Annotated in this window: 44 protein-coding genes, 1 tRNA gene and 1 pseudogene (1 of these 46 running past the window's edge); 13 read left to right on the forward strand and 33 right to left on the reverse strand. The window is 50.0% G+C overall.

The features are described from left to right. Window positions 1-230: 230 nt before the first annotated feature. From BM040_RS18280 to BM040_RS18295, 4 genes are read right to left on the reverse strand one after another with little or no spacing between them, the layout of a single operon-like run. Window positions 231-1,514, reverse strand: coding sequence for an adenylosuccinate synthase (locus BM040_RS18280; RefSeq protein ID WP_092104605.1), 1,284 nt, complete (start codon window positions 1,512-1,514; stop codon window positions 231-233). A gap of 8 nt (window positions 1,515-1,522) precedes the next feature. Then, on the reverse strand, window positions 1,523-1,873 hold the full coding sequence (locus BM040_RS18285) for an STAS domain-containing protein (RefSeq protein WP_092104607.1): 351 nt from the start codon (window positions 1,871-1,873) through the stop codon (window positions 1,523-1,525). Then, window positions 1,845-2,345 carry a Fur family transcriptional regulator gene (locus BM040_RS18290; RefSeq protein WP_092104610.1) on the reverse strand — a complete coding sequence of 167 codons (501 nt, stop codon included), beginning with the start codon at window positions 2,343-2,345 and terminating at the stop codon, window positions 1,845-1,847. Before BM040_RS18290 ends, BM040_RS18285 begins: the two co-directional genes overlap by 29 nt. A 29-nt stretch (window positions 2,346-2,374) precedes the next feature. Continuing rightward, window positions 2,375-4,567 (reverse strand): RelA/SpoT family protein, encoded by a 2,193-nt coding sequence (locus BM040_RS18295; protein ID WP_092104612.1) that lies wholly within the window; start codon window positions 4,565-4,567, stop codon window positions 2,375-2,377. Window positions 4,568-4,812: 245 nt separating this feature from the next. Here BM040_RS18295 and BM040_RS18300 point away from each other — a divergent pair. The 4 genes from BM040_RS18300 to clpX all read left to right on the forward strand — a co-directional run bounded on the left by BM040_RS18300 (window position 4,813) and on the right by clpX (window position 8,682). After that, a tRNA-Leu gene (locus BM040_RS18300) sits at window positions 4,813-4,894 on the forward strand. An 86-nt stretch (window positions 4,895-4,980) separates the two neighbouring features. Next, window positions 4,981-6,303 (forward strand): trigger factor, encoded by a 1,323-nt coding sequence (gene tig / locus BM040_RS18305; protein ID WP_092104614.1) that lies wholly within the window; start codon window positions 4,981-4,983, stop codon window positions 6,301-6,303. A 93-nt stretch (window positions 6,304-6,396) separates the two neighbouring features. Next, the gene (locus BM040_RS18310) at window positions 6,397-7,092 is read left to right on the forward strand and encodes a ClpP family protease (RefSeq protein WP_262502478.1); all 696 of its coding nucleotides are present in this window, start codon (window positions 6,397-6,399) and stop codon (window positions 7,090-7,092) included. A 366-nt stretch (window positions 7,093-7,458) separates the two neighbouring features. Beyond that, the gene (clpX, locus tag BM040_RS18315) at window positions 7,459-8,682 is read left to right on the forward strand and encodes an ATP-dependent Clp protease ATP-binding subunit ClpX (RefSeq protein ID WP_092104618.1); all 1,224 of its coding nucleotides are present in this window, start codon (window positions 7,459-7,461) and stop codon (window positions 8,680-8,682) included. 286 nt (window positions 8,683-8,968) lie between these two features. Here the strand turns inward: clpX and lpxB are convergent, their stop codons facing one another. The 4 genes from lpxB to BM040_RS18335 form a co-directional block, all read right to left on the reverse strand. Continuing rightward, complete coding sequence (gene lpxB, locus BM040_RS18320; protein WP_092104620.1) at window positions 8,969-10,090, reverse strand: lipid-A-disaccharide synthase; 1,122 nt, start codon at window positions 10,088-10,090, stop codon at window positions 8,969-8,971. 68 nt (window positions 10,091-10,158) lie between these two features. After that, entirely contained in the window at window positions 10,159-10,581 is a 423-nt protein-coding gene (locus BM040_RS18325; protein WP_092104622.1) for a 6-pyruvoyl trahydropterin synthase family protein, read from the reverse strand. Continuing rightward, window positions 10,582-11,592: a FecCD family ABC transporter permease gene (locus BM040_RS18330; RefSeq protein ID WP_245756292.1), complete on the reverse strand. Its 1,011-nt coding sequence runs from the start codon at window positions 11,590-11,592 to the stop codon at window positions 10,582-10,584. Continuing rightward, entirely contained in the window at window positions 11,589-12,476 is an 888-nt protein-coding gene (locus BM040_RS18335) for an ABC transporter substrate-binding protein (protein ID WP_175491122.1), read from the reverse strand. Before BM040_RS18335 ends, BM040_RS18330 begins: the two co-directional genes overlap by 4 nt. An 85-nt stretch (window positions 12,477-12,561) precedes the next feature. Here BM040_RS18335 and rfaD point away from each other — a divergent pair, with 85 nt between their 5' ends. Together rfaD and BM040_RS18345 are read left to right on the forward strand one after the other, a co-directional pair. Beyond that, window positions 12,562-13,527, forward strand: a complete 966-nt coding sequence (gene rfaD, locus BM040_RS18340; protein ID WP_092104624.1) for an ADP-glyceromanno-heptose 6-epimerase — start codon at window positions 12,562-12,564, stop codon at window positions 13,525-13,527. Between the two features lie 138 nt (window positions 13,528-13,665). Further along, window positions 13,666-14,124 carry a YciI family protein gene (locus BM040_RS18345; RefSeq protein ID WP_092104626.1) on the forward strand — a complete coding sequence of 153 codons (459 nt, stop codon included), beginning with the start codon at window positions 13,666-13,668 and terminating at the stop codon, window positions 14,122-14,124. A gap of 90 nt (window positions 14,125-14,214) precedes the next feature. On the opposite strand, the gene BM040_RS18350 is transcribed toward BM040_RS18345, so the two are convergent. From BM040_RS18350 to BM040_RS18440, 19 genes are all read right to left on the reverse strand, one after another. Beyond that, window positions 14,215-15,306 carry a hypothetical protein gene (locus tag BM040_RS18350; protein WP_092104627.1) on the reverse strand — a complete coding sequence of 364 codons (1,092 nt, stop codon included), beginning with the start codon at window positions 15,304-15,306 and terminating at the stop codon, window positions 14,215-14,217. Window positions 15,307-15,419: 113 nt separating this feature from the next. Then, window positions 15,420-18,908 carry a TonB-dependent receptor gene (locus BM040_RS18355; RefSeq protein WP_092104629.1) on the reverse strand — a complete coding sequence of 1,163 codons (3,489 nt, stop codon included), beginning with the start codon at window positions 18,906-18,908 and terminating at the stop codon, window positions 15,420-15,422. Beyond that, entirely contained in the window at window positions 18,898-22,608 is a 3,711-nt protein-coding gene (locus BM040_RS18360) for a sensor histidine kinase (RefSeq protein ID WP_245756293.1), read from the reverse strand. The genes BM040_RS18355 and BM040_RS18360 overlap by 11 nt, the downstream gene beginning before the upstream one ends. A gap of 193 nt (window positions 22,609-22,801) precedes the next feature. Next, window positions 22,802-23,041, reverse strand: a complete 240-nt coding sequence (locus BM040_RS18365) for a hypothetical protein (RefSeq protein WP_092104819.1) — start codon at window positions 23,039-23,041, stop codon at window positions 22,802-22,804. Between the two features lie 55 nt (window positions 23,042-23,096). Next, window positions 23,097-23,651 carry a DUF420 domain-containing protein gene (locus tag BM040_RS18370; protein ID WP_092104631.1) on the reverse strand — a complete coding sequence of 185 codons (555 nt, stop codon included), beginning with the start codon at window positions 23,649-23,651 and terminating at the stop codon, window positions 23,097-23,099. Continuing rightward, window positions 23,629-24,288 carry an SCO family protein gene (locus BM040_RS18375; RefSeq protein WP_139217851.1) on the reverse strand — a complete coding sequence of 220 codons (660 nt, stop codon included), beginning with the start codon at window positions 24,286-24,288 and terminating at the stop codon, window positions 23,629-23,631. The genes BM040_RS18370 and BM040_RS18375 overlap by 23 nt, the downstream gene beginning before the upstream one ends. Before the next feature lie 17 nt (window positions 24,289-24,305). Beyond that, window positions 24,306-24,647: a cytochrome C oxidase subunit IV family protein gene (locus BM040_RS18380; RefSeq protein ID WP_092104635.1), complete on the reverse strand. Its 342-nt coding sequence runs from the start codon at window positions 24,645-24,647 to the stop codon at window positions 24,306-24,308. A 67-nt stretch (window positions 24,648-24,714) separates the two neighbouring features. After that, entirely contained in the window at window positions 24,715-25,461 is a 747-nt protein-coding gene (locus tag BM040_RS18385) for a cytochrome c oxidase subunit 3 (RefSeq protein WP_092104637.1), read from the reverse strand. Window positions 25,462-25,485: 24 nt separating this feature from the next. Continuing rightward, window positions 25,486-26,070, reverse strand: coding sequence for a cytochrome c oxidase subunit 3 (locus BM040_RS18390; RefSeq protein WP_245756294.1), 585 nt, complete (start codon window positions 26,068-26,070; stop codon window positions 25,486-25,488). An 8-nt stretch (window positions 26,071-26,078) separates the two neighbouring features. Further along, window positions 26,079-26,930 (reverse strand): heme o synthase, encoded by an 852-nt coding sequence (cyoE, locus tag BM040_RS18395; RefSeq protein WP_245756295.1) that lies wholly within the window; start codon window positions 26,928-26,930, stop codon window positions 26,079-26,081. A gap of 41 nt (window positions 26,931-26,971) precedes the next feature. Then, window positions 26,972-28,048 carry a COX15/CtaA family protein gene (locus BM040_RS18400; RefSeq protein ID WP_092104642.1) on the reverse strand — a complete coding sequence of 359 codons (1,077 nt, stop codon included), beginning with the start codon at window positions 28,046-28,048 and terminating at the stop codon, window positions 26,972-26,974. 8 nt (window positions 28,049-28,056) lie between these two features. Then, entirely contained in the window at window positions 28,057-29,886 is a 1,830-nt protein-coding gene (locus tag BM040_RS18405) for a cytochrome c oxidase subunit I (protein WP_092104644.1), read from the reverse strand. 22 nt (window positions 29,887-29,908) lie between these two features. After that, on the reverse strand, window positions 29,909-30,979 hold the full coding sequence (locus tag BM040_RS18410; RefSeq protein ID WP_092104646.1) for a cytochrome c oxidase subunit II: 1,071 nt from the start codon (window positions 30,977-30,979) through the stop codon (window positions 29,909-29,911). A gap of 24 nt (window positions 30,980-31,003) precedes the next feature. After that, window positions 31,004-32,254 (reverse strand): quinol:cytochrome C oxidoreductase, encoded by a 1,251-nt coding sequence (locus tag BM040_RS18415; protein ID WP_092104648.1) that lies wholly within the window; start codon window positions 32,252-32,254, stop codon window positions 31,004-31,006. Between the two features lie 25 nt (window positions 32,255-32,279). After that, window positions 32,280-32,933, reverse strand: a complete 654-nt coding sequence (locus tag BM040_RS18420; protein ID WP_092104650.1) for a c-type cytochrome — start codon at window positions 32,931-32,933, stop codon at window positions 32,280-32,282. Then, on the reverse strand, window positions 32,933-33,457 hold the full coding sequence (locus BM040_RS18425; RefSeq protein ID WP_092104652.1) for a DUF3341 domain-containing protein: 525 nt from the start codon (window positions 33,455-33,457) through the stop codon (window positions 32,933-32,935). Before BM040_RS18425 ends, BM040_RS18420 begins: the two co-directional genes overlap by 1 nt. Then, window positions 33,450-34,877: an NrfD/PsrC family molybdoenzyme membrane anchor subunit gene (gene nrfD / locus BM040_RS18430; protein WP_092104654.1), complete on the reverse strand. Its 1,428-nt coding sequence runs from the start codon at window positions 34,875-34,877 to the stop codon at window positions 33,450-33,452. Before nrfD ends, BM040_RS18425 begins: the two co-directional genes overlap by 8 nt. A gap of 20 nt (window positions 34,878-34,897) precedes the next feature. Continuing rightward, window positions 34,898-37,891 carry a TAT-variant-translocated molybdopterin oxidoreductase gene (locus BM040_RS18435; protein ID WP_092104656.1) on the reverse strand — a complete coding sequence of 998 codons (2,994 nt, stop codon included), beginning with the start codon at window positions 37,889-37,891 and terminating at the stop codon, window positions 34,898-34,900. A gap of 43 nt (window positions 37,892-37,934) precedes the next feature. Then, window positions 37,935-39,203 (reverse strand): c-type cytochrome, encoded by a 1,269-nt coding sequence (locus tag BM040_RS18440; RefSeq protein WP_245756296.1) that lies wholly within the window; start codon window positions 39,201-39,203, stop codon window positions 37,935-37,937. Window positions 39,204-39,780: 577 nt separating this feature from the next. Between BM040_RS18440 and rpsF the strand changes: the two genes are divergently transcribed. From rpsF to BM040_RS18465, 5 genes are all read left to right on the forward strand, one after another. Then, on the forward strand, window positions 39,781-40,149 hold the full coding sequence (gene rpsF, locus BM040_RS18445) for a 30S ribosomal protein S6 (RefSeq protein ID WP_092104661.1): 369 nt from the start codon (window positions 39,781-39,783) through the stop codon (window positions 40,147-40,149). Continuing rightward, window positions 40,149-40,400, forward strand: a complete 252-nt coding sequence (rpsR, locus tag BM040_RS18450; protein WP_092104663.1) for a 30S ribosomal protein S18 — start codon at window positions 40,149-40,151, stop codon at window positions 40,398-40,400. The genes rpsF and rpsR overlap by 1 nt, the downstream gene beginning before the upstream one ends. A gap of 12 nt (window positions 40,401-40,412) precedes the next feature. Then, window positions 40,413-40,856 carry a 50S ribosomal protein L9 gene (gene rplI, locus BM040_RS18455; RefSeq protein WP_092104665.1) on the forward strand — a complete coding sequence of 148 codons (444 nt, stop codon included), beginning with the start codon at window positions 40,413-40,415 and terminating at the stop codon, window positions 40,854-40,856. 262 nt (window positions 40,857-41,118) lie between these two features. Further along, window positions 41,119-42,099: a GSCFA domain-containing protein gene (locus tag BM040_RS18460; RefSeq protein WP_092104667.1), complete on the forward strand. Its 981-nt coding sequence runs from the start codon at window positions 41,119-41,121 to the stop codon at window positions 42,097-42,099. Window positions 42,100-42,293: 194 nt separating this feature from the next. Further along, complete coding sequence (locus BM040_RS18465) at window positions 42,294-44,360, forward strand: thioredoxin domain-containing protein (protein ID WP_092104669.1); 2,067 nt, start codon at window positions 42,294-42,296, stop codon at window positions 44,358-44,360. A gap of 46 nt (window positions 44,361-44,406) precedes the next feature. Here the strand turns inward: BM040_RS18465 and BM040_RS18470 are convergent, their stop codons facing one another. Next, entirely contained in the window at window positions 44,407-45,144 is a 738-nt protein-coding gene (locus BM040_RS18470; RefSeq protein ID WP_092104671.1) for an SDR family oxidoreductase, read from the reverse strand. Between the two features lie 209 nt (window positions 45,145-45,353). Between BM040_RS18470 and BM040_RS18475 the strand changes: the two genes are divergently transcribed. Continuing rightward, on the forward strand, window positions 45,354-48,656 hold the full coding sequence (locus BM040_RS18475) for an amidohydrolase family protein (RefSeq protein ID WP_394333093.1): 3,303 nt from the start codon (window positions 45,354-45,356) through the stop codon (window positions 48,654-48,656). 342 nt (window positions 48,657-48,998) lie between these two features. On the opposite strand, the gene BM040_RS18480 is transcribed toward BM040_RS18475, so the two are convergent. Further along, entirely contained in the window at window positions 48,999-50,183 is a 1,185-nt protein-coding gene (locus BM040_RS18480) for a serine hydrolase domain-containing protein (protein WP_245756297.1), read from the reverse strand. A 112-nt stretch (window positions 50,184-50,295) separates the two neighbouring features. Here BM040_RS18480 and BM040_RS18485 point away from each other — a divergent pair, with 112 nt between their 5' ends. Continuing rightward, the gene (locus tag BM040_RS18485; protein WP_092104673.1) at window positions 50,296-50,892 is read left to right on the forward strand and encodes a DsbA family oxidoreductase; all 597 of its coding nucleotides are present in this window, start codon (window positions 50,296-50,298) and stop codon (window positions 50,890-50,892) included. A 160-nt stretch (window positions 50,893-51,052) separates the two neighbouring features. Here BM040_RS18485 and BM040_RS18490 read toward each other — a convergent pair whose 3' ends face one another. The 4 genes and pseudogenes from BM040_RS18490 to BM040_RS18500 all read right to left on the reverse strand — a co-directional run. After that, on the reverse strand, window positions 51,053-51,841 hold the full coding sequence (locus BM040_RS18490; RefSeq protein WP_092104675.1) for a TerB family tellurite resistance protein: 789 nt from the start codon (window positions 51,839-51,841) through the stop codon (window positions 51,053-51,055). Window positions 51,842-52,066: 225 nt separating this feature from the next. Next, entirely contained in the window at window positions 52,067-52,912 is an 846-nt protein-coding gene (locus BM040_RS21860; RefSeq protein ID WP_175491123.1) for a T9SS type A sorting domain-containing protein, read from the reverse strand. A gap of 18 nt (window positions 52,913-52,930) precedes the next feature. Next, window positions 52,931-53,797, reverse strand: a pseudogene (locus BM040_RS22170) (immunoglobulin domain-containing protein); the annotation flags it as partial. A gap of 552 nt (window positions 53,798-54,349) precedes the next feature. After that, window positions 54,350-57,671 carry the final stretch of an Ig-like domain-containing protein gene (locus BM040_RS18500; RefSeq protein ID WP_092104680.1) on the reverse strand. 3,374 nt of this gene lie beyond the right edge of the window, so the window shows 3,322 of its 6,696 coding nt (coding positions 3,375-6,696); its start codon lies beyond the right edge, outside the window — the gene reads right to left on this strand; its stop codon occupies window positions 54,350-54,352.

Raw genomic sequence — 57,671 nt, forward strand, 5'->3', positions numbered from 1 at the left:
CTTCGCCTCATCCCCTGCCCCGCTCCTGCTGAACGGGAGGGCAAAAGTAGAAAACCTTTCCCGAAACGCAAACGCCCCGCCTAAAAAAAGATGGCACAACAGCGGAAATAGCTCAAGGTCAGGGGGAAAGTTTTCAAGGAGCCCGCCCCTTTCTCCCTAATAAGGCAACGAAAAAGCCCCGGATTGCTCCGGGGCTTTGTATTCTTTTCTTCGAATACAGCTTTTATACTTTAAGCACTTACTGCTTCTCTTCTTAGCGTGCTTTTTCTGTCTGGGCCTACCGACACGATTGTGATAGGAACCTGCAGGTGCTTCTCTAAAAACTGTAAGTAGTTATTGAATGCCTCTGGTAGCTCATCCACAGACTCTATCTTATTCAGATCAACTTTCCATCCTGGCAGTGTTTCATACACCGGTTGCAAACCTGCCTCTTCTAAGGAGTGCGGTACTTTATCCGTTATCTCCCCAGATGGCAATTTATAGTGCGTACATACTTGTATAGTATCGAACTCTGTCAGCACGTCTGCCTTCATCATGTTCAGTTGCGTTACGCCATTGAGCATGATGCTATACTTTAGTGTTGGCAGGTCTACCCAGCCAGTGCGGCGAGGACGACCAGTAGTAGAGCCAAACTCACGACCAGCCTGACGAATCTCCTCCCCTACTTCATCCAGAAGCTCTGTTGGGAAAGGGCCGCTGCCTACGCGGGTGCAGTACGCTTTAAATATACCGTATACTTCGCCGATGTGCTTTGGCGCCACACCTAAACCTGTGCAGGCCCCTGCTACTATCGTGCTCGAAGAGGTCACAAACGGATAGGTACCAAAGTCTACGTCAAGTAATGCGCCCTGGGCGCCCTCGGCAAGTATGCGCTTCCCGTTCTGCAGGGCTTCGTTGATCATGTACTCAGAATCCACCAGTTGCAGGGAGCGCAGCTGATCTACTGCTTCAAAGAAATCCTTCTCCTGCTCACTTATCTCCAGCGTCTGACCATAGAACTCAACCGTTTTGCGGTGGCGCTCCACAAGCTTGTTGTATCTATCTCTGAAATCGCTGGCTAGTATATCGCCTACTCTAAGGCCAACGCGGCCAATTTTGTCCTGGTACGTTGGGCCGATACCTTTCAGCGTTGAGCCAATCTTGCCACTCCCCAACGCCTCTTCTGACACGCGGTCAAGCACTTTATGCGACGGAAGTATAAGCGAGGCCTTCTTGGAAACGTAGAGGTTTTTAGTCGCGTCTACTCCACGGTCCTGCAGTTTCTGAAGCTCTGTGCGGAACACCACAGGATCCAGCACTACGCCGTTGCCAATAATATTCTTGATCTCTGAATGGAAGATGCCCGAAGGAATCTGGTGCAATACATGCTTGGTGCCTTCAAACTCTAGCGTGTGGCCTGCATTCGGGCCTCCCTGGAAACGGGCTACTATATCATAGGTCGGGGCCAGTACGTCTACAATTTTGCCTTTGCCTTCGTCGCCCCACTGCAGACCTATTAAAATGTCAACTGCCATTTAAGTATTTAGTATGTTGATTCCTTTAAGAATTGTGCTGCGAACTCGTCGTTCTCAGCTATTGTAAATATTGCGTTCAGCTTGGTAACTATAAGGAGTTTGCGGATGTGGTCGGATGGCTTTATCAGCACCAGTTCCCCGCTCCGGTTCCTGAACTTTGTCAGCAGCGACACCAGCACGCCCATTCCACTGCTGTCCATAAAGCGAACGTGAGACAAATCCACAGCACAGAGCAGCACCTTTCCCTCCTGCAAGTCGTCCACAGCATCAATCATCTGCTGCGTATCCTTGCCCGCTATAAGGTCGCCCTCCAAACGGATGAACAGAATCTCATCCTTCAGCTCTGTCTGATACTTCATGCTTTTGTTCCTCTGTCGCTTTTTTTGCCCGGCAATCGCCGCACACACCATATAAGTTCAGGGAGTGGTGCAAGATATGAAAATTTAGCAGTTCGCCCACCATACTTTGAATCTGATGAACCCGCGGATCACAGAACTCCACCACCTTGTGGCATTCGGTGCAGATAACGTGGTCGTGCTGGCGGTAGCCGTAGGATTTCTCGTACTGCGCCAGGTTGCGCCCAAACTGATGCTTGCTTACCAGGTCGTTCTCTACCAGCAGGTCCAGGGTGTTGTATACGGTGGCCCGGCTCACGCGGTAGTTTTTGTTCTTCATGCTAATATAAAGCGATTCCACATCAAAGTGGCCGTCGCTGGAATAGATCTCCTCCAAGATGGCATAGCGCTCAGGTGTTTTACGTAAACCTTTGCTCTCCAAGTATGCCGTGAAGATCTTTTTTACTTCCTCGAACTTCTTTTTATCTAATGCCATTTTCTTTTTCTAAAGTATAAAACCCCTCTCTAGTCGAAGCGCTCCACTGTAAGTATGCCGTTTACCTTGCTCATGCGCTGGATTAGTTTATCGAGGTGGTTGGTATCGTTTACGAACACCATGATGTTTCCCTCAAAGATGCCGTCATTGGAGTCGATGGTGATGGAGCGCATGTTTACCTTAAGGCTCGTCGAGATCACTTTCGTCAGGTCGTTCACCAGGCCCACGCGGTCAGTACCCTTGATGCGGATACCCACCAGGAAGGCCAGCTCCTTCTGCTCCGTCCACTTGGTTTTAACAATGCGGTTACCGTAGTTAGACATAAGCTCTATGGCCCGTGTGCAGTTGGTGCGGTGTATTTCGATGCCGTCCTCCTCCGTCTGGAAGCCAAACACGTCATCGCCCGGAATGGGATTGCAGCACTTCGACATGCGGTAGTCCCAGTTATCGGTGGTCTCCCCTATCACGAGCATGTCCGAGTTCACCCCTCTAATCTTCTGCACTTCCCTGTCAAAGGATTTCGGGTCGAGCATAGAAGCGGCCTTATCCGTAGCAGCCGTAAAGATAACCTCCTTAATGTTCTTGATATCGATATGGCCGGTGGCAATTCTATAGTATAAATCCTGCAGTGCCGCCACATTAAAGAAGGCCTGCAGCTTGTTCATGTTCTGCTGGTTGTCGGCCACGCCAATGTGCTGCAGCCTGGCCTCCAGCATGGCCTTGCCCTGCTCCGACTTGTTTTTGCGTTCCTCACGCAAGGCGTCCTTAATGCGGGTGCGGGCCTTGGAGGTAACCACATATTGCAGCCACTCCTCGTTCGGCTTCTGCTTCTGCGAAGTCAGGATCTCTACCTGGTCCCCGTTCTTCAATTTATAGCTGAGCGGCACCAGCTTCTGGTTTACCTTGGCACCCAGGCAGTGCAGGCCGATTTGCGAGTGAATCTCAAACGCAAAATCCAGTGCCGTGGACTTGTCTGGAAGTATAATGAGCTCGCCTTTCGGTGTAAACACAAACACCTCTTCCACGAAAAGGTTTTTGCGGAACTCATCCATGAACTCCAGCGCGTTGGCTGTGTTGTTCTCCAGCATGTCGCGCACCTTGTTTATCCACTGCTCCAGGGCCGACTCTGCCGAGGCGGCGCCCTCCGCTTTATACTTCCAGTGGGCCGCGTAGCCGCGCTCGGCAATCTCGTCCATGCGCCGGGTGCGGATCTGTACCTCCACCCACTGCCCCGACTTACTCATCACGGTAGTGTGCAGCGACTCGTAGCCGTTAGACTTAGGCGTGTTCACCCAGTCGCGCAGGCGGTCGGGGTTGGGCTGGTAGAAGTCAGTTATAATAGAGTATACCTGCCAGCAGGCGGCTTTCTCGTTCTCGAGCGGCACGTCAAGTATAATCCGGACCGCAAACAGGTCGTAGATCTCATCAAAGGTGATGTTCTGCTTCTTTATCTTTTTAAGGATAGAGTAAATAGACTTAGGCCTGCCCTTGATGTTAAACTTAAAGCCATACTTGCGCAGCTCCTCCTCAATAGGGTGTATAAAGTCCTTGATAAACTTGTTGCGGGCGCTGCGCGTCTGCCGGATCTTCCGGGAGATGTCTTTATAGGTACCTGTATCGGTATACTTCAGGTATAAATCTTCGAGCTCCGATTTGATGGCGTACAAACCCAGGCGGTGCGCCAGCGGCGCATACAGGTACATGGTTTCGGAAGCTATCTTGAGCTGCTTGTGGCGCGGCATGCTGCCGAGCGTGCGCATGTTATGCAGACGGTCAGCCAGCTTAATAAGTATAACCCGCACATCATCGCTCAGCGTGAGGAGCATTTTCCGGAAGTTCTCGGCCTGCTGGGAGCTGCCGTAGTCGAATACGCCGGAGATTTTAGTAAGTCCCTCTATAATCTTGGCTACACTCGGGCCAAACTCGCGCTCAATGTCCGATATCTCCAGGTCGGTGTCCTCCACCACATCGTGCAGCAGGGCAGCCACAATGGAGGTGGTTCCCAACCCAATCTCCTCCACGGCTATCTGGGCCACAGCCAGGGGGTGCAGAATATAAGGTTCGCCAGACTTCCGGCGCATATCCTTGTGCGCCTCCAGAGAGGTATTGAAGGCCTTTTTGATGATCTTGGCATCGTTGTCCTTTAAAAAAGGCTTCGCATGCCGGAGCAACCTTCTGTAATGCCGCAGTATTTCTTTACGTTCTGCTTCTAAATCAATCATGTTTTACAACTATGACACGCATGTAGCCCGCTCTGCCGGCCCATACCTATAAATATATAAATAAGCTGGCTGTGTTATAAGTTTCAAATATAAGTGATTAAAACATGCTGCCAATACACCCTGCCCCCGAAAACTGAGGCCAAAGTATGAGTCGGTGCAAAAATATTTAAGAAATTTAGAGCAGTATATTGCATTTAAGAAATCGTTGCTTACCTTTGCAACACTAAAACAAAGAGCACACGCAAGCGGATGTGGCGAAATTGGTAGACGCACTAGACTTAGGATCTAGCGCTGCGAGGCATGGGGGTTCGAGTCCCTCCATCCGCACAAACAAAACACGACGAACCCTCAACATTCCCTGTTGGGGGTTTGTTTTTAATAGGTTATTCAGAAATCTTAAAAATTTATAAGCCTTGAATATTACATTAAACCAAACCGACAGCACCAATGCGCAACTGAAGGTGGTACTGGAAGAGGCGGACTACGCACCAAAGGTAGACCAGCAGGTAAAAGAATATAGCAAAAAAGCCCAGATCAAAGGTTTCAGACCTGGCAAAGTGCCTGCAGGGCTTGTAAAGAAAATGTACGGCAAGAGCATCCTGGTGGAGCAGATCAACAAGACGCTTCAGGAGGAGATCTCTAAGTACATCCGTGAAAACGACGTGAAACTGCTGGGCGAGCCGCTTCCGGTGGCAGAGCAGCCAGAAATAGACTGGGACAACCAGAAAACATTTGAGTTTACGTATGAGGTAGGCTTGCTGCCAGACTTCAACCTTCCGCTGGACAAAAGCGTAGAGGGCTACAAAGTTGAGCTGGACCAGAAAACAGTAGACGAGGCATACGAGAACCTGAAGCGCCAGTTCGGCAAAACAACTAACCCGGAGACAGTAGAGCAGGGCGACTTTGTGTCTGGCGAGCTGAAGCAGCTGGAAGGCGACTTCCAGTCTAAAACGCTTATCCCGACGAGCCGTATCGTGGAGGGCGCAGACAAGTTTGTTGGCGCTAAAGTGGACGACGTTATCCGTTTCGACATCCGCAAGACGTTTGGCGACGACAATGCTGCCCTGGCGCACGTAACCGGCCTGAGCAAAGAGGTGGTAGCTGACCTGAACGGTGAGTTTGAGTTCATCGTGGAGAAGATCAACCGTACAGAGCCTGCCGAGCTGAACGAAGAACTTTTCGACAAGCTTTTCGGTAAAGACGAAGTAAAAACAGAGGAAGAGTTCGACGCCAAGATCCGCGAGACAATCCTGGAGAACTACGAGCGTGAGGCTGACAACCTGCTGTACCGCAACATCATCGACACCCTTGTTGACAACGTAGAGGCTGAAATCCCGACTGAGTTCTTCAAGCGCTGGATACAGGTAACGAACGATGGCAAACTGACTGCCGAGCAGATCGAGGAGAACTTCGACAAGTATGTTCGTGAGCTGAAGTGGTCTATGATCAAGAACAAGGTGGTTGAGGAGAACGACCTGAAGGTAACGAACGAGGAAGTAGTTGAGGCTACCAAAGAGAAAATGCTGGCCCAGTTTAACATGCCAGAGGTGCCTGAGGAGCTGATGGAGAGCATGAATAACTATGCCCAGCAGTATCTGCAGCAGGACAATGGCCGTAACTATATTAATGAGTACGAGCAATTGCTGGCCGAGAAGGTGCTCGCAAAACTTAAGGAGAAGATGACTGTTGTAGAGAAGACCATTACATCAGAGGACTTCCGAAATATGTCGCTCTAAACGAGGCGCGCACATATAACTTTTAATAAAAAAGTCCTTCGGAATTAGAAGGACTTTTTTATTTTTGATAAAACCGTAAACCTAAACAAAATGATGTTTAACAAAGACGAGTTCCGCAAATTTGCTGTAAAAGGCCAGGGCATGAGCAGCCTGGGCGTAGACCAATATATTAATCATGTAGAAGGCAGAGCCATGCACACCATCGAAAGCATGACTCGCTCGGTAATTGAGGAACGCCCCACTAACTTCCGTGAGATCGACGTGTTCTCGCGCCTGATCATGGACCGCATTATTTTCCTGGGCACGCAGGTGGATGACTTCATTGCCAATATCATCACGGCACAGTTGCTGTTCCTGGAGTCGGCGGATGCCAAGAAAGACATCCTGCTCTATATCAACAGCCCGGGTGGTTCTGTGTATGCCGGCCTCGGTATTTACGACACCATGCAGTACGTAAGCCCTGATGTGGCTACCATCTGCACCGGCCTGGCTGCTTCGATGGGTGCTGTGTTGCTGGCCGGAGGTGCCAAGAACAAGCGCTCTGCCCTACCGCACGCCCGCATCATGATTCACCAGCCAATGGGCGGCGCACAGGGCCAGGCATCTGATATTGAGATCACTGCCCGCGAAATCCTGAAGCTGAAGAAAGAGCTCTACGAAATACTGGCAGAGCACTCAGGCAAAACATACCAGGAAATCTATGATAACTCAGACCGCGATTACTGGATGCGTGCTGAGGAAGCCAAAGAGTATGGCCTGATAGACGAGGTACTGATCCGCAAGGCGTAAATAGCCAAGCGTACAAAGTATAAATAATACAATATAAAGGCCTGCATAGATATTCTGTGCAGGCCTTTTATTTTGTACCGCACACGCACGGCACTGCCTCCTCAAGAGTTGCTTTTTGTAATTATTTTCAGGTGCTGCAAAAAACTTATCCACATCCCCCTGTGCATATCGCACCACTTCAACTTATTGGTTTAAAGCATATTACAATAAAATAGGAAAATATTTATTTTAAGATAAACATCCCTGTTTCGATTGTATCCGGATGTTGGCATTTAAATTTTTCTGTCTTCATAAGTGTTCAATTTTGTACCTTTGCTTTACGCATTTGTAAAAGCTGCGTAAACTACTCTGGATCAATCGTTTCTTATGGCAGAAATTACTTGCTCATTTTGCGGCAAAAACAAGAAGGACGTTTCGGTGATGATCTCCGGCATCAACGCGCATATCTGCGACCGTTGTATCGGACAGGCACAACAGATTTTGAATGAGGAGAACAAGATTCGCGCAAGCAGTCGTACTCCGAAATTCAACCTGATGAAGCCGAAGGAAATGAAGGCTTACCTTGACCAATTTGTGGTGGGACAGGACGAGGCGAAGAAGGTGATGTCGGTGGCGGTGTATAACCACTACAAGCGCCTGATGCAGCAACCTGCCGACGACGATGTGGTGATCGAGAAGTCGAACATCATCATGGTGGGCGAAACCGGTACAGGCAAAACCTACCTGGCCCGCATGATGGCCGGCATTCTGCAGGTGCCTTTCTGTATTGCCGACGCTACCGTGCTTACGGAGGCTGGTTATGTGGGCGAGGACGTGGAAAGTATACTTACCCGCCTGCTACAGGCCGCCGACTACAACGTAGAGGCAGCCGAGCGCGGCATCGTGTACATCGACGAGATTGACAAAATTGCCCGTAAGAGCGATAACCCCTCCATCACCCGCGACGTGAGCGGCGAGGGTGTGCAGCAGGCGCTGCTGAAACTGCTGGAGGGAACCACCGTGAACGTGCCGCCGCAAGGAGGCCGTAAGCACCCGGAGCAGAAAATGATCACCGTGAACACGGAAAACATCCTGTTCATCTGCGGTGGTGCCTTCGTAGGAATCGACCGTTTGATCAAAAACCGACTGAACACGCGCCCTATCGGCTTCTCGAAGTCTAAGATGGACGAGGTGGCCGAAAGCGAAAGCTTCCTGAAGTACCTGACGGCGCAGGATTTGAAAAACTTCGGCCTGATTCCGGAGTTGATTGGCCGTCTGCCCGTACTCACGCACCTGAACCCACTGGACAAGGAGACCCTGCGCCTGATCCTGCTCGAACCGAAGAACTCTATCGTGAAGCAGTACAAGCGCCTGTTCCAGATGGAAAACATTGAGCTGACGTTTGACGAGCAGGCCCTGGAGTATATCGTGGAGAAGGCTTCGGAGTATAAGCTTGGCGCCCGCGGTTTGCGCTCCATCTGCGAGGGCATCATGACAGACGCTATGTTCGAGTTGCCGTCGGAGGAAGGAACCAAGGAACTGATTATCACCGGCGACTATGCCCGCGAGAAATTTGAGAAATCGAGCCTGAAACAGCTGAAAGTAGCCTAAGGTAATTAAAGTATAAAAAAGAGGGCTGGCCAAAATTTTGGCCAGCCCTCTTTTTTATACTTTATACTTTGCCCGTGCTTATACTTCCAGGTAATCATCTTCCCAACCTTCCTCCAAGGCACTGTCGGAGGAGGCGCGGATGAGCAGCACGGATATCATTAAACCAGTCAGCCCTAAGGCGATTAATAGCGATTTCATAGTTTCGGGGTTTAGGTGTACAGCGATTTCTCCTGCCAACTTATAGCAGATTTTTCTATACGGTTACCCGCCGTGGGTAGGTTTAGCTTTATACTTGCTCAGCCTTCAAATAGCCCACCATCAGTTCTGCGGCACGTTCTGCGGTTCTAAAATCACCGATCTTTTTACGCACCAGCGCGTAGCCCTCCTGCTGCTTCTGCATAAAGTGCTTGTCAAACAGCACCCGCTTTAGCTCTGCCACAATCTGCTTGGCGGTAAACTCCTCCTGGATCAGCTCGGTTACCACGGGCTTATCTGCTATTAAATTCACCAGCGAGATATAAGGCACCTTGATCACCATCTTACCGATAGTATAGGAAATGGCGCTCGTCTTGTAGCACACCACCTGCGGCACGCCAAACAAAGCTGTCTCCAAAGTGGCTGTACCCGAGGTCACCAGCGCCGCCTTGGCATGCGAGAGCAGGTCGTAGGTCTGATCGTAGACGATCTTGATGTTGGGGTCCTTGTTGTACTGCTCGTAGTAGTCTTTGGAGAAATTGCTCACGCCGGCTACCACAAACTGAAAATCGCGGAAGTTGGGCAGCACGCTCAGCATCACGTGCAGCATGTTCTCTATCTCCTGGCGGCGGCTGCCCGGAAGTATGGCAATGATGGGCTTGTTGTTGTAAAGCTTGTTTTTGGCGCGGAAATCAGCACAGGCTACATGGTCGGTTACCGAGTCGTTCACGGGGTTACCTACATAATCCACCTTGTAGTCGAAGCGACCGTAGAAGTCCTCCTCAAAGGGCATAATGACGAACATGCGGTCCACTACCTTTTTGATGCCGTGCACGCGCCCCTGGTTCCAGGCCCAGATTTTGGGAGAGATGTAATAAAACACCTTTATTCCCTGCTTTTTGGCAAACCGGGCGATACGCATGTTAAAGCCGGCGTAATCCACCAGAATCACCACGTCCGGCTGGTAGCGCCTGATATCTTGCTTGGCCTCTTTCAGGAAACCCAGGATCTTGCGCAGGCTCCTGAGCACCTCGGCAAACCCCATAAAGGCCATCTCCTGGTAGTGGCGCACCAAATCCATGCCGGCTGCCTGCATCATATCACCACCCCAGCCCCTAATCTGCGCCTCCGGGTCTTGCTTGCGGAGTTGTTTGATCAGGTTAGACGCGTGCAGGTCGCCGGAGCGCTCGCCGGCTATGATATAATACTTCATGGGGTAAAGGGTCTTTTGGAGATCGTAAAATAAGGATAGCTGCGGAAAAGTATAGGCCGCTCACTAAATTATTCTCCAAAATACTCTACGTAGTTGCGTGGGGTTTCGTAAAGCTTCAGGCTGTGCAGCGTGGCGTTGTTTTTAGAGATTTCCTTCACGCGCGGCTCCAGGATTTTCCAGAACTCCACCACCAGGTTCTCGGTGCTGGCCAGCTTATCCTCCATAAAAGCCACATCCAGGTTCAGGTTTTTGTGGTCCACCTTATCGATGATGTGGGTGCGGATAAGGGTGCTGAGCTTCTTCAGGTCGATCACAAAGCCAGTGTCCGGGTCGGGCATGCCCTTTACCGTCACGATCAGCTCGTAGTTGTGCCCGTGCCAATTAGTGTTGGCGCATGGCCCGAAAACCTCCTTGTTCTTAGCCAACGACCAATTCGGGTTGAATAACTTGTGAGCTGCGTTAAAGTGCTCTAACCTGCTAACGTAAATCATTTATTCTTTAAAATTGTAATTCTTTTTGAACAGCAAATATACAAAGAAAGGAACACCAAAGAACGAAGTAATAATTCCGATAGGCAGCCCGGCAGGCGGATAAATTATGCGGGAGAGCAAATCGCAGAGCAGCATGAACAAACCGCCGATAAAAGCGCACAGCAGCAGGTTGCCCCTGCCCGTTGCGCCCAGCAGCCCACGCGTGACATGCGGAATTATCAGCCCGACAAACCCGATTGGCCCGGAAGTGGCCACGGCAAAGCCCGTCACTACCGATACCGTACCAAGTATAACCCAACGCGTTTGCGCCACTTGGATGCCCAACGCCTGCGCTCTTTCCTCGCCCAGTAAAAGTATATTCAATTGTTTCTGATAGAAGGCAAACAGCAGCAAGGCTATACTTAACGCCGCCGCCGGATAAGGCACCATCTCCCAACTGGCCCGCTCAAAGCTCCCCATCGACCAGAACACCACCGACCGCAGCTTGCCTTCCGAGTCGGAAAGAAAGGTGAGCAAGCCCACCATGGCCGTTACCAACGAACTTAGCGCAATGCCGGCCAGCAGCAGCTGCGCCGGAATGATTTGGCGTTTGCGGTAGCCCAGCATCACCACCACCAGCGTCACCACGAAGGCACCGGCCAGGGCAAACACCGGCGGCAAGTATAAACCGGCCACCGTCATCGGTACAAAGCCAAAGAATACGATTACGGCGCCTAGCGAGGCGCCCGAGGCCGTGCCCAGCAAGTAGGGATCGGCCAGTCCGTTGTTCACCATGGCTTGCATCAGGTACCCGCAAAAAGCAAGCGAAGCCCCTACTACCAAAGCAAGTATAAGGCGCGGCAGACGCAAATGAAGTATGGCAAAGTGGGTGGTATCGTCAGGTTTATACTTGGTGAGCGCATTAAAAATCGTCGCCGCGTCCGTGTCGAAAGAGCCAACCTGCAGCCCCAACAGCATGACCACCAGAATGAGCAGCAGGGCAAGTATAAAGTATAAACTCCGCCGTATCATGGATACAGGAAGCCCTCCAGCTCCCGCAGCGACTCCACCACCCGCGGGCTGGGCCGCGACATCAGGTTGTCGTCTGGTTTATAGATGCGATTTTGTTGGTAAGCCTTGATGCGCCGCAGCTCCGGGTACAGGTTAAAGAACTTCTCCTCCAGTTCCTCCTTTGTCCCGCCCAGCAGTACATCCGGGTTGAGCTTGAGCACATACTCCCGCGTGAGCGCCGGGTAGGGCTGCTCAAATACTTCCTGCACGGCATTCTCGGCCCCAAGGATGCGCAGCTTGTCGGTAAAGATGGTGTTTTGCCCGTACACATAAATCGGGTCGCTCCAGGTAATAGCTAATACTTTTTGTGGCTCCTGCTTCCGGTGACGTGCCTTTATACTTGCCACCTCCTGCCGCAGCGAGTCCGTCAGCTGCCGCGCCTGTTGCTCCCGGCCCATGATGCGGCCAATGTCCTCTATCCCGGTAAAAATATCCTCCACCGTTCTATACTTTTGGTAGTATACCGGCACGCCCAGTTGCTGCAGGCGCTCGGCCACTTCCAGCGGCGTGATGCCCTCCACGGTAAAAATTAGGTCCGGCTTCAGGGCCAGCACCTGCTCGTAATCCACGGGGTAATTGCTCACCAGCGGTTTTCGGTACACTGCTTCCGGGTAATCGTCGGTAGGCGTTCGGGCGGTGATGGTGCTGGTGTCGAGCACGGCGTAGAGCATCTCCGACATCGAGGAGGCAAAGGCGAACACGCGCTCCGGCTTTCTCTGCAGCGTCAGTTCACGGCCCAGGTCATCGGTCAGCACCAGCGCCTCCTGCGGCGGCCTCTCCGGCTGACTGCACGATAACAGCAGCAGGCAAAGTATAGTATGAAGTATAAATCTGGATCGTCTCAACGTATAGATGCCTGGCACGGGGCAGGCGGCTCGGTTTATTTTCGTAAATTTAACGCAATTTTAGATACAGGCTTAACAAAGAAATATGATAGTAGTAACAGGCGCCGCCGGTTTCATTGCCAGCTGCCTCGTGGGCAGGCTGAACCAGGACAACTTCAACGATATCGTGGTGGTGGACAACTTCTCCGTCGCTAAAAAGGAAGACAACCTGAAGGGCAAGCACATAAAAGAGTATGTAGACCGCGAGAACTTTTTTGAGTGGCTCGACGAGCACTACGAGGAGGTGGAGTTCATCTTCCACCTGGGCGCCCGCACCGACACCACCGAGTTTAACAAGGATGTGTTCGACCTGCTGAACCTGAACTATTCCAAGCAGATGTGGAATGCCTGCGCCGAGTACCAGATTCCACTGGTATATGCCTCCTCGGCGGCTACGTACGGCTCCGGCACGCTGGGCTACGACGATAATGAAGAAATCATCCCGCTCTTAAAACCGCTAAACCCGTACGGCGATTCGAAAAACGACTTCGATATATGGGCGCTGCAGCAAACCGCGAAGCCGTTCTTCTGGGCTGGCCTCAAGTTTTTCAACGTGTACGGCCCCAACGAGTACCACAAGGGCAAGATGGCCTCGGTAATTTTCCATGCCTATAACCAGATAAAAGAGCGCGGAAGCATGAAGCTGTTCCGCTCCCATAACCCGGAGTATGCCGACGGCGAGCAGATGCGCGACTTTGTGTATGTGAAGGACGTGGTGGACGTGTGTATGTTCCTGATGCACCACCGCAAGAACTCCGGCATCTACAACCTCGGCTCCGGCAAGGCCCGCACCTTTATGGCGCTTGCCCTGAATACCTTTGAGGCCATGGGCGTGGAGGCAAACATCGAGTTTATGGACACCCCCGAGAACCTGCGCGACAACTACCAGTACTTCACCGAAGCCAACATGCAAAAGCTGCGCTCCATCGGCTACGACAAGCCTTTTTATACTTTAGAAGAAGGCGTGAAAGATTACGTGCAGAACTATCTGATGGAGGGCAAATATTACTAGACCGGTGATAACGGGGATTACCTTGATATTATAAATATTTATCTCGAGGGCAAGTATAGGAGCTAAACTATACTTGCCCTTTTACTTTGATGCTGTATCTTGAGGCTCTTTATACTTCAGGAAACCAGATTTATACTTATGAAGCACTTAGTAGCCCTTGCCATACTTTGCTGCCTTGGCTTTGCAGCAAGCGCCCAAACACCTAACCCTAGCTACAACAAAGCCCTTGCCGACTCGCTGGGTGCTGACGCGTATGGCATGAAGCAATACGTGCTGGTTATACTTAAAACCGGCTCCAACACCACCACTGACAAAGAAAAGTTGAATAGCTATTTCCGTGGGCATATGGAAAACATCGGCCGGTTGGCTAAGGAAGGAAAACTGGTGGTAGCCGGGCCGCTAGGCAAGAACGACAATGCCTACCGCGGCATTTTTATACTTGACGTGAAGACGATAGAAGAAGCGCAGAAACTGGTGGAAACGGACCCGGCCGTTAAGGCAAAGATATTTGAGGTGGAGCTGTACCCCTGGTATGGCTCCGCTGCGTTGCCGGTTTACCTAGAGACACATCGTAAAATTGAGCAGCAAAGGCCATAGCTCTACTCTTAAATTAATGACATAGAAGAGCCCCATCTGCCGACTTGGTTCAGCAGATGGGGATTTTTATTATTGCTGATTACTTGATACTTACTCCTCTTCCTTGTAAGTCAGCAGGTGGTTTGCATCCTTCACAAATAGTCCGGACAAAGTGCCGACATACACCTTCTCTTTCACTTTGGCTATAGAGTTAATAAAGTGCCCCTCCAAGCCTGCATTGTCCAACTCCTTGACAGACATTCCTGAATCTAGATCTACCTTAAATAGTTGGCTGTTATAACTAGCCAGCAAGAGCGTGTCATTCACCGGATAATAAGATAGCATCTCTGCCGCACTGCTAAGATCAGCTGCTCGTGTCCAGTTACCACCAGTAGCTGACACATACAAGCTATTCGACTGCCGCGGTCCATTCCATGTGATGGCATACAGGTTTCCTTTATGCGGAAAAATTGCTGTCACTATTTGATCAGAAAGTATAGGCTCCACCGTTCCGTCTTCTGAGACTCTGACGAACCCATTATCTGTAGATAAATAAAAGTAATCCCCATAAGCTTTGATATAGCGTACAATACTGCTTCGCAATGGGTAATTGAGAACTCTAGCTTCTTGCAGGGTTACTTTCTCATAAAAACCATCTGACTCTACAGTCAATTTAACCAACAGGAACCTTCTTCCTAAATGCTCATTCTTCTCCTTATCATAAGCATAGTAGGGAACAAGAGCCACATTATTTTCCGATAGGCCTATAGCTTCAACGCTATTTGACATTATCAGCTCAAATGATCTGAAGTGCGGATCAACCTGATCCATGATAATCGTAAGATAGGAGCCCATATCTACTGGGTTCAGGCTGGACCTAAAAACTAAAGCGTCCTTAAATGCCCCGACAAAAACCTTTCGATTTAGCGGCAGCTTATGTTCAGCAAGGCCGTTATAATAATGATAAGCGTGCTCTACCTTCTCCTCTCCCGCAGCCAGTGACACCTTGGAGAATAAATTTAACCCCAGTACATACAGGCGATCATCTGTACCATGGAGGTTGGCAATAAACCGACGGTTGTGTATAAATTCCTTGTGGGCCTCCCAGGTAACAGGCGGGGCTAACTCAATTTCATCAAGCTCTTTTTTGTTGCAAGATACTAGCAGCAGCGGGAGGAAGAGCAGTAGCAAGAAGTGTCTCATAGCAGGTAAGGGGTTAGGATTTGAACAGGATAGCAACCCAAAAGAAGCTGTCCCTTACCAAGATAGAGAATTATATATAAAAATTAAACTATACAGATATAAAGTAGCTATGCTTAGAAAAGCACCGACACCTGAGTTCTGCCGGTGTGCACAGCCCCTACCCCATTGGCTTTGCGTCCGTCGTAGTTGAGGGAGATATTGAGGCCGTTGCTCAGGCGCTGCTGTACTATCAAGGACCAGGTCATGTTGTTGCCGGGGCGCAAGGCGTTCAGGATTTCATAGCCTACATAGGAGGTCTCGTCCCCCTTAAAATCAATGTTCACATACTTTACATTGCTGGTTACGGTGCGCTTGCCCACCTGGCTCAGCTTTGCCTCCAGGCCCAGCTCATGGAATGTACCCTCCTGCTCCACCTCCGATGCCTGCAGCACATCCTGTTTCAGTGAGAGCTGGTACTTGCTCGTGAAGCGCAGTTTGGTGTTTGGCTGATAGGCTAGCTCCGGCGATATTTCCCGCGATTGTATCTTAAAATTCTTGGAGCTCAGGAAATTCGACTGGTTCTCGCGCACATTATACCCCAGGTTCAGCTGCGAGCTCAGCACTTCGGTCAGGTTCAGGCGGCTTATCAGCAAATGGCTCAGCACGTTGCGGGTCTCCGTGCCGTTGGTGAGCAGCTGCTTCTGCTCGTTTTGCTGCACGGTATACTCCATACCATACTTGGGGCTGCTGCGGTTAAAGTATACGGTGTGGCGCAACTGCTTCACCAGCGAGATAAGAAACTCATCTTCCACATCCTCGCTGAAAGGATTGAAGCGCTGCCCGAGGTCGTTGTCGGTTGTTTTCTTGTTGATGCTGATAAAGCTGAGCATCGAAAAATTGGAAAGCCTGGCCTTTATGCCCGGCTCGTTTCGCCAGCTTCGGGGCGCGTTGGTCGTGAGGCGGTAAGTAAAAGTGTTGGTATAGGCGTTCACGTACTCATCGGTGGGCAGATAGATTTTGATGTAGCGACGCTGGTCCACCGTTTGCGCCTCCAGGTAGTCGTTCAGGTTGTTGGGATCGCCGCCGTCGCGCAGGTAGTGGGTGCCCTGCCCCGGCAAGGTCTCCTGAAAAATGTAGATGCGCTTGAGTTCCCGGCCGGTGCCCGTGGCGTAGCTCAGCTCCGAGCGGAAGGCTCCGTCTACAAATGTGCCGTTATAGTCTACCCTTGATTGAATGGTCTCTTCGTTTTTGCCGTTGCGTACGTGCAGCTTGCGGTAGGTAGCCTGCGCCTCCAGCGTATGGTCCTGCTTGATTTTCTTCTGAAGGATGGCATTATAGGTCTGCGCCACCTCCGGGAAACCCATCGTGCCCACCCCGGTCGGGTAGCGGTCGCGGCGCTGGGCATAATCTATGCGGAACTTCGTCTTGGTGGTATCACCGCTCTCCAGGTAAAACAAGTGCTGCTCAAAGTACTGCGCCGAGCCTACCACGGAGTCGGTGTTGAGGGCGGTGAGCCTGTTTTTATCGAAGCTATACGTATAACCGGGCGATACTTTACCTAAGTTATACTCCACGTTCATACTTCCGCGGTACCACTGCGACTCGCGCTGCCCTTCCTTGCTGTCAAGCAGGAAAAAGCTATTCTTAAACTCCAGCTTCCCTAGCTTTTTCAGTACATCCAGATGATGCTGCACCCCATCGAGCTGCTCCTCGCGGTGGCGCCGGCTGATGCGGTAGTTGAACAGGTTATTGGCATCCTGTGCCGCCCCTACCGAGAAATTGAAAATATGATCCTCGGCTTTCTTGGTGTTGGTTAAGCTCCAGTCGCGGTCAAACTCGATGGGGCGGTAGCGGTCGATGGGTTCAAAATGCTCGTCGGTATACTCATAGTTGAGCGTGCTGTTAAGTTTATACTTGCCCAGGAAGACAATAGGCCTGTCCTGCACCACGTAGCCTATACGCAAGCCTTTGCCGTTGTCATCCCCTGAGTCGATATCGGAAAAGCGGTTCAGGTCATGCTGTGAGGCAGCCCCTTCTGCAAAGAAACTCACCCCTTTCTGCAGCTCATAGCTACCGCCAAATGTGATGAGTTGCTTTTTGCGCGGCGTGGGCAACACCCGCACCGGCGCGTAGCTTCCCTGCCTTACACCATTTATAGGGGCTACCCAGCGGTAGGCACGGCCGTTCACGGCACCATTCACCGCCACATAGTCGCCATTGCCGGGGCCGACATTGGTAAAGCTGACGCTGTAGTGCGCTGAATCGGGGTGGGTAGAGTATACGTAGATGCGCTCCAGGTTCTGGCCGTTGTTATAGGCAGTATCGCGGCGGGCGTACAGGATCTGGCCCGGGTCATAGGCCACACTGTCGGCACCGGAGGCAATGGCCTGGTTCAGGCTGTCGCCTATACTTGCCAGCAGGCGCTTTTGCTCAGAGTTCAGGCTCAGGTTCAGCAGGCTGTTGGGGTTATCGCTCTCGTTATAATAGTTACCGTATACTTTCAGCTTGCCCAGGTTCTGGTAGTGGTTCAGGTGGTAGATGCCCCGGCTGTAGTTCTGGTCCGAGTACTCAAAATCCACCCTAATCCGGGAGTTCTTGGTGATAACATGCCGCGTGGTGAAGGTGATCTCCGCTTGGTTATAGTCTATCACATAGTCGTAATCGTAGCCCCGCTGCAGCAGCACGCCGTCCAGAAACACCCGCTCCGAGTTGGCCAGCACGATAATGAACAGCTCATTGTTAGGTCCGCGCAAGCGATAGGGCCCCATCACGCCTTCCTGTGGTTGTATGGTCTGTGAGGCAAACTTTCCCTTCGATACCGATGCCGCCACCGTGGTTACCCCCTGCCGCTCCGGACTTTTACCCGTCACATAGCTGAAGGCGCCGCCCTGCACGTTCTTGTAAAACTGCATAAAGTAGGACGGCTTGCTTTTGAGCACCACATCGCCGGCCGTTAGCTGCCACAGCCGGTGCTGCAGCGTAATGTATACTTTGTCGAACTCCTGCAACTGCTGGGTGTTGCCCTCCGGCTGAAACGGGATGTTCTGATCCGTGATAGCCGCCGTTATACTGATGTCGTCTGTCAGCTTGCCGTCGAGCTGCAGGTTGAGGGCGGAGTTCACGAAGACGTTCTGCGTGTTGCCAAACGACACGCCCCTGGAAATACTGCCCGTCTTGTTCAGGCCGGGCGTGCGGAAGATTTCTTCTTTGGTGCTGATGTTCTCCTCGTAAAAAACGCCGCGCGGGGACCTTGTTTCCAGCTTTGCGATATCGCGTTTGAAGGCAGGCCTGGTCAGGCTCAGGGGCATTACCCGGAAGCATACGAGCACCGAATCGGGCAGCGGCTGCATCGTGCCGAGCGTATCCACGGCCACGGAATCCGGGGCCGGAAAACGGGTAAAGGTGATGCTGTTGGAAGTATAACTGTACTCGTAGCTGAAAGCTTCTGGTTTGGGGTGCTGCAGCGTAATGGAACTGGGCATCACCGTGAGGCTGTCCAACTCCTGTGGAAAGTCGGTAACGGGCAGCCACTTGCAGCGCTGGTTGCTGAGCGGGACCTGGGCAAGCAATGGCAGGCTCAACAGCCACAGCATCAACACTATGCCCAGCCCTTTACTGTTCATCCTTAAGCGGTAGCTGAATAAAGAATGTTGTTCCCTTTCCTTCCTCCGTTTCGAACCAGATCTTCCCTCCAGCGCTCTCAATGCCGCGCTTGGCCACAGCCAGCCCAATACCCGACCCGGTATACTTTGTACTGAAGTTCGGGATAAATACTTTACCCTGTATTTCTTTGGGAATGCCGCTGCCATTGTCTCTGATCGAAATCAACACACGCCGGTTGTCTTGCAGTTCCAGGCGCACCTTAATATGCGGCTTGCGGCTGGATGGCACCGCCTGAATGGCATTGAGCAGCAGGTTATTAAACGTGCGCACCATCAGGCTCTCATCCGCGTTCACCACCACCGCCCGCTCCGGAATCTGCTTGGTAAGTATGGCCGTGGCCGGGTCGTTGTGCAGGTCGGCGGCTTTGTGCAGGGCGGCGGCAATATCCATCGGCTCCGGCTTCGGCTCCGGCATCGAGGTAAAGCTCGAGAAGGAGGAGGCAATGTCGTTTAGAATGTTTATCTGGGTGATGAGCGTATGCGAGATCTTCTCGATGAGCTGCTCGGTGTTGGGTCTTTTTTCCGCGATGGCTTTCTGCAGGTATTGCAGTGAAAGCTTCATGGGGGTAAGCGGGTTCTTGATCTCATGGGCTACCTGTCTGGCCATTTCGCGCCAGGCGGCTTCCTTCTCCTGCATGGCCAGTTCCTGCTTGTTTTGCTCCAGCGTCAGCAGCATGCGGTTGTACTCGCTCACCAGCATCCCTATCTCATCGGCGCCCTCGTACGCCAGCATCTCGTTCCTGCCCGTCAGGGAAGTGCGCTTCAATTTCTCGGCCAGCATGCGCAGCGGCACCGTGAGGGCACGCGAGGCAAAGAAGGTAAGCACCAGGAACAATATAAACATCACGGAGAAGATGTTCATGATGGTGGTAATCAGGTCTATCAGCTTCAGGTCGAGTTCCTTCTCCGAATCGAAGAACGGGATACCGATAAAGCCAGCCAGCTCCGTTGGGTATGCTTCGTCGCGCAGGGGCAGGTAAATGGAATTGAAGCTCAGATTTCCGGCCTGTTCCTCCAGCAGCACGCGCAGCGCCTGCCGCTCCGAAATAGCCGCGAAGGCCTCCGGGTTCACCAGCTTGGACAAAAGGCCTGTCTCGAAGATCAGGGGCTGGCTGGTTACCAGCAGCATGCCGTTACGGTCGTAAATGTTGATGTCTGCTTCTGCGATGGCGGCTATCTCAGTCACGCTTCGCTGCAGCTGGCGCTGGCGCTGGAGCAGCCTACGGCTAAGCTGCTGCGACAGATGCTCCTGTATGGCCTCTCCGCGCTGCTCATACCTGGTCATCAGGTCTTTTTTATAGGAGGCGGTCACCAATCCTGCCGTGGTTATACTTACCAACAGCATCGGCAGCAAAATACCAAAGTTGAGGAAGATCTGGATTTTGGCACTGAAGTTCGGCCTGAAGTCGCGCAGCCGGTGCCGCTGCAGCAGCAGGTACAGCAAGCCGCTTAGAATAAGCCCCGCCACGTAACTCAGAAACAGGAAAGAGAAATTCGAGAGTACTTCGCGCCCGCCATACTTGCCTGTGGTGATGATCAGGGTTTGCCCGCTGGTGCTTTGCACCCCGTAATGGTGCGAGTCATCCTGCGGGAGCCCCAGCCGGTACAGCTCCGGTTTGCTCAGCAAATCACGGTCGAAGTTGGTGGCGTAGTCATACTCGCCCTCGCTGTAACGCAGCTTGTTGCCGCTGTAGATGGCATAGCTGAGCATCTCAGGCCCAAACGGCTGGTTATACTTCTGATCCACCAACAGCTCAGGCACCACACTGTTAGGCAAAAGCCGCTTCAGTGTCAGTTGCAGGGCAATGGTTCCATAATGCGTAGCGCTAATAGGTATCTGTATCAGTTTGAGGTACGTCCTGGCGTTGTAGCGGGTAGGGTCTTTTAGCAGGAACAGATCTTTGTGCTCGGTGCGCATCTGCGGATGGTCAAATACCTGCCGGAGTTGCTGCAGGGTTATCGCTGTGGTATCAGCGCTCTCCAAGGTTCTGCCCTGCCCGTCGAACAGCATGACGTTTATCTCATACTTGTCGAAGTAATCGCTCAGGTATTGCCGGGTTATTTTTCGCCTGATAAAGGAAGCATCCACATAGGGTCCCATCATCTTCATCCGGATCAGTTCATCCCCCGCAATCTCGGAGGCCACCTGGTTCAGCTGGTACTCCCCCAGAATGTCGTTATCCTGCAGAATATTAAAAGCGAGGTTTTGCTTATAGGTCTTCAGGTCGTTGTGGTAATGGGCAAACTGCGCCACCGCGCCGGTCAGTGCGCTCACGATCACCACCAGAAAAAAGAGCAGGTACGTGCGGTAAGCAAAGCTAATGGCGTGCTTGTACTGGGCCGCAAGTATAATAATAGCCCAAAACAGAAGGGCCAGCAGGAAAACAGAAAATATCTCTGGCGTAAAGACAGCTGCAAATAGCAAGAGTACAGCAGAAATGATCATCAACGCCTTGTAGGGCCAGAACGTTGACTCCTTTGGCACCAGCACCGACACCATCGTGGCCAGCACATAAGTAAACATGCAAAGCGACAAGGTATTAATCACCATGATGCCATACAGCACCACCTTGTACCTGGTAAATTCCAGCGATTGGGTTACATCCAGCAACAGGGGCGAGTTGTGGTAGATGCTGTAGTAGAACCTGAACTGTAGCAGTAGCAGGAAAAAGAAGATCAGCATGCTCATGATAACCAGGTAACGGCTACGTTCCTTCGGCATGGCTTGCAGTTGGGAAGCAACCCGGTTTTTCCGGAAGAGATAAATACCTGACCCCGCTACCGCTGCCAGCAGAAGTACGTTCAGCAGCAGATCCCCCACCGATGGTGACCAGAAGGATGCCGCGTAGAGTTTAGGGTCGAACAATTCTACATCTACTACCGCGAAAGGCAGGTTCAGCAAGAGCAGGGCCACCCGCATGCCTCCCAGCAACAGCAGTAACAGCAATATCCCCTGGCTGTAGGCGCCTTTACCTAAAAAGCGCTGGCTTAAACTAACGGCGAAAAGTATAAAGAAGACTAACCCGGCTACAAACAAGCCTATCTGCAACCGTACATAGCCAGAGGTTTTGTGCGATTGCTCAAAGTTCAGGGAGAAGAGGAACTGCCCCTCGGCAGTATATACCTGTGGTAAGGAGGGTTCCGGGTTAAGTATAAGCTGCAGGTTCGCCTGCTGAAACACCTCCTCATCAAGCTTCGGTGTCAGGTAAGCGTTATTAATCCGGTAATCTATCTGCAGCGGAATATATACGTCTATGGTATACGGTAGCCTTTGCTGCCGCACCACCACAAAGCGCCCGTACTCGTTTTCAATGGCAAAAACGCCCTGCGCAACGGGCGGGAGGTCTGGCTGCGGCGCAATGGTGTGGCTGGACCAAAAAACCAGGTTCTGCATGCGGTAAACGAAAACCGGGTAATCCGCCTTCTTCAGCAGCGTTGAAAAGTAAATGGTGTTTCTCCCAAGACTGCTAAATATACGCTCTGCCTGTTGGTTAGCCTTATCAATGCAGTGGTGTACGCGCTGGGTAATCCGTTCGGCTTCTTCCTGATGATCCTGCTTGGTAGAACCTGGCGAAAGCCAGTTGAAATGCAGTGTAGCTATGGCTATGAAGCACAGCAACGACGCAAGCAAAAGCAGAAATGGAGTAAGCTTCCGGTTCAAGGTAAGGTAGTTTAACTACTAAAGTAAGCAAAAGACGGGATAAGCGCCATACTTCAAGAATCGTGCTAATATATCGTTACCTGTAAGCGGGCGCGGCCTCGTCAGCAAAAGCATAACAGAAACAAAAAAAGATGCCTATACACTACAGCAGTGGCAGCAGTGTATAGGCATCAAACTATAAGCTCTTTTATACTTAGGCTTTTTTCGCTTTCTTCTGGTTACTCTTGTACCACAGGAAACCAACAGTTCCAATCAGAAGGTAAGGTATCACCATCAGGTAAAGTATACCAGCGTTCAGGCCACTGCCTACTTCGTTGCCCGATGCATCACTTCCGCTTCCTACATTAGACTCCACCGTAGCCCGGCACATGGCACACTGGCTGTAGGCGTCTGTGGAAACAAACACAAGCACGAATGCCAGTGTAACTGCCATCAAGACTTTCGATATGTTCTGCCTCATCATTTCTGAAAATATGGTAGTAAGATAATTATGCGTAATACGGTGAAATCAGCAAATACACCAACACCCCTGTTACGGCTACATACAGCCAAATAGGGAACGTCCATTTAGAAATACGACGGTGGCGCTTGAGTTGATTCGTAATACCAAAGTATACTGACAGCAGCACCAACGGTACAATCACAATTGCCAGCACAATATGTGTCAGAAGTATAAAGTAGTAGATATACCTCAGCAATCCGTCCCCTCCGTAAACAGTGCGCTGTCCCAGAAAGTGGTAGGTGACATAAGAAACCAGGAACACAGCCGATAAGCCGAAAGCAAAAAGCATCGCCCTTCTGTGCACCTTGGTATTGCCGCGCTTTACATTCACGTAGCCTACTACCAGCGTTATGGCCGTAATGGAGTTAATGAAGGCATGGAAACCAGGCAGGTAGGAGACATCTACATTTGCCTCGCCTGATTTAGGCATAAAAAACAACAGCGCTACAAGAACAGGTATGGCCACCGACAGTATGGCAATTACGGTCATGTATTTGCGGTCCTGCTCGCTTGTCAGATCATTTTCTTTTACTGTATTCATCCAGCAACACGTTAATTTCAAGTACAAGACGGTCTACCTCTTCCGGGTCGGTGCCCAGGTAAACGCCGCGTACTTCTTTTTCTTTATCAACCAGCACAAGTCGGTTACTTGGCATATAGCTATTATCCTGCTTCTTGTAAGGCTCCTTAAAGCCAGCGGCCAGGGCGGCAACTTCTGCTGTATCACCTGTTAGGACGTACCATTTGGCTTCCAAAGGCTTATACTCCTTCGCTAGTTGCTGCAATCCGTCGTTAGTACCGGCACTGTCCTGCATCGCAAAGGTAACAAGTTTCACCTGCTCAATGTTTGCAAAAGCTTCCTGCACGCGCACTAATTGAGAAAGTATTGTCCGGCAATCGCGCTCACACGCAGAACCAGTAAAATGGGCCACGTACACATATTTATCAAGGTCCTGCTGGCCAAGGCTTCCACCTTCGAGCATTCTGAGGTTAAAAGCCGGCACCTGCTGAAACACGGTATCTCCAGCAACATTGTGTACCACCTTACCTTCGTTATCGAGCTTAGGGTAGTATGTTTTCAGCGAAAAATGATGCGTACCAAAGACACTGATAAACACAAAAACAAGAATAGGCACTAATAGTAGGAGACCTAATATTAGTGCCTTGATAGGTTTCATCAAGAAAGTATACTTTGCTATTTAAAGTAGTTCGTTATGGACTCGTAGTAATAGCTTCCCTCTGCCAGCAGTGCCACCATCAGCCATACCACCAGCGCCAACGGGATGATGATAGACCAGATTAGTGATTTTGCCTCATGCTTCAGGTGCATAAACTCGGCCACAATGTAGAATGCCTTGAAGATCGTCAGGATGATGAAGATAGCGTTACGAGCTGTACCTGCATCCATTGTAAAGGCGAAAAGGAATTCCAGTGCCGTTAGTCCAACAAGTATGAAAAACGTTCTCCAGATAGCCTTTGTCTGCGGCTTAGGAATTTCAGCTGTTTGTTGAAAATCGTTTTCGATGTGATGTGCCATAGTGCTGTGATGTATTTCTTTTGATGCCGGCCTTATAACCGGCATCAACCAAAAGCTTTCTTTAAAATTAGATCAGGTAGAAGAAGGTAAACACGAATACCCAAACAAGGTCAACGAAGTGCCAGTAAAGGCCAATCTTCTCAACCATCTCATAGTGACCACGTTTGTGATACACTCCATTAACAGTGCTGATAAAGGCAACAAGCAGGAGTACCCAGCCAATAGTAACGTGGAAACCGTGGAAACCTGTAATAAAGAAAAAGAGGTTGGCAAACAACGGCGGGCCATACTGGTTGAAGGCCATTGAGGCACCATAATAGCGTGAGCCATCAGGAAGCAGCATGCCTTCATCTGTACCAACAATAAAGTGCGTCCACTCCCAGGCCTGGCAGGCAAGGAAAGTACCACCAAACAGAATCGTCCAGAGCAACCACTTTTCTACATCCTTCTTGTCCATGCGATGCCCTGCCTCTACTGCCAGTACCATCGTCACAGAACTAAAGATAAGGATCATCGTCATCAACGCCACGAAAGCAAGTGGCAGGTCTACCCCATGAAAACCAGGGAAGGCATTGAATACTTTTTCCGGGATTGGCCACCATTCGGTTGAGAAGGTAAATGCCTCCGCTTCACCTGTGTATGGTGTGTGCGCATGACGGCTCAGTCCGTAAACAATAAGAAAAGCACCAAAAGTAAAAGCGTCAGAGAGCAGGAAAAACCACATCATGAGTTTACCATAGCTCGCCTTCATTGGTTCGTTACCACCGTCCCAAGTACCCGACTTAGGTGCTTCCAGCGTAGTTGAAGTAGACATAGTGTTATGTATTGAAAAGCGTGTTTAGTGATTTAATCTTAAGAATACGTACAAATATAGCCAAAGTCCACCTAAAAAATGCCAGTACACTGTGCACAATTGTATACGCAGCATTTTCTTAGAATGTACCTTGTATTTCAGGCTGCTTCTTAGCACAATCGCCACAAATACTAGCCCTGTAATCAGGTGAAAGCCGTGAACTCCGGTTAAAACATATAGGAATGAACCGGATGGGTTGCTTCCCGTTCCGCCAAAGTAGATGTTATGTTGCACCAAGTCTGCCCAGCCGTACCACTGTCCTATCAGGAAGGCGATTCCGAAGCCAAAGGTTAGACCTAACATCAGCTTCAATTTCCCCATGTTATTATCCCTGGCCGAGTTTTGTGCCAGCTGCATCGTCACAGAGCTCAGTATGATGACAATGGTGTTGATCAGAAGTATGTTTGGCAATTCAAACTCAAGCCAATTTCCTTCCTCTCTTCTTACGATGTAGGCGCTCGTAAAAGCTGCAAACATCATAATAATACTAATAATAATCAACCACAGGGAAAACTTTAGCGGATGTACGCCGCCTCGGTCATTCTCTTCTTCTATAGGAATATTAGCCATTACCATACCTAAATTTTATCTAATACAAAGGCAATCTGCACGATAGGCAGATATAAAAATGATCCAAACATGATACTCATGGCAGCCTTCTTAGAGCAGGTGCGCATCAGGTAGAATGTTTGGGCCAAAAACAGTACACCGCACACAACCGCAATCATGGCGGAAGTTATCCCTGTCATCCCGAACTGCAGTGGCAGCAGACTCATCGGAATCAGCACCAGGGTATAGGTCATGATCTGTATAGCTGTTTTCAGGTTTTTACCACCAGCCATAGGCAGCATCTTAAAGCCAGCTTTCTTATAATCATCATCCAGCACCCAAGCAATTGCCCAGAAGTGCGGAAACTGCCAGAAGAACTGTATGCCGAAAAGTATAACTGCCTCAATCTCGATGGCGCCAGTTGCTGCTACCCATCCAATAAGCGGAGGCATTGCCCCAGGTATGGCACCCACAAATACGCAAATAGGGCTAATCTGCTTAAGAGGTGTATAAATAAACCCATACAGCACCAGCGACAACAGCGACAGCGCTGCTGCGAGCGGGTTAAAGTATAAACCTAACAGTAAAGTACCAGCAGTTGCCAGAATCAGGCAAAGTACTATAGCTTCAGTTACAGATACACTTCCTGTGGGAAGCGGCCTTTTGGATGTGCGCTTCATCAATTTATCCAGATCCTTTTCTATGATCTGGTTGATGATATTTGCTGCACCGGTTACTAATATACCCCCAAGCATCACCAGGCCAATGTCAAGCCAGCTAGCATTTGGGTATCCAAGGATAAAGCCTATAGCACTTGAAAAAGCAACAGTTAAACTAAGTCTGAACTTGAGTAACTGAAAATATGCTGTTGCTTTATTCATGGTAGAATCATGCAGTAGTGTATCGGTCTTGGTCGTATACATCATTTATGAACAACTACTTGCTGCATTTGTGCCTTCTTAGAGGCATAATAATAAATAATCAGAATCTGAAACTGCACCCCAAACAGCAGCGCTGCTAAAGTGAGATGCAGTGGTTGTAGCACCGGAGGAATGGCAAAGTAAGCCATAATAACACCGAATACTATCTCTGCCCCAACTAGCACAAGCATTACATGTGTCAGCTTTGTAAGCTGCCTGTTCTGTAATTTATAGAGCTGCAGGGCCACATAGATATGCAGGGCCACCAACAGTATTGAAAAGGATCTGTGGATATAGAAGCTAACTCCTAACTGATCAACCCACGTTTCCCTGTTAGCTCCTCCCGTCATGGAGGCAATAAGATCTACTTCTTCCCTAACCTGCGTGCCGATAAGAATCTGGCCAAAGGTTAAAATAGCCAGCACCCATAGTCCCGCGCCGATTTTTGGCATGTAACTGAACTCGGCTACGATGCTGTCCTTGTTAGCACGCGTTACAGCATATTGTAACATTGCCACCAGCACCAGCGCCAATGCCATGTGAATGGTTATGGTTACGGGCAGTAAGTTTGTAGAAACTACAATAGAACCCAGCCATCCCTGAAACCCAACTAATACCAGGCTTCCTAAGGCTAAGTAAAAGACTGCTTTATCGCTCTTTAAAAAAGGGCGCGCATAAACTACAGTCAGGAAGATAAAGATGCCGATTAACACCCCAACCAACCTGTTGATATACTCAATCCAAGTCTTCGTGACATTAAACTCCGTCTCGATGTATTGGCTTGGATGTGAGAAAATAGCCTTGGATACTTTATCGAATCCTAGCTTCTCCAGGTAACCGGCAAGCTTTTGGTTCTTTTCTATCCGCTGCTGTTTGTATACCTCCAGGTAGTCATCAGGCAATTGGCTAACATCAGTCGGAGGAACCCAACTGCCGAAGCACTTTGGCCAGTCTGGGCACCCCATTCCTGAACCTGTGCTTCGCACTGTTCCTCCGACTAATATTAAGAAGTAAACAGCAAATACTGTAAGTACTCCAATACTTCTAAATCTTTTGTATTTAAAAGATTTGTTAGCCATTATAAGCTTTATTCAAAATCTCTCTCGTTGGGCAGGTTTGAAGACTGCGTCTTTGAGAAAGGAACTGTCTGTGGAATATAATCTTCAGTTGCACCAGGCTTGCTATAGTCATATGGCCATCTGTACACTGTTGGTATCTCACCTGGCCAGTTACCGTGACCTGGCAGAACTGGTGTAGTCCACTCCAGTGTGTTTGAGTGCCATGGGTTCTCCGTAGCTCTTCTGCCGCGGAACATGCTATACACGAAGTTGAACAGGAAGATGAACTGTGCAGCAAAGCCTAGGATGGCAGCAATACTGATAAAGGTGTTCAGGTCTGTGAAGATGTTAAAAGTCTCAAAACCTGTCCAGTTATAGTATCTTCTCGGGAATCCGGCAATACCGATGTAGTGCATTGGCATAAACACCAGGTATACCGCTATAAAGGTAAACCAGAAGTGAATGTAGCCTAACTTCTCATCCATCATGCGTCCGAACATCTTTGGATACCAATGGTACACACCGCAGAACATACCGAACACGGCAGAAGCACCCATTACCAGGTGGAAGTGCGCTACAACGAAATACGTATCGTGCAACTGGATATCCAAGGCAGAGTTACCAAGGATAATACCTGTTAGACCGCCAGAGATAAAAAGTGATACGAAGCCAATGGCAAAGAGCATGGCCGCCGTGAAGCGAATGTTACCTCTCCAAAGCGTGGCTAGCCAGTTAAACACCTTCACCGCAGATGGTACCGCGATGATCAGAGTCAGGAACATGAACACAGATCCGAGGAACGGGTTCATACCAGTCACGAACATGTGGTGCGCCCATACTACGAAAGAGAGTACCGTAATACCAATCAGTGAACCGATCATGGCGCGGTAACCGAAGATAGGCTTGCGCGCGTTTGTAGCAATCACCTCAGAAGCCAGACCCATAGCAGGCATAATTACGATATATACTTCCGGGTGGCCCAGGAACCAGAACAGGTGCTGGAACAGGATAGCACTACCGCCTGTGTTAGCAAGCGCTTGTCCGGCAATGTAAATGTCGGAAAGGAAGAAGCTGGTACCGAAGCTGCGGTCGAAGATCAGCAACAGGGCAGCTGACAGAAGCACCGGGAAGGCAAGAAGGCCCACAATGGCAGTCAGGAAAAACGCCCATATTGTCAGCGGTAACTTCGTCATAGACATACCTTTGGTACGCAAGTTGATTACAGTGGTAATGTAGTTTACGCCACCCAGCAGCTGAGAAACGATGAAAAGACCCATCGAAATCAACCACATCGTCATACCATCTCCTGAGCCTTGAATCGCTTCAGGCAGCGCACTGAGTGGAGGATATACTGTCCAACCACCACCGGCAGGTCCTGTTTCAATAAATATTGACCAGAACATGATCACACTGGCCACGAAGAAGATCCAGAAAGAGAGCATGTTCATGAAGCCAGAGGCCATGTCACGCGCTCCTACCTGCAGCGGGATAAGGAAGTTACTGAAAGTACCACTCAGGCCGGCAGTAAGTACGAAGAACACCATGATGGTGCCGTGCATCGTTACTAGCGCCAGGTAAAATTCCGGGTCTAGCTTACCATTCTGTATCCATCCACCAAGGATTGGTTCCAGAAAAGTGAAAGTAGCCTCAGGCCATCCCAGCTGCAAACGAAACAGGATAGACAAGAAACCTCCAACAAACGCCCATAGAATACCCATGAAAAGGTACTGTTTGGCAATTGTTTTATGGTCAAGGCTAAAGATGTACTTCTCAAAAAAGTTTTGATCGTGGTGATGCTCATCATGCTCTACATGCACATGATGGGTATCCCTGGTCATCGAAATATCAGTACTCGACATATTCTTTTAGGAATTTTAAATGCTACAACTCAGTTTTAACTTCTTCAGCTGTTCCTTTCTCCGCATCAGCTACTAGCTTTTCAGAAGACTCCTGCTGGAATTTAGCCAGTACTTGTGGGTTTTGCTCCACAAAAGGCTTCTGGCTAGCCAGCCAAGCTTCGTAGTCCTCAGGCTCATCCACAACGATCACGTAGCGCATTGCAAAGTGACCACGACCGCAGATTTCTGTACAGGCCAGCTCATACTTAAAGTCTGGGTTACCTGTCTCAGTAGCCATTTCAGCTGTAGTTTTAGTCGGTACAAACCAGAACTTAGTTGGCATACCTGGCACAGCATCCATCTTAAGACGGAAGTGCGGCATAAACACGCTGTGAATCACATCTCGAGATCTGATCTTCAGTAGCACAGGTTTGCCTTTCGGAACGTGGATTTGAAGCGGGTTGATGATATCATCATGCGAGTTCGGGTCGCTGAAGTCAACACCTAGTTCATTGGTAGCATCAATCAGGCTAGTCTTGGCTACACCAAGCTTGCCATCCTGACCTGGGTAACGAACCATCCAGTTAAACTGCTTACCCACGATTTCCACCACTACAGCGTTATCAGGGGCAGCACTGGTAATTTTTGTCCAGGTTTGCCAGCCACCGAATACCAGCAGGGCCATCACAACAGCTGGAATCAATGTCCAAACAATCTCCAGCTTGTTGTTGTGCGGGTAATAAAAGGCGCGTTTGTTGTCTTTGTGCTGATACTTGTAAGAATAGATGAACAAAAGGATCTGGGTAATCACAAACACAACCCCGATTACTGTCATCGTTGTCCAGAACAGGCTGTCTGTCCATTCTCCGTGCAGTGACGCCAGCGGAAGGTTCATTGTATCCCAGGCATCTACAAACGACCATGCAAATGCCGCACCACCTACTATCAGGAAGAGTAGCAGCAGCGTCCCGTTTACACGGTTGCTAACTTTTGTTGTACCGGCTGCTCGCTCCGTTGATCCTCGGAAAATCGATGCAAGCGTTCCTATCCTGAACAGCAGGTAGAGGATAACCAGTAATAAAATAATGGATAAACCAATGGCGATCGTAATCATTATATAACGCTTTTAGTATAGTCTCTAAACATGATGGTGTACACTCTCCTCCAGGAACGGGTGGTTAACCGGCACTAAAGAAGCTTTAGTGAGTCCTTTCGTGAAGGCCAGCAGGAACACGCCTAAGAACACGAGTGCTGTACCGATCTCGATGAATCCAATACCTGCATCAGTTCGTAATGTGCCTGGCATCATCATCAGGTAGAAGTCAAACCAGTGCCCGATAAGGATGGCAATTGTCACAATTTTCAACATAATCATCTGACGTTTTGCATCTCTTGTCATTAGAACAAGGAACGGGAACACAAAGTTAACAATCAGGTTCGCAAAAAAGATCCAGGCATACTGGCCATTGTTTCCGCTAAGCCTTTCGGTAAAGTAAATTACCTCTTCCGGCATGTTGGCATACCAGTACAGCAGGAACTGAGAGAACCAGATGTAGGTCCAGAAGATGGAGAAAGCGAACACAAATTTACCCAAATCGTGCAGGTGGTTCGCGTTTACCATTTTCAGGTAGCCGTTCTGCTTCAGAATGATTACGGTAAGTGTGATAGCAGCAAGGCCTGATACCCACCAGCTTGCAAATACATACCAGCCAAACATCGTAGAGAACCAGTGCGTGTCAATGGACAGTACCCAGTCCCAAGCTGCAGTTGAAGAAGTAATACCAAAGATTACCAGGAAGATAGCTGAAATACGGATACTCTTATGGTAGTAGTTTGTGCCACCGTTCAAGTCCTCATTGAAGGCCTCTTTTCTAAGCCACATAGAGAACCAAATCCACAGCGCGAAGTAAACAACCATTCTTATCAGGAAGAAGGCTGTGTTCAGGTAGCCTGACTTGCCAGCTATGATTGGGTCATAACGGTCATCATTGATATCATACAGGTAATCGTGTGTCCAGTGGAAGATATCGTGCCCTCCAAACAGGAAAACGATAAGCATTACCCCTGCACCAATTGGCAGGAAGTAGTTTAGCGCTAGCGCAACCCTTTTTATGAGCACTGACCAACCTGCATATGCCACATACTGTACGGCCACGAAGAAGGTACCGATAAGGGCAATACCTGTGAAATAAACGTTATTTAGCCACAAGTTCACGAACAAGCGCTTTGACCATGAGGCAGGCTCATGACCAGCAGCCTCACCGTGACCTGCTCCCCCACCTGCGGCCATAAAAATGATTCCTGCTATAAGTAAAACCACACCTACAGCTATCATTAAGAAAAACTTATTATTCGTTTTTCTGGAAATGATGAGTCTTTCTTCTGTCATTATCCCTTTATTTTATGCCTTAGTCTTAGTTATTAGGAGTTCCGGTTGCAGGATTTTCGGTTCCGGTTTCGGCTGCTTCCTGAGAAGCCTCATCAGAAACGGTTGTGCCTGTTTCCCCTTTTTGTAGTTGCTGTACATACATCACGATCTTCCAGCGCTCTTCAGGGTTTACCTGAGAACCGTGCGGTAGCATACGGCCTCTGCCATATGTGATAACATGATAAAGATGTCCGGCTGGAAGTTCAGCAACACGACCGGCAGTATAGGATGGCACACCTTTGAACTTTTGCCCTACCAGGCCTTGTCCATCTCCCTCAGCACCATGGCAAGGGGAGCAGAAGCGTGTATACAATACCTTGCCTTCGGCGAGGTTTTCGGAAGTTGCCGCTAAGGGGTTCTTTAGCTCTACACCTGCAGTTTCGGCATTGTCCTCAGATAAGTATACGTTGTACCCTTGCTTCCCACGCGCGATGGTGCCTTTCACAGGCTCGCGCATGTTCATGCCGGCTGGGTTAAACTTATTCTCCTTAATCTGTGAATAAGGATCCAACGGAACAGAGTGGTACATGTCCGGGGCAAATTCTAGCCCTGGATCTTGATCATTACTGCAGGAAATGAGCACTGCAGCAGAGAAAAGTATGGCGGAGGCTTTAAAGCCAGTGTTTATGAATCTTTTCATTATTTTACTACCTCCTTCTCATTAACCTCAATAGCACCGTTAGAGCGAAGAAGGTCATTCAGAGCAGCCACATCGGTCTCCCCTTCCTTAACTTCTATTGCCATCACAAACTTGTCGTCTGTAGAGCGCTTGTCAAAAACGTTTACTTTCATTGAGGGCTTCAGCTTGGACACGATAAAGAATGTGATTACCATGCCAAAAGCACTGAAGAGTACTGTCAATTCGAACGTTACCGGGATGAACGATGGCAGTGCAATATGCGGCTTACCGCCAATGATCATCGGCCAGTCAAAGCCCATCATCCAGATTTGCATCCACAAAGCGAAAGACATACCCGTAAGGCCTGCAAAGAAAGCCACAATCGGCAGCCTTGAGCGCTTAATGCCTAACACATCGTCAATGCCGTGCACAGGGAAGGGAGAAAATACGTCGTAAATTTTTGTACCGCCTGCGCGGATGTTTTCGATGGCTGTCAGCAGCACATCTTCATCATCATAAATACCTAGAATAAACTTTTTATTCATTGTGATGTGTATTAGAGTTCAAATCCTTGTCAGTGGCATGCATCGTAGCGGCTTTTTTCGGGTATTTCACGTCCGAAGAAGATTTCAGGATGTGCTTCACCTCCGCCATGTTGATCACCGGGAAATACTTACAGAACAGCAGGAACAGCGTAAAGAACAGTCCGATAGTGCCCACATATACCCCAATATCGATGATAGTTGGTGAGAACATTGCCCAGGATGATGGCAGGTAGTCTCTGTGAAGCGAGGTTACGATAATCACGAAACGCTCGAACCACATACCGATGTTTACGAAGATGGAGATAATGAAGGTAGCGGTCAGGCTTCTTCTGATTTTTCTGAACCAGAAGAGCTGAGGTGTAATTACGTTACAGGTCATCATTGACCAATAAGCCCACCAGTAAGGACCGAAAGCACGGTTGATGAAGGCATACTGCTCATACTCTACACCTGAGTACCATGCAATGAAGAACTCAGTTGTATAGGCAATACCCACAATAGAACCTGTCAGGATAATTACCTTGTTCATGGACTCTACGTGCTCCAGTGTGATATAGTCTTCCAGGTAGAATACCTTTCTGGTGATGATCATCAGGGTGAGTACCATCGCAAAACCAGAGAAGATCGCACCAGCCACGAAGTATGGAGGGAAGATGGTAGTGTGCCATCCCGGAATCACAGAAGTTGCAAAGTCAAACGATACAATAGTGTGTACTGAAAGTACCAGAGGAGTGGCAAGGCCAGCCAGAATCAGGGACACAGTCTCGTAGCGAGACCAGTGCTTGGCAGAACCAGTCCAGCCGAAGGATAAGAGTGCATAGGCTCTTCTGGCGATAGGACCGGTTGCTCTGTCCCGGATGGTGGCAAAATCTGGAATCAGGCCGATGTACCAGAATACAAGCGATACGGAGAAGTATGTTGAAATCGCGAATACGTCCCAGAGAAGCGGCGAGTTAAAGTTAACCCACAGTGAGCCGAACGTGTTTGGCAGCGGGAGTACCCAGTAAGCCAACCACGGGCGGCCCATGTGCAGCACAGGGAACATCGCGGCGCATATTACGGCGAAGATTGTCATCGCCTCAGCTGCACGGTTAATGGAAGTTCTCCACTTCTGACGGAACAGCAAAAGGATAGCTGAGATCAGTGTACCGGCGTGACCGATACCTACCCACCACACGAAATTGGTGATATCCCATGCCCAACCTACTGTTTTGTTCAAACCCCATTCACCGATACCATACCAAAGTGTGCGGTATACAGAGTAGATAAATATAGCTAAGCCAACCAGTGCAACGGCAAGGGCAGCCGCCCAACGTACGTTGGGCTTGGCCTCCACCTGTCTGCAGACATCTTCCGTGATGTCGTGGTATGTTTTACCCCCCGTTACCAGAGGCTCTCTTATCGGAGATACATGCTGCATAAAGCTCTCAGTATTTAATGTTAAGCTAAGTTTCTAATTTTAGTCAGGTATGTGATGTTCGGCTGAACGTTCAGTTCTTCCAATACGTGGAAGGCACGCTCACCCTGCTGGCGAGCCAATATCTTAGAGATACGGCTTTCAGGGTCCTTCATGTCACCGAACACGATTGCCTCAGTAGGGCAAGACTGTGCACAGGCCGTCACGATTTCACCGTCTTTCGGTCTTCTGTTCTCGCGTTTTGCCTCCAGCTTGCCTAACTGCACACGCTGCACGCAGAAAGAGCATTTCTCCATTACACCTCTGCCACGCACCGTAACATCCGGGTTTAGTACCATCTTACCAAGGTCGTTGTTCATTGGCTCGTTAAAACCGAACTTATCGTTGTTGGCATAAGCAAACCAGTTGAAACGACGCACTTTATAAGGGCAGTTGTTTGCGCAGTAACGTGTACCTACGCAGCGGTTGTAAGCCATCTGGTTGATACCTTCTGAGCTGTGCATGGTAGCGGCAACAGGGCACACCGTCTCGCATGGCGCGTGGTTACAGTGCTGGCAAAGCATCGGCTGAAAGATAACGGTTGGGTTATCGGCCGGGTGCTCCATCTCAGCGTAATCCTTTGGCTCATGCTCCTTGGCACTGTAGTATCTGTCAATGCGCATCCAGTGCATCTCACGACGCATCAGCACTTCGGCTTTGCCTACCACCGGAATGTTGTTCTCCACGTTACAGCTCATCGTACAGGCACCACATCCGATACAGGAGTTCAGGTCGATGACCATGCCCCAGTGGTGGTTCTTGTACTCGTAGTCATCCCAAAGGGAGATAGTAGCCGGTTTTACTGGCCCCTCGTGTGTGGCAATGCGCACATACTCAGTTACCTCTTTCGGGTTTTCCTTATAATTAGCAAACGTGTTCTCCTGCACCACAATGCGGCCCATTACAGTATGGTGCGTCTGGGTCTGTGCAATAGGAGAAGTAGCGTTTGTTTTTTCAAGCTTAACGCCGCTTGTATACAATACAGCACCGTTATTTACCGTTGCTATACTATAGGCGTTGGCGCCCAAGCCTTTTGCAACAGGCATCGCATCCAGGTCACGGCCAAAGCCCATGGCGATTGCCACCGTGCCGTTTGCCTGTCCTGGCTGGATAAGAGCTGGCAATTCTATGCTTTCGTTGTTTGCGAAAGTAACTTTCAGCACATCATCCTGTCTAACACCCATTTCTTCAGCCATCAGGCGCGGCATCGCCACGTAGTTGCCCCAGGTAGCCTTAGAAACCGGATCCGGAAGCTCTTGTAACCATGGGTTGTTGGAGTTCTCACCTCCAGCACCCATTGCCACTTTCTCGTATACTACGGCCTCAATGGCAGATGGCTGTACTTTTCTGATTCCGCTTGGTGCCGTTGTAGCTGGTGCGCTTACTTTAAGCAAGCTAGTGCCATTCTCCAAAACGCCATCGTGCACGGCTTTTTCCCATCCTTCGTTAAAGTTTCCGCTGATAACCGTTCTCCAGTTACTGCGCATGTACTCGTAGAAGTCGGTGCTTTGGTTGCTCCAGGCCAGCAGGCTGTCCTGCATCTGGCGCGTTGTAAAGATTGGGCTGATTACCGGCTGAGAAATGCTCAGGAAGCCTCTCTTCGGCTCAAAATCGTTCCAGGACTCCAGGTAATGGTGGTCTGGCGTTACGAAGTCAGCCAGTTTAGCTGTCTCGTCTACTCTATCTGCAAAAGAAACTTTCAGACCTACTTTCTGTAAGCCGGAAGCTACCCTGGCAGCTAGCGGGTGGTTGTAAACAGGGTTAGCATTGTAGAAGAACACAGCACCTATGGAGCCGGCATTCATTTCTTCAATCAAACGCAGCATCGCTGCATCGTTACCTTGCTTCACATAGTATGGAGCAGCAGTATCGATGGTAGCACCTTCGGCGCCAATGGCTGTGTTGATAGCCTTCACCAGCTCCTGAACACCCGGATCATTCGAGCCGCAGACTACCAGTGCTTTGCCTTTGTTTGCCTGCAGGTCTTTAACAACAGAAGTCAGTAACTTGGCATCCACAGCAGTTCCTGAGGCGGAACCTCCACCTGTTACCGCGTTGTGAAGTGCAGACACGAGGGCTGCCTCCTCAGACGGCTTGATAGGCACGCGCACATCAGCGTTAGAACCAGTGAGCGACAGGATTGTCTCAAACTGGTAGTGGCGCGACATTGCCGGGTTGTCAGGGTTAATCTTTCTTGTCTCGATGTATTGCTTTGCAAACGGAACCGGAGCTACCCAAGTACCCAGGAAGTCAGCGTTGATGCCTACAATGATGTTGGCTTTGCTGAAATCATACCCTGGGATAACACCGCCGTTAGCCTGCAGCAGGCCGGAAGCAGAGTTAACATCAAAGGTAACGTGCTCAAAGTTGCCGAAGCGTGAGCCGAACTCATCGATAAGTTTTTTAGTGGATGGGCTGATGATAGTAGACGACACGAAAGCCACTTTGCCGTTCACATTGGCAAGGCGTGACTTAATCTGATTGTCTACATCCTCCCATTTCGCCTCTTTACCAGCAATCAGCGGGTAGCGCAGACGGTTTGTATCGTACAGACCAAGCAGAGAGCCTTGCGCCTTTGGGCTTGTTCCCAGTGGTGTAAGTCCTGAGCTTGGGTTTGGTTCAATTTTGATTGGACGAGCTTCACGGGTCTTAACCAGGATGCTGTTGTAGTCTCCGCCTTGGTAGAACGTAGAAGCATACCAGTTGGCAACACCTGGCTCAACGTCAACAGGCTTGTTAAGGTATGGGATTGCCTTACGCACCGGAGCCTCACAAGAAGCCAGTGACACGGCTGCCATACTAAAGCCCAGCAGTTTTAAGAAGTCACGGCGGTGAGTTTTTCCGCTTGAAGCAGATTCTCCCCCCTCCGCTCCATTGATCGGCAGGAATTCTGGAAACTCGTTATGAGCATGCTTTTCGAATTCAGGAGTGTTTTCCAACTCCTCAATTCCTTTCCAGTATTTTATTCTGTCTTGCATATTATATCTAGAAAACTCGAATGCTTAAATAAATGGATATTGATTAGTAGTGGCACTTAGAACACTCCGAGCCACCGTTAGAGGACACCGTGAAGGCTCCTTTAGAAGATGATTCGTGCAGCTCTACCAGCTTGTCGTAGTAGCCGTTACCCTCTGTGTTCAGTGGCGTCTCGCGGTGACAGTCTATACACCAGCCCATGGTGAGTGGAGAATACTGGTAAACCACATCCATTTCCTGGATTGGGCCGTGGCAGGTCTGGCACTCTACACCACCCACCTGCGTGTGCTGCGAGTGGTTGAAGTAAGCCAGGTCCGGCAGGTTGTGGATACGAACCCACTGAATTGGCTCGTTGCGCTCAATGGCTCTGTAAATCTTCTGAATCTCAGCAGACTCTGTTTTAACCTGGCTGTGGCAGTTCATACAGATGTTTGCAGAAGGAATGCTGGCGCTTTTGCTCTCGTATACTGTCGTGTGGCAGTAGTTACAGTCAATCTGGTGCTCACCTGCGTGCAGTTTGTGCGAGAAAGCGATTGGCTGCTTCGGCGCATATCCTTGCTGTATACCAATACCCATTGTTTTCTCAATGGTCAGATCCAGCAACACCACCACAAAGATCAGCACTACAAGCGTGCGAACTGCGTTAGACTTATATACCTTAGAGAAATCAAAGCGTTGGTTAACTACCTCAGCATCATACTCGTTCAGTTGACGGTTCTTGTTCAGGTAGTTCTTCAGAAGGGAAGTTATCAGAAGCAGTGTTACCACCAGCACAATCAGCACGATAATCAGCACCACCAGCACGATATCCAGGTAACCGCCTATAGCGCCTACAGCATCCGTACCTACGTTCTCTCCGGCAACAGCGCCCTCTGGTCCGGCAACAGGCGCAGACACGGCACCCTTACCTGAATCGATATAAGCGAAGATGGACTTAATCTCGTCATCAGAGAAGGCAAACGAAGGCATCGCCTGCTTGTTAAACTCATTGTAGATAGCCACCGCGTCAGCGTCGCCTGACTGGATAAGGGCTTGAGAGTTTTTCGTCCAACTGATCAACCATGACTCGCTGCGTTTCTTTGTCACACCCTGCAAGCCTGGGCCTACAATCACGTCGCTACCAGCAGAGTGGCAAACGGCACAGTTGTTCTTAAAAAGCGCCTCGCCTGCCGAGATCACCGCCGGATCCCCGGTCGTCACTTCCGCACCTTCGGTAGCACCAGGGTCTACACCTTTCTGGGCCACCTCAGCCTGTTCACTTGCCTGTGCAAACGCACCGAACGAAACCACCAGGGCTAACAGGAAGGTGTACAAAATTTTGGATTGAGTTTTAAGTATACAGCTAATCATAGCCAAGATCACTTGTGTTTAGTATATGATATGGTGAATTTACTTTACGGGCACAAATCTACTATGCGAATTCCATTATTCAAACAGAATAAGGTTATTATTTGCCCTTGGCTGCTGCACCCCCTTTTTACTCCAGCACCGACCCCTAAAAACCAATTTTTACACTGATTCAGGCATTTTTATTTATAATCATTCTAAATAAACCAGGTTTTCTGCGACTAAGCATCGGATTAAAAAATCAATATTTATATTTAAATAAATACAAATAAAGGATATTTCAGATCACCCTTAGCTCGTTTACTTTATTAATTAATTTATTGCACTATTTTGCTATAGCTTTATTCTTCCGACACTATTCTGCTCTATAAAATTTGCATCTTGGATAAAGCTACATTATATTAATTACATAGGGCTTACAACATCCTCTGCTTCGCTTACCTGAAGGGCTCTATACTTTACTTAATAAATAATAGTGCCTATTGATTTTTTAAAATAAGCGGCTTACCTTTGCAGGCTAAATTTATAACCATAAATCGAACCGATGGAATTGAGAAATTACGAAACTGTCTTCATTCTGACTCCGTTGCTCAACGAGACTCAGATGCAGGAAACGGTCGAGAAGTTCAGAGAGGTGCTAAAGGAAAATGGCGCCGACATTATCCACGAAGAAAACTGGGGTCTTCGTAAATTGGCTTACCCAATCCAGAAGAAGTCTACAGGCTTCTATCACCTGATCGAGTTCAAAGCGCCTACTAACGTAGTTGACGCGCTGGAACTGGCTTATCGCCGTGATGAAAAAGTAGTTCGTTTCTTGACAACCGCCCTTGATAAGCACGCAGTGACTTACAACGAGCGCAGAAGAAACGGCGAGTTCAAATCACAAGCTAAAAAAGAGGAGGTTAAAGGATAATGAGCTTAGTTAACGAAAAAGTCCACAAACAAGAGAACCGTCAGAAATACTGCCGTTTCAAAAAGAGCGGTATCAAGTATATCGACTACAAGGATGGTAACTTCCTGCTGAAGTTCGTGAACGAGCAGGGTAAGATCCTTCCAAGAAGACTTACAGGCACTAGCCTGAAGTTCCAGCGCAAAGTGTCTCAGGCAGTTGCCAGAGCAAGACACCTTGCCATTTTACCTTATGTAACGGATTCTTTAAAATAAGGAGGTCAGACGATGGAAGTAATACTGAAAGATGACGTTAAAGGCCTCGGCTATAAAAACGATATTGTTGACGTAAAGCCTGGTTATGGCCGTAACTACCTGATCCCACAGGGTCTGGCTGTTATCGCTGACAAATCAAGCAAAAAAGTAGTAGCTGAAAACATCCGTCAGGCTGCTCACAAAGCTGAGAAAATCCAGAACGACGCGCAGGAACTGGCTAACAGCATCGGCGACATCACGCTTGAGCTTCCTGCTAAAGTGGGTGAAACTGGTAAGATTTTCGGTTCTGTAACTACACTGCAGCTTTCTGAGGCTCTGAAAGCCAAAGGCTTTGATGTAGACCGTAAGCGTATCTCTTTCGACCAGGACGTGAAGTCTGCCGGCGAGTATACTGCTACCCTGAGCCTGCACAAAGAGGTGAAGCACCAAGTAAAATTCAACGTAGTTGCTGAATAAGCCTGCTTGAACATACTGTATGGAAAGCGTCCTGCCCCGAAAAGGCAGGACGCTTTTTTTGTGCGCTCAAGTATAAGATACCCGGCAATTAAAGGGCCTAGGGTAGTTGCGATCATAAAGAGCAGAAGTGATTTATACTTTGTAATTCCGAAAAATCTGGAATCACGTAATCTTAAAAACCCCGGTCCGTTTCATAATATCAAAAAGTCTTTTCTCTTTTGTCCTTTGTTCCTTGTCCCATACTCCTTTGTCAAATTAAGCCATGTTCCGAACCGAAGTCGAGGTATCCCGCTCCCCTTTGAACCTTGGCCTGCAGCAACCGGTGCTGACCATGGGCTCCTGCTTTGCTGAGGTAATCGGCGCGAAGCTGCAACAGTACAAGGTCGAGGCACTGGTCAATCCTTTCGGCACCATCTTCAACCCTGTGTCGGTAAGCTTGCTGCTGCAAGCCGCGGCGGGCAAGCCCTATGCTTTTGAGGAGCACCTGGTGCAGCAAAACGGCATCTGGTACGCCTACGACCTGCACTCCTCCCTCTCCAGCCCCAGCAAAGAAGCGCTGCTACAGAACGTACAGGAGCGGCTTCAGCAAACAAACCAGTACCTGCAAAATGCTTCGTTGCTTATCATCACCTTAGGCACCGCCATTGCTTACCGGCTGCAGGAAAGCGGCAAACTGGTCGCCAACTGCCACAAGCTGCCCGCCTCCAACTTCACGCGCGAACTGCTGACGGTGGAGGAAATGAAAGCCGCTTTTGGGCAAATGCTGGCACAGCTCAAACAGGTAAACCCAGGTATGAAAGTACTGCTTACGGTAAGTCCGGTGCGCCATATAAAAGAGACGATAGAGCTTAACAGCGTGAGCAAGGCCAGCCTACGGGTGCTTTGCCACCAGCTGCAGCAGGAACATGAGCAGGTTTTATACTTTCCGGCCTACGAAATCATGATGGATGACCTGCGGGATTACCGGTTCTACAAGGAAGACATGCTGCACCCGACATCAGTGGCTGAGGACTACATCTGGCAGAAATTTGTGGATGCCTATTATGCACCAGAGTTCCGCCAGTTTATGGGGCTATGGGAGAAAATGCAGCGTGCCGTGGCGCACAGGCCGTTTCACCCGCAGTCGGAGGGGCACCAGCAATTTCTGAGAAACACGCTGAACCAGCTGGAGACACTGCGCCACCAGTACCACATCGACACCAGCCTGGAGGCAGAAATACTTCAAAAACAGCTCCTGCCCTAGCCACAAAGGCCTTCGGGACACCTTTGCCGGCCAGGCCCGTACATTAATCCTGTGACCGGGCCAAGGCCACAGACGTTTCTACGATAGTCTATTTATACTTTGCTACCATACTCCTGCAAAGTATAAAGTCTATACTTTCCGGCCTTGCTAAAGTATAGCCAAGCCGCTGTGCCTCCCGCTTAACCCTTAGAGCCATGACAGGAAACAAGAAAGCCAACCGACTGATACACGAGAGCAGCCCCTACTTGCTGCAGCACGCCCATAACCCCGTGGACTGGTACCCTTGGGGAGAGGAGGCGCTGCAGAAGGCAAAGCAGGAGGACAAGCCTATTTTAGTAAGTATAGGATATGCCGCCTGCCATTGGTGCCACGTGATGGAACGCGAAGCCTTTGAGCAAAAAAGTATAGCCGAGCTCATGAACAGCCACTTTGTCTGCATAAAAGTGGACCGGGAGGAGCGCCCTGATGTGGATGCTGTATACATGGACGCTATCAGTGCGATGGCCCTGCAGGGCGGCTGGCCGCTAAACGTGTTCCTGACTCCGGAGGCGAAACCTTTCTACGGCGGCACCTACTTTCCGCCCAAGCAGTGGAAAGAACTGCTCGGCAGCATTGCCGAGGCCTACACCAGCCACCGGCAGGAACTGGACGAGTCGGCGGAGCAGTTTGCCGACCACCTGAACCAGAACGAGCTGGCAAAGTATGGCCTGCAGCAAAAGAACTACCATGTGCGCGAGGATGACTTCAAGCTAATCGGGCATAACCTGAGCAGGAACTTTGATAAAAAGAACGGCGGCCTGGGCAGCGCGCCCAAGTTCCCGATGCCTGTGAATTACCTCTTCCTGCTGCGCTACCATCACCACAGCAGCGATCAAACCATCCTCAACCATATTAACCTTACCCTTCGCAAGATGGCCTATGGCGGCATCTATGACCAGGTTGGCGGCGGCTTTGCGCGCTACTCGGTGGATGAGGAGTGGCTGGTGCCGCACTTCGAGAAGATGCTCTACGACAATGCCCAGTTGGTGAGTTTATACGCCGAAGCTTACCAGGCTACCCGGGAGTCGCTGTACCACGATGTGGTGTACCAGACCATCGCCTTTCTGGAGCGCGAACTAATGAGCGGGGAAGGCGGCTTCTACTCCTCCCTCGATGCCGACAGCGAAGGCGAGGAAGGCAGGTTCTATACTTTTACTAAAGATGAGCTGCAAGAACTGCTGGGCGACGAGGAACCGCTTTTCTCCAAGTACTACCACGCCACCGTGACAGGCAACTTTGAGCACGGCCGTAACATCCTCTACCGCCGCATCCCCGACGAGAAGTTTGCCAAAGAGAACGAGTTGGAGCAGGATGTACTGGAGGAAATGGTGACTACCTGGAAGGAGAAACTGATGGAGGTGCGTGCCCACCGCGTGCGTCCGGCACTGGATGACAAGGTGCTGACCTCCTGGAACGCGCTGATGCTGAAGGGGCTTGCCGATGCTTACCTCGTGTTCGGCAACAAGCACTTCCTGGAGCTGGCCCTCCAAAACGCGCGGTTTATACTTGCCAACATGAAAAAGGGCGACAAGCTGTACCATACTTACAAGGCTGGCAAGGCAAGCGTAGACGGCTTCCTGGACGATTATGCGTTCCTGACAAGGGCGCTGCTGCGCCTGTACGAGGTTACGTTTGAGGAGCAGTGGCTGCTGGAGGCCAAGCGCCTGACAGATTATACTTTGGAGAACTTCTTTGACGAAACGGAAGGTTTGTTCTTCTACACAGATAAGACAGGCGAGCAACTGATAGCCCGCAAGAAAGAAATTCTGGACAACGTGGTTCCGTCGTCCAACTCGGTGATGGCTACCAACCTGCACCTGCTGGGTTTATACTTTGATGAGGATCGTTATACTTCCCTCTCCGACGACATGCTGGCCAGCGTGAAGGAACTGCTGCTCAAGGAGCCCTCGCATATGGGCAACTGGGCTTCTTTATACTTCCATAAGCTCACACCTACCGCCGAGGTGGTGATTGTGGGTCCGGAGGCACCGGAGATGCGTGCCGAGCTTACCTCCTTCTACACCCCAAACATCATCCTGGCAGGCGCTACAGCCGAAGACAAAACAGACATTCCGCTGCTGGAGCACAGAACCGCTATCAACGGAAAAACAACCGTGTATGTCTGTTATAACAGAACCTGTCAGCTGCCGGTGCACACGGCCGCGGAGGCGTTGAAACAGATGCAGGGCGCCGAGCCGCAGCCTAAGTTCCCTTCGTTGTAAGCTATACAGGCGATGAGGAACAGTCCCGGCTCATCGCCTGTATAGCTTATAAATTACTCATAATCCGCACCATTTCGTCTATCTCCTCCCGGCTGGCCAAGCGCGCCTTTTCTGACCGGCCGTAGCCCACTTCCAGCTCGCCGGCCGAAATACGCTTCATAATGCTATCGGCAAACTCATCTACCGGCACGCCCATGGTATGAATGCCAGCTCCTCCTAGATCAGTATCTACCGCAGGCGGCACAATTTCGATGACTTTTATACTTGTTTGGGCCAGCTCATGCCGCAGCGTCATGGTGAAGGAGTGGATGGCGGCTTTGGTGGCACTGTAGACCGAGGCGAACGTGCCCGGTGTAAATGCCAGCCCTGAAGACACGTTGATGATGGCGGCCTGCACCTGTTGCTGCAGGTGTGGAATAAAGAGCGCCGACAAGTGAATAGGCGCTTCCACATTAATGGCTATCTCCTGCCTGCGCACCGGCCAGGGCTCCTTGTCTTCCAAAAAACTTCCCCTCCGCTGGATGCCCGCGTTGTTGACCAGCACATTCAGCCTCGGAAACGCCTTCGTTGCCCATTCGAATAGCTCCACACGCTGTGCTTCCTCTGCCACATCGCATACCCTGATGTGCAGCGCCGGGTGTTTCCGCTGGGCTTCCTGCAGCTTCTCTTCCCTCCTGCCACAAATAATCACTTCACTTCCTGCTTTCAGGAAGCGCTCGGCCAGGGCAAAGCCTATCCCAGTGGCGCCCCCTGTTATCAGTACTGTATTTCCGCCTAAATTCATACTTTCTCCTTCCTGTTCTGCCCTTTTTGCTGAGCATAACTTTGTTGTAACACGTAACTTATCCCCAATTTGTACTCCTTTTCCGCCGGATAGGGTGCCCAGACGTTAGGAAATCTGTTTATAGTTTAAACTCCTATCTGGCTATACTTCCCTTTGTGACTCTGAATGCTTAAATTACGTGCTGAAACCAACTAATCTTCAATCTACTAATGATGAAACGTACCTACCTGGGTATGGTACTGGCTGCGGCGCTTGCTCTCCCTTTCGGCGCGGCTCATGCTCAGGACTCCAAAAAAGAAGACGCTAAATGGAAGGTGGATGCCGCGCACGGCCCACAGAAAGAAGTCACCATCACGACCAACGAAGGCACCTGGATGAGCGTGGATGTAAGCCCGGACGGCAAAGAGATTGTGTTCGACATGCTGGGCGATATTTACATCATGCCCATCTCCGGCGGCAAAGCCAAGGTACTCAGAACGGGTCGCCCGTACGAGGTGCAGCCCCGCTTCAGCCCCGACGGCAAGTATATCTCCTTTACCTCTGACGCCGGTGGTGGCGATAACATCTGGGTGATGAAGCGCGACGGCTCCGATGCCAAGCAAATCACCAACGAGAACTTCCGCCTGCTCAACAACGCTGTCTGGACGCCGAACGGAGAGTACCTTGTGGCGCGAAAGCACTTTACCAACACACGCTCTTTGGGGGCCGGTGAGATGTGGATGTACCACCGCACAGGCGGCACGGGCGTGCAGCTGACCAAGCGCAAGAACGACCAGCAGGACGCTGGCGAGCCGTTTGTATCGCCGGACGGCAAGTATGTATACTTCTCGGAGGACATGAGCGGCGGCTCTAACTTTGAGTATAACAAAGACCCGAACGGCCAGATTTACGTGATTCGCCGCGTAGACCGCAATACAGGCGAGATTGAGAACGTGGTAACCGGCAACGGTGGCTCTATGCGCCCTGTCATCTCCCGCGACGGCAAGCACATCGCCTTCGTGCGCCGCGTGCGTACCAAGTCGGTGCTGTTTGTGCACGACCTGAAAACCGGCGAGGAATGGCCCGTTTATGACAAACTGAGCCACGACCAGCAGGAAGCCTGGGCCATCTTTGGCGTGTACCCCTACTTTTCCTGGACGCCGGACAACAAGCACATCGTGTTCTGGGCTGATGGTAAAATCAACAAGGTGGATGTCGCCTCCAAGCAGGTTTCCAACATTCCGTTTGAGGCCTCTACTACGCATTACATCACTGATATCGTGCGCCACGAGCACCACGAGAACGGCGGCGTGTCACCAGACAAGTTTACGGCCAAGGCCATCCGCCACGCCGTGACCTCGCCGGATGGCAAGACCCTGGTGTTTAACGCAGCGGGCTATATTTATAAGAAAGAACTGCCCAATGGCAAGCCGGAGCGCATTACCAAGAGCCAGGAGTTTGAGTTCTACCCATCCTTCTCTCCGGATGGCAAGCACATCGTATACGCAACCTGGCACGACGACAACTTCGGCGGACTTTACAAGCTCGACATCCGCAAGAAGAACGCCAAGCCAACGAAGCTGACCACCGAGAAAGGCTTTTATACTTCGCCCAAGTTCTCTTCGAACGGAAAGTATATCGTCTACAGCAAAGAGGGCGGCAACAACCACATGGGCTATGCGCACGGTAAGGAGAAAGGTATTTTCTACATGCCGGCCGATGGCGGCAAAGCTACCCTGGTGCAGGAGCGCGGCTCCAACCCGCAGTTCAACGCCTCTTCTGACCGTATTTTCTACACCGGCTACCAGGATGGCAAGTATGCTTTCAAGAGCATCGACCTGAACGGCAAAAACGAGCAGACGCACTACACGTCCAAGTATACCGACCAGTTCTACCCAAGCCCGGACAACAAATGGATTGGTTTTGTAGAGCTGTTCAACGGCTACATCGCGCCATTCACAGCTAACGGCTCCGGCCTGGACCTGAGCGCCGACTCGAAAGCAGTTCCGGTAGCCCGCTTCACCCGCGACGCCGGCACGAGCATCCACTGGTCTTCGGACAGCAAGAAGATTAACTGGGTGCTGGGTGATGAGTACTTCTCCAACGACCTGAAGCACCGCTTCAAGTTTGTAGACGGCGCGCCGGAAGAACTGCCAGCCATCGACACGACGGGCACTAAAATTGGCCTGGAGCTGAAGACGGACATCCCGCAGGGCAAAGTTGCCTTTACCAACGCCCGCATCATTACCATGAAGGGCGATGAAGTGATTGAAGGCGGTACAATTGTAGTGGACGGCAACCGCATTGTAGCGGTGGGCAAAGGCATCAGCGTACCAACCGACGCGAAAGTGATTGACGCGGCCGGTAAAACCATTATGCCGGGTATTGTGGACGTGCATGCGCACCTGGGCACTTTCCGCCTAGGTATGAGCCCGCAGAAGCAGTGGTCCTACTTTACCAACCTGGCTTACGGCGTTACCACCACCCACGACCCATCCTCTACGACCGAAATGGTGTTCAGCCAGTCGGAGGCCGTGAAGTCGGGCGCAATGGTAGGGCCGCGTATCTACTCTACCGGTACGATTCTGTACGGTGCCGATGGCAACTTTAAAGCCGTCATCAACAGCCTGGACGATGCCCGTTCGCACCTGCGCCGCATCAAGGCGGTGGGTGGCTTCTCGGTGAAGAGCTATAACCAGCCACGCCGTGAGCAGCGCCAGCAGGTCATTCAGGCCGCACGTGAGCTGGACATGAGCGTGTACCCGGAGGGCGGTTCTACCTTCTTCCACAACATGACCATGATTCTGGACGGACACACCGGCGTGGAGCACAACATTCCGGTAGCACCGCTTCACAAAGACGTGCTGGAGCTGTGGAAAGCCTCCAAGGTAGGTTATACACCAACGCTGATAGTGAACTACGGTGCTACAAACGGCGAGTACTACTGGTACCAGAAAACCAATGTATGGGAGAAAGACCGCCTGCTCAAGTTCACGCCACGCTCCGTAATTGACGGCCGCTCGCGCTTTGTGACGCAGGTGCCGGATGAGGAGTATGAGAATGGTTTCATGGCCACCTCCCGCGCAGCCAAAGCCCTGACGGACAATGGCGTAAAGGTGAACCTGGGTGCACACGGCCAGTTGCAAGGTCTGGGAGCGCACTGGGAACTGTGGATGCTGCAGCAAGGCGGCATGACGAACCACGAAGCCCTTCGCGCTGCTACCCTGAACGGTGCTGAGTACATCGGCATGGGCCACGAGCTGGGCTCTTTGGAAACCGGCAAGCTGGCTGACCTCATCGTACTGGACGCCAACCCGCTGGAGAACATCCAGAACTCGGAGCAGGTAAAGTATACGATGGTGAACGGTCGCCTGTACGATGCCGCCACCATGGCTGAAATCGGCAACTACAACAAGCAGCCGGGCAAATTCTGGTGGGAGAACGACAAGTACGCCACCGCGTTTGACTGGCACGAAGGCACCGACACCCGCGTTGAGGGTATTGCCGGTGAGCACTGCACTTGCCGCCATTAAGAGGCATAAGTATAACCTATAAAAAATCGGCTGCTCCGGATGGGGCAGCCGATTTTGCTTTTATGGCAAGTATGGCGCGAGCGTCCACGTTTGTAGTTAAGTATAGCTCATAACATACCGCCAGTTTGAGCGCAGCGGTAACTGGTGGTTGAGATTGGTGCCAGTTTGCAACTGGCGGTAGTATAAATGAGAGAAATGCGCCAGTTACAAACTGGCCTCATGTGCAGCCACAAGTTGCGCTAACGCTAAACTTGCGGCATAGGTATAAGTATAAATAAGGGCCAGAGGCCCCTGCTATACTTAGTCACGAGCGTGGACGCTCGCGCCATACTTACACACAAATTACTTCACCGCCTCCAGCACGCGCTTGAACAACTCGTTCTGTTTGCCATCATGCCAGCGCCATACAATCACAATGTCGTGCTCGGGGTCTACCCACACGGTATTCTGCCCAGCCCCTAAGGCGGCGTAGCTGGTAGTTGGTGCATCCGGCCATGCTTTCCCTTCCGGGTTTAGCCACCACAGGTAGCCGTAATCTCCCTTTATGGGACCGGGCGAAGTCGCTTCCTTCACCCACTCCTCCGATACCAGCTGCTTGTCCTTCCAGCGTCCGTTTCGCAGAAACAGGTAGCCGAAGCGTGCCTCGTCGCGGGTGCTAATCCAGAGGCCTCCGCCCCAGCGCGTGCCGCCGCTCACCGATGGCATCTGCTGCCCGTTAACTGTTGCCACCGAATTGCGGTAAGGCACCCACTGCCAGGTTTGGGAGGCGCCGATAGGGTTCATAATTTCGTCTTTGAGCACCTGCGGCAGCGGCTTTTCCCATACCCGCAGCAAAGAGAGGGCAAAACGGTTGATGCGCGTGTCGTTATACTCGTAGAAGGTGCCCGGCGCCTGTAGCTCGCGCGGTTTACGCTCTCCCCGGCCAAAGGCTTCCTTCCCAATAAAATCGTGTTTCTTCCCCCAAAGCTCGCCTTCCCATTCGCTGGTTTGGTGGGCATGGTGTGCCCAGGTAACCTTGCTGTTGTGCGCCGACTCATATCCGCCGTCCTGCACATACTTCGCCACCGGGTCATTTATACTTTGTATCACCCCCTTATCTAAGGTCAAACCAAGTATGGTAGATAGGAAGCTTTTGGCCACGCTGTAGGTAGGGTCGGCGGCTTTGGTATCGCCCCACTCCGCCACAATGTAGCCGTCTTTCAGGATGATGCCATTGGTAGTGGCCCTAGTGGCGGGCAGCGGGCCCAGCGGCTCCCCAAAAATCTCCTTCTGCGTAGAGAAATCCTTCTCCATTTGCGTGGTTTCCTGCTGCTTTGCCCACTCCACGGCTTCCTGTAGTTTGGCCCCATCCATACCTACTTCCTCAGGGCTTTTCTTCTCCCAATCGTCTCCTAGGCCCGGGTAATAGTATAATGGTTTTGTTTGTTGCTGCTCCGGTATAGTGGCCGTAGTGGTATTTTGCGGTTGAGGCTGCCAGGACAAACATCCAAAGGCCAGGAGCAGCGCGAGGTAGGTGTGCTTCAGCATTTTTTGAGTATGGATTTGCCGCACAATCTACTAAAATTCTAAACGCATGCTACGGGTGCTGTAACATTCCCATTGCGAGAGTGGTTGATAAAGCTTACCAAGTATATATCCGATGCTACAGATAAAAGTATATTCTGACTACGTGTGCCCGTACTGCTTTCTGGGTGAGGTGGTGCTGGAGCGGGCGCTGAAGGGATTGGAAGACAAGGTGCAGGTGGAGTGGATGCCGTTTGAGCTGCGGCCCTACCCTACTCCAACTTTAAAGCCTGAGGAAGATTACCTGCAAACCACCTGGGCCAACTCGGTATACCCCATGGCCAGGCAACTGAACGTGCCAATTGTGCTGCCCAAGGTGTCGCCGCAACCCTACACGCACCTAGCTTTTGAGGGTTACCAGTTTGCCAAAGAGCAGGGTTTGGGAGAGGCCTATACGCACCGCCTATTCACGGCTTTCTTCCAGGAGGAGCAGGATATTGGCGATGTGGAGGTGCTGGTAAAGTTGGCCAAAGAGATAGGCCTGGACGAGGCAGCTTACCGGCAGGCGCTGGAGACACGAAAGTATAAAGCCGTACATGAAAAGGAGCTGAAGCAAGCGTATGAGGAGGCCGGCATCACGGCTGTACCTACCTTTTTCATTGCGGATAAGCAGGTGCGGGGCTTGCTGCGCGAAGAGGACTTGCGCCGCCTGATTAAACTGGAGCTGGAGTAAAGTATAAAAGGGATGTTTATAGACCATCCCTTTTATACTTCAAGCTGTGATTCGGTAACATTATGAGGGTAAAAACCCACCCCTGCCCCTCCAAGGAGGGGAATTATAATTTGATGTGCAAGATTGGGTTTTTCGCAACATAGGTTCGATACTTTAAAGATTACCACCCGCCACGGCGTTTGCCGCCTCCCAGTATACCTCCCAGTAAGCCGCCCAGTCCACCGGAGCCCATACTGCTGTAGCCTTTGCGTCCATTCAGCCCGCCAAGTATAGATATCAGCGAGCCCATCCCCCCGCTGCTTCGATACCTGCCACCACCCATCATGCCACTTCCCAAAAGTCCGCCGAGCATGCCGCCCATCATACCACCACCGTAGCGCTTGCTCCGGCGACCTCCCATCATTTTTGCTATTACAAGGGGCGCCAGTATGCCCAGCATACCCTGCACCATCTGCGGTGAGATGCCGGCATTCTTAAACGTATCGCTGAAGCCATTCTTGTTCAGAAAGCTCTGTGAGGTGGGGTCTTCGCCTTGCTGCTGCGCCTGATCAGCCTTTTGCACGTAATCCTCCAGGATGCTATACTGCTTCTGGTCCACGCCCAGGTAAGTGGCCATATCTTCAATGTGCTTCTTTTCTTCAGGCGTGTACTGCCCGTCAGACTTGGCAAAGCTGATGATATCGGTGATGAGCGAGAAGCGGAGCGGACTGGCTTTCAGCACGTCCAGACATTTTTGAAGGCTTACCTGGGAAGGGTTTTTCGCCACCGACTCCACCTCCTGCCGCAGGTTCTCGGGCAGTTCTGCCGCCTCCCCCATCATATATAAAAACTCCAGTTCCTCGTCTGAGGCGTGCCCGTCCGCTGAGGCCATACTTGCCAAAGCGCAGAAGTATGCCCCTTTCTCCTGTATCGGGTAATCTTTAAGTAGCGTGGTTTGCTCCTGTTCCATGTGCGTATATACTTAGTGTGCTTTGCTTAAACGGCTGAGTATGAAGCTAAGTTGGTATCATGAAGGGCTATACTTTACCAGGCGCATTTTATACTATGGCTACACTTTCCCTCCTATACTTTGCAGAGGCTTATACCAGGCTATTGCCACGTATACTTTCAAAATGTCTATAAATGCAAAAAGCCGGGCTAGTACCCCGGCTCTTTTTCTTTAAACCCTATTACTCTATTTCTTCAAAAGCTTGAAATTATTGGCTTGGCCATTCATTTCAGTTCTTACAAAATAGATTCCTTTCGGCAGTGACTGCCATAGTGTTATCTTCTCCAGCGAGCGGCCCTTGCTCACCTCGAATTGCTGTGTCATAACGGATCTGCCCATAGCGTCCAGCACCTGCACGTTCAGTTTGCCGGACTCGTCTGCGTTCAGTTCCAGGTTCACCTCGCCCTCAAATGGGTTCGGGAAAGCCTTTAGGCTGTAGTTGCTCACCTCGCCAAAGCTCACAGCCTTGGTAGTGAAATACTCGAATTGACCATCCATGTCTATTTGCTTGAGGCGGTAGTAGCGCGTGCCATACTTGCCATTTTCGGTGTCTTTGAAAGTATAAACCTGCTTGATAACGGTGTTGCCATTCTTAGTTGGCACGAAGTCCAGTTTGCGGAAGTTGAAGCCGTCCTGCGACACCTCCACCTCGAAGCCGGTGTTATTCTCCTCAGAGGCCGTGGCCCACTCCAGCAGCACGTTGTTGCCCTGCTTGGCCGCCGTGAAGTAGATGATCTCTACTGGGAGGGGGGTGATTGGTTCTGTAGTTGGTGTGAGAGTATAAACAGTATAGCAGCCCGTACTATTTGCCGTTATAGTGCATCTTACATTAAATTCTTTTGATGGTGTACTTTCTAAACTGAGTTGGTTGGTCTTGTTGCCAATGCTTTCCCAACCAGTACCTCTGTCTATTTCCCAGGCATATGATAAGACATCGCCTTTTGCCTCATATGTAGAAACTGCTGTGAATGTAACTGGTTCACCAGCTACTGGCTCTGCTGGAGCAGAAGTTATGTCAGCAGTAGGTTCCACTCTTTCATTAATATTTACAGTGACCTGTTGTGCACTACTCTCACAGCCTGCTGCAGTGGCAATGGTGGCATAGTATGTAGCTGAAGAACTAAGGGAAGGGATTGTTAACGTAGATGCTGTTTGTCCCGGTATATGTATTCCATTGTTATAATCTGCTTGGGATGCATACCATCTATATGTTTCCTTTGCTGAAGCATTAGCTCCCGAGGCACTTAACACAACTTGACCTGCACCACAGGCTGGTGGGGCTGTAGAGATGCTAACAGTAGGTACTGTGATATTTGTGGGGCAGGCAATTTTAGTTATAACGATATCATCTACATGCATGTACGACTTATTAGCCGAGGGATTATGCATCCTAAATCCGACAAATAGGCTTTGTCTATTTGAGCTTAGTGCATCAACATTAAATGTTAGAGTATAATTAGCATATGCAGGAGTAACTAGAGGTGTAGTAATGAATGAATGTTCATATGCAGAAGCAGGGAACCCAGTATAATCAGTTGAACTAGAAAAAAAGGTAATTGTAGCAGAAGATGGGTTTCTGTTATTTGCTGTAGTAGACCCACTCTTTGCTCTCAAAGTTACACTATATGTGTAACCTTTCTCAAATTCAATAGGGTTGACCAGTTTTATAATACCATCATATTTCGAGCTATTATCAGGCAGAGCCAAAATATATGCAGTTTCATTGCCATTATCACTTTTAGTTTCAAGAAGATCAGTGTTAACGCTTCTCCCTACAAATGTAAAAGGGGTTTGTGAGGTAGGACTAAAGTCAACTCTAGCTATTTCCGTCTGTCCAACCGCAGTCCCATTACTAAAAACAGCAGCCAGCAGCAAAGCCCAGAACAAGCAGGCAGATTGAGTAAAAATTTGTTTCATAAAAAGGGGTTTAAAGGGTTTTGGTTGTATTTAGTTGGTTGTGTGTATCTGTTCTTGCTCCTGAAATTTTTAGGCAATAGCATTCCACCCACGCTTTTGGGCGTGCTATTCTAAGTCGGGTCATTTCCAGCTTTGGATGCTACTTGATGGAGAGCCTGTCAGTGAGGCTTTGCCATACTTTGTTTCATCAGTTGGCTATGGCTGGGTCACCTGAATTGCCTAAAAATTTTACTTAATAATTACAGAAATAGTCTATTTAACGAGACAAGTATAAAGCAAAAAAGTAATACTGCATATATAGAAGCAGGCAAATTTTTAACTAACCCAATTCGAAATTGCACTTAAAACAAATTGTGTTAAAACAATAAATAGGTTTTTTATAGTATAATCATTCCAATCTATATACATCAAAACCATACCAAAAATAGTATATATTAAATAAACAATATAACCGTTTAACCTATGTTAAATTGTGTTAAAATATTTTCTTAAAAACGCAAAAGAGCCGGGTAAAATACCCGGCTCTTTCAGCTTTAAACCCTATTATTTGTCTTATTCTCTCAGCATCTTTATCTGGTGCATCTTGCCGTCGAGGTAAACCCTGAGGAAGTATACACCGTGCGGCAGGTCGCCCCTGATGTCGAGATTCACGGTGTTGAAGCCCTCTTCCACTACCACGTTCTGCTCCATTAACTGACGGCCAACGGCGTTCCACATGGTTACCTGCACCTGGCCACTATTCTCGGCAGCAATATCCAGGGTAATCTTCGTGGTGAATGGGTTCGGGAAGGCTTTCACCTTACTAGCTACTTCACTGAAGGTTACAGCCTTAGTGGTGAAGTACTCGAACCTGCCATCTTCATCAATTTGCTTCAGACGATAGTAGCGGGTACCGCGCTTGCCGTTCTCCTTGTCGGTATACTGGTACACCTGCTTGATAACGGTGTTGCCGTTCTTGGTCGGCACAAAGTCCAGCTTGCGGAAGTTAAAGCCGTCCTGAGACACCTGCACCTCGAAACCAGTGTTGTTCTCCTCAGAAGCGGTGGCCCACTCCAGCAGCACATTATTGCCCTGCTTAGCCGCCGTAAAGTAGATGATCTCTACTGGGAGCGGAACGAGTGGCTCAGTTGTAATCAAGAGCACAGGGTCAAAACAGATTACTCCATTGTTATTAGGCGTAATTCTAACCCGCACATTGAACTCGCCTGGCTCTACAGGATCAATGATTAAGAAGTCTTCTCTATTTGTCTTGATAATATTCCATTCATTTCCCACATCATTTCCAATAGACCACTCATAGGATAGGGCAGCACCTTCATCCTCAATATCAGAGAGAGCCGTTATCTTCAGCCATTCCCCTGGCAGGATTGGGTTTGCTGCTGTAATTTCTCCCTGCTCATTCTCGATGTACAGTGATGCACGAGAAGTTCTAATCGGATTCACAGTTACTGTACTTGTAGCTGCTTCACTACTTGAACAGGACCTGCTGTCCGTTACAATTACAGAGTATGTTCCGGCCACCGTAGTTGGGAAACTGGCGACGTTACCAGGGTTGTCAAACCCACTTGGCACGGTCCAGGTGTAAGTATATGGTCCTAGGCCACCGGTTGCGGAAGCAATAACAGTAGCTGTTTCTCCGGCACAAACAGTTGGGCTGTTTACACTTACAGTTGGTCTTGGATTTACCGTTACTGTGCTTGTAGCTGCTGCACTGCTTGCGCAGTCTCTGCTGTCCGTTACGCGCACGGTGTAGATACCTGCTACGGCAGTTTGGAAGCTAGCTGTAGTTGGCACCGGCCCTGACCAACCTGCAGGTACTGTCCATGTGTAGGTGTAAGGACCTGTTCCGCCGCTTGGCACTGCATTAACAGTAACAGGCGCGTTCTCACATGTAGTTGGGCTGTTTACAGTTACAGTCGGTAATGGGTCAACTATAACTGTAGCACTGCCTGTCATTCCCTGCGAGCAAGCAGCAGTTGACTCGTCCACAACAGAAGTAGCTTCTACTGTATAAGTGCCTGCTACAGTCTGATTACCAAAGCTTATTGCCGCGCCAGTGCCTGCCACTGGAATGCCGACATTAGTGGCAGCCCCACCGTTCACACTTCTGCGCAATTGGTAATTAACTCCTACTTGCGAGCCACTTAAACCAATAGGCACGCCACTACCATTGGTACAGAAGCGTCCTCCACCGGTTACGTTAAAAGCAGTTGGAAGCGGCGTTTCGTTAATCGTTACTTGATTGAACATACCACAAGCTCCTGGACGAGCGGCAATTGGTATAACCGAATAAGTACCGGCTGTTTGATTTGTGAAGCTTATGCTTCTACCTGTTCCGGCAACAGGATTACCGATATTAGTTGTAGTACCATTAGCAGCAATCTGAACTAACTGGTAGCTTACACCGGTTTGCGATGATCCTATGGTGACGGACGCTCCTGTTGTTCCAGCGCAGTAATTACCTGCTGTTACTGTTTGCGGCACAACAACTACCATAGTAATTGAGTTATTAGATGTTGCAGTGCCACAAGGGCTACCTGCTGCAGTAAATCTTACAGCTACCCTATCTCCATTCTGAAGCGTAGATGTGGTAAAGGTAGGTCCTGTAGCTCCAGGAACCGGATTGTCATTAATTGTCCATTGGTATGATAATGTACCAGGTACAGCGTCCGGGGTAGCGGTAAATGTAACATCTGTACCCGGACATATCGAACCAGGATTAGACATGTTTATACTTACATTCGGTGTACCTAAGTAAATCCTGTTTGAGAAAATGGTTGCTGTACTTGCGCAGGATGGTAAAGCATTGTTTCTAGGAATTGCTCTTGATATATAAAACTCCTCCGATGATAGGCTAGAATTACTGAAGCTTGCACCATTGTTAAAGTTACTTGGCAAGTTATTTCCCTGTCCTATACCTGATTGGATTGTGAAAAGTTCAGACACATCCTCTCCCTCATCTACAACGTTTATCGGCACCGTCCTGATATCAGCTGGGTTTGGATAAGTTACAACAGCATCTCTTAACACTCTAGCAGTATACTGTGTATTCACGCTCTTACATACAGGAAATGGCACCGTTTGCAACACCACAGTATAGGTTGAACGGCGAACGGTTATGGTCACGCTTGTTGAGTTTGAACAACTGCCGTTCGAATTCGCATTAGATACTGTGTAGGTAATATCAAAAGTTCTTTCGCTTTGCCCACCTGTTAATGCGTCGCACGGGGTAAATCGGTAGGTGCCATTTACTAAGGAAACACCTGGGCCGGAGAAGACAGCTGTACCACCTGCAGGCGGTGGCGACCCGGTTAAGGTGAAGAAGTAATTGCCGGCAAATCGCTCACCAGTAAAGTAAGTACGTCCTGCTGTCAGGTTAGTAATAGTAGGCGTGGCTGGTGTGGTATTAATGATAACTTGAACTGGCCTAACCACAGAACAACCTGCCCCGGACGTACCCCTGATATAGTAAGTACCACTAGCTGCAACAGCTGATGGGTTGCTTAACGGCGCTGTAGCCGCCTCATTTGTCCAATAGGTAAATGTCAGGCCAGGGGTGCTACCACTGGTTATAGCCGCTGCTGTCAGATCAACTGTGGTGGGCGAACAAACAGCAGCAGGATTATTGATAACCAGTGTAGGCGTTGGGTTAACGGTAACAGTTGTTGCTGCAGAAGTTGCGTTACAGCTGCCCTGAGTTACACGCACTGTATAATCGCCACTTATATCTGCAGTAATCTGCCTAGTAGTACCAACTGGGGTTGTACCTCTAAACCATTGGTAAGCATAGGTAGCACCTGCCGGCGCGGGTGGAGCAGTTAATGTGACAGTACCACCCTGGCAGAAGGTAACAGGACCAGATGTCTGAATAGTC

It is taken from the genome of Pontibacter chinhatensis, assembly GCF_900113285.1.
In the GTDB taxonomy this organism is placed as follows: Bacteria; Bacteroidota; Bacteroidia; order Cytophagales; family Hymenobacteraceae; genus Pontibacter; species Pontibacter chinhatensis.

What these genes read in the sequence shown, in the direction of transcription:
- BM040_RS18420 (WP_092104650.1), bottom strand. Translation starts at nt 32,933, where the DNA reads ATGAAAAGATTCATAAACACTGGCTTTAAAGCCTCCGCCATACTTTTC.
- BM040_RS18405 (WP_092104644.1), bottom strand. Translation starts at nt 29,886, where the DNA reads ATGTCGAGTACTGATATTTCGATGACCAGGGATACCCATCATGTGCAT.
- BM040_RS18370 (WP_092104631.1), bottom strand. Translation starts at nt 23,651, where the DNA reads ATGAATACAGTAAAAGAAAATGATCTGACAAGCGAGCAGGACCGCAAA.
- clpX (WP_092104618.1), top strand. Translation starts at nt 7,459, where the DNA reads ATGGCAGAAATTACTTGCTCATTTTGCGGCAAAAACAAGAAGGACGTT.
- BM040_RS18490 (WP_092104675.1), bottom strand. Translation starts at nt 51,841, where the DNA reads ATGGAACAGGAGCAAACCACGCTACTTAAAGATTACCCGATACAGGAG.
- BM040_RS18290 (WP_092104610.1), bottom strand. Translation starts at nt 2,345, where the DNA reads ATGGCATTAGATAAAAAGAAGTTCGAGGAAGTAAAAAAGATCTTCACG.
- BM040_RS18295 (WP_092104612.1), bottom strand. Translation starts at nt 4,567, where the DNA reads ATGATTGATTTAGAAGCAGAACGTAAAGAAATACTGCGGCATTACAGA.
- BM040_RS18435 (WP_092104656.1), bottom strand. Translation starts at nt 37,891, where the DNA reads ATGCAAGACAGAATAAAATACTGGAAAGGAATTGAGGAGTTGGAAAAC.
- rfaD (WP_092104624.1), top strand. Translation starts at nt 12,562, where the DNA reads ATGATAGTAGTAACAGGCGCCGCCGGTTTCATTGCCAGCTGCCTCGTG.
- rpsR (WP_092104663.1), top strand. Translation starts at nt 40,149, where the DNA reads ATGAGCTTAGTTAACGAAAAAGTCCACAAACAAGAGAACCGTCAGAAA.
- BM040_RS18375 (WP_139217851.1), bottom strand. Translation starts at nt 24,288, where the DNA reads ATGAAACCTATCAAGGCACTAATATTAGGTCTCCTACTATTAGTGCCT.
- rplI (WP_092104665.1), top strand. Translation starts at nt 40,413, where the DNA reads ATGGAAGTAATACTGAAAGATGACGTTAAAGGCCTCGGCTATAAAAAC.
- cyoE (WP_245756295.1), bottom strand. Translation starts at nt 26,930, where the DNA reads ATGAATAAAGCAACAGCATATTTTCAGTTACTCAAGTTCAGACTTAGT.
- BM040_RS18480 (WP_245756297.1), bottom strand. Translation starts at nt 50,183, where the DNA reads ATGCTGAAGCACACCTACCTCGCGCTGCTCCTGGCCTTTGGATGTTTG.
- BM040_RS18355 (WP_092104629.1), bottom strand. Translation starts at nt 18,908, where the DNA reads ATGAACAGTAAAGGGCTGGGCATAGTGTTGATGCTGTGGCTGTTGAGC.
- lpxB (WP_092104620.1), bottom strand. Translation starts at nt 10,090, where the DNA reads ATGAAGTATTATATCATAGCCGGCGAGCGCTCCGGCGACCTGCACGCG.
- BM040_RS18390 (WP_245756294.1), bottom strand. Translation starts at nt 26,070, where the DNA reads ATGGCTAATATTCCTATAGAAGAAGAGAATGACCGAGGCGGCGTACAT.
- BM040_RS18385 (WP_092104637.1), bottom strand. Translation starts at nt 25,461, where the DNA reads ATGTCTACTTCAACTACGCTGGAAGCACCTAAGTCGGGTACTTGGGAC.
- BM040_RS18380 (WP_092104635.1), bottom strand. Translation starts at nt 24,647, where the DNA reads ATGGCACATCACATCGAAAACGATTTTCAACAAACAGCTGAAATTCCT.
- BM040_RS18460 (WP_092104667.1), top strand. Translation starts at nt 41,119, where the DNA reads ATGTTCCGAACCGAAGTCGAGGTATCCCGCTCCCCTTTGAACCTTGGC.
- BM040_RS18465 (WP_092104669.1), top strand. Translation starts at nt 42,294, where the DNA reads ATGACAGGAAACAAGAAAGCCAACCGACTGATACACGAGAGCAGCCCC.
- nrfD (WP_092104654.1), bottom strand. Translation starts at nt 34,877, where the DNA reads ATGCAGCATGTATCTCCGATAAGAGAGCCTCTGGTAACGGGGGGTAAA.
- BM040_RS18285 (WP_092104607.1), bottom strand. Translation starts at nt 1,873, where the DNA reads ATGAAGTATCAGACAGAGCTGAAGGATGAGATTCTGTTCATCCGTTTG.
- BM040_RS18475 (WP_394333093.1), top strand. Translation starts at nt 45,354, where the DNA reads ATGATGAAACGTACCTACCTGGGTATGGTACTGGCTGCGGCGCTTGCT.
- BM040_RS18425 (WP_092104652.1), bottom strand. Translation starts at nt 33,457, where the DNA reads ATGAATAAAAAGTTTATTCTAGGTATTTATGATGATGAAGATGTGCTG.
- BM040_RS18325 (WP_092104622.1), bottom strand. Translation starts at nt 10,581, where the DNA reads ATGATTTACGTTAGCAGGTTAGAGCACTTTAACGCAGCTCACAAGTTA.
- BM040_RS18350 (WP_092104627.1), bottom strand. Translation starts at nt 15,306, where the DNA reads ATGAGACACTTCTTGCTACTGCTCTTCCTCCCGCTGCTGCTAGTATCT.
- BM040_RS18410 (WP_092104646.1), bottom strand. Translation starts at nt 30,979, where the DNA reads ATGATTACGATCGCCATTGGTTTATCCATTATTTTATTACTGGTTATC.
- BM040_RS18345 (WP_092104626.1), top strand. Translation starts at nt 13,666, where the DNA reads ATGAAGCACTTAGTAGCCCTTGCCATACTTTGCTGCCTTGGCTTTGCA.
- BM040_RS18415 (WP_092104648.1), bottom strand. Translation starts at nt 32,254, where the DNA reads ATGACAGAAGAAAGACTCATCATTTCCAGAAAAACGAATAATAAGTTT.
- rpsF (WP_092104661.1), top strand. Translation starts at nt 39,781, where the DNA reads ATGGAATTGAGAAATTACGAAACTGTCTTCATTCTGACTCCGTTGCTC.
- BM040_RS18470 (WP_092104671.1), bottom strand. Translation starts at nt 45,144, where the DNA reads ATGAATTTAGGCGGAAATACAGTACTGATAACAGGGGGCGCCACTGGG.
- BM040_RS18400 (WP_092104642.1), bottom strand. Translation starts at nt 28,048, where the DNA reads ATGGCTAACAAATCTTTTAAATACAAAAGATTTAGAAGTATTGGAGTA.
- BM040_RS18365 (WP_092104819.1), bottom strand. Translation starts at nt 23,041, where the DNA reads ATGGCAGTTACACTGGCATTCGTGCTTGTGTTTGTTTCCACAGACGCC.
- BM040_RS18485 (WP_092104673.1), top strand. Translation starts at nt 50,296, where the DNA reads ATGCTACAGATAAAAGTATATTCTGACTACGTGTGCCCGTACTGCTTT.
- BM040_RS18330 (WP_245756292.1), bottom strand. Translation starts at nt 11,592, where the DNA reads ATGATACGGCGGAGTTTATACTTTATACTTGCCCTGCTGCTCATTCTG.
- BM040_RS18280 (WP_092104605.1), bottom strand. Translation starts at nt 1,514, where the DNA reads ATGGCAGTTGACATTTTAATAGGTCTGCAGTGGGGCGACGAAGGCAAA.
- BM040_RS18310 (WP_262502478.1), top strand. Translation starts at nt 6,397, where the DNA reads ATGTTTAACAAAGACGAGTTCCGCAAATTTGCTGTAAAAGGCCAGGGC.